General features: G+C 36.0%; 39 protein-coding genes and 1 tRNA gene. 16 read left to right on the top strand and 24 right to left on the bottom strand.

From position 1 onward, the window contains the following. The first annotated feature begins 32 nt into the window (after positions 1-32). Complete coding sequence (locus SLH48_RS09165; RefSeq protein ID WP_320257913.1) at positions 33-611, top strand: TIGR00730 family Rossman fold protein; 579 nt, start codon at positions 33-35, stop codon at positions 609-611. A gap of 109 nt (positions 612-720) precedes the next feature. Here SLH48_RS09165 and SLH48_RS09160 read toward each other — a convergent pair whose 3' ends face one another. Next, positions 721-3,750 carry a glycosyl hydrolase gene (locus tag SLH48_RS09160; RefSeq protein ID WP_320257912.1) on the bottom strand — a complete coding sequence of 1,010 codons (3,030 nt, stop codon included), beginning with the start codon at positions 3,748-3,750 and terminating at the stop codon, positions 721-723. A gap of 656 nt (positions 3,751-4,406) precedes the next feature. Here SLH48_RS09160 and SLH48_RS09155 point away from each other — a divergent pair. Then, the gene (locus tag SLH48_RS09155; protein WP_320257911.1) at positions 4,407-5,687 is read left to right on the top strand and encodes an MFS transporter; all 1,281 of its coding nucleotides are present in this window, start codon (positions 4,407-4,409) and stop codon (positions 5,685-5,687) included. Positions 5,688-6,032: 345 nt separating this feature from the next. Here the strand turns inward: SLH48_RS09155 and cdaS are convergent, their stop codons facing one another. After that, the gene (gene cdaS, locus SLH48_RS09150; protein WP_214482876.1) at positions 6,033-6,653 is read right to left on the bottom strand and encodes a sporulation-specific diadenylate cyclase CdaS; all 621 of its coding nucleotides are present in this window, start codon (positions 6,651-6,653) and stop codon (positions 6,033-6,035) included. 254 nt (positions 6,654-6,907) lie between these two features. Between cdaS and SLH48_RS09145 the strand changes: the two genes are divergently transcribed. Further along, the gene (locus tag SLH48_RS09145; RefSeq protein ID WP_320257910.1) at positions 6,908-7,474 is read left to right on the top strand and encodes a hypothetical protein; all 567 of its coding nucleotides are present in this window, start codon (positions 6,908-6,910) and stop codon (positions 7,472-7,474) included. A gap of 323 nt (positions 7,475-7,797) precedes the next feature. Here the strand turns inward: SLH48_RS09145 and SLH48_RS09140 are convergent, their stop codons facing one another. Next, a complete protein-coding gene (locus SLH48_RS09140) occupies positions 7,798-9,210 on the bottom strand; it encodes an alpha/beta fold hydrolase (RefSeq protein WP_320257909.1) in 1,413 nt (470 codons plus the stop codon). A gap of 176 nt (positions 9,211-9,386) precedes the next feature. Further along, positions 9,387-10,289, bottom strand: coding sequence for an SDR family oxidoreductase (locus tag SLH48_RS09135; RefSeq protein ID WP_320257908.1), 903 nt, complete (start codon positions 10,287-10,289; stop codon positions 9,387-9,389). A gap of 478 nt (positions 10,290-10,767) precedes the next feature. Between SLH48_RS09135 and SLH48_RS09130 the strand changes: the two genes are divergently transcribed. Beyond that, complete coding sequence (locus SLH48_RS09130) at positions 10,768-12,048, top strand: OFA family MFS transporter (protein ID WP_214482871.1); 1,281 nt, start codon at positions 10,768-10,770, stop codon at positions 12,046-12,048. 511 nt (positions 12,049-12,559) lie between these two features. Here SLH48_RS09130 and SLH48_RS09125 read toward each other — a convergent pair. The 3 genes from SLH48_RS09125 to SLH48_RS09115 all read right to left on the bottom strand — a co-directional run bounded on the left by SLH48_RS09125 (position 12,560) and on the right by SLH48_RS09115 (position 19,392). Further along, a complete protein-coding gene (locus SLH48_RS09125) occupies positions 12,560-13,759 on the bottom strand; it encodes a class I SAM-dependent rRNA methyltransferase (protein ID WP_320257907.1) in 1,200 nt (399 codons plus the stop codon). 218 nt (positions 13,760-13,977) lie between these two features. Then, positions 13,978-17,943 carry a glycosyl hydrolase gene (locus SLH48_RS09120; protein WP_320257906.1) on the bottom strand — a complete coding sequence of 1,322 codons (3,966 nt, stop codon included), beginning with the start codon at positions 17,941-17,943 and terminating at the stop codon, positions 13,978-13,980. Positions 17,944-18,486: 543 nt separating this feature from the next. After that, positions 18,487-19,392: a helix-turn-helix domain-containing protein gene (locus tag SLH48_RS09115; RefSeq protein WP_214482864.1), complete on the bottom strand. Its 906-nt coding sequence runs from the start codon at positions 19,390-19,392 to the stop codon at positions 18,487-18,489. Positions 19,393-19,563: 171 nt separating this feature from the next. On the opposite strand from SLH48_RS09115, the gene SLH48_RS09110 reads away from it, so the two are divergent. The 10 genes from SLH48_RS09110 (at position 19,564) to SLH48_RS09065 (ending at position 32,434) form a co-directional block, all read left to right on the top strand. Beyond that, entirely contained in the window at positions 19,564-19,698 is a 135-nt protein-coding gene (locus SLH48_RS09110; protein WP_284730459.1) for a hypothetical protein, read from the top strand. An 830-nt stretch (positions 19,699-20,528) separates the two neighbouring features. After that, complete coding sequence (locus tag SLH48_RS09105) at positions 20,529-21,278, top strand: hypothetical protein (protein ID WP_320257905.1); 750 nt, start codon at positions 20,529-20,531, stop codon at positions 21,276-21,278. Positions 21,279-21,325: 47 nt separating this feature from the next. Next, a complete protein-coding gene (locus SLH48_RS09100) occupies positions 21,326-22,552 on the top strand; it encodes a polysaccharide deacetylase family protein (protein ID WP_320257904.1) in 1,227 nt (408 codons plus the stop codon). Between the two features lie 580 nt (positions 22,553-23,132). After that, on the top strand, positions 23,133-24,110 hold the full coding sequence (locus SLH48_RS09095; protein WP_320257903.1) for a sugar ABC transporter substrate-binding protein: 978 nt from the start codon (positions 23,133-23,135) through the stop codon (positions 24,108-24,110). Next, positions 24,107-25,570, top strand: coding sequence for a sensor histidine kinase (locus SLH48_RS09090; RefSeq protein ID WP_320257902.1), 1,464 nt, complete (start codon positions 24,107-24,109; stop codon positions 25,568-25,570). Before SLH48_RS09095 ends, SLH48_RS09090 begins: the two co-directional genes overlap by 4 nt. Next, positions 25,548-27,089: a response regulator gene (locus SLH48_RS09085; protein ID WP_320257901.1), complete on the top strand. Its 1,542-nt coding sequence runs from the start codon at positions 25,548-25,550 to the stop codon at positions 27,087-27,089. Before SLH48_RS09090 ends, SLH48_RS09085 begins: the two co-directional genes overlap by 23 nt. Positions 27,090-27,228: 139 nt before the next feature. After that, a complete protein-coding gene (gene xylF, locus SLH48_RS09080; protein ID WP_320257900.1) occupies positions 27,229-28,311 on the top strand; it encodes a D-xylose ABC transporter substrate-binding protein in 1,083 nt (360 codons plus the stop codon). Positions 28,312-28,533: 222 nt separating this feature from the next. Continuing rightward, complete coding sequence (locus SLH48_RS09075; protein WP_214482857.1) at positions 28,534-29,640, top strand: sugar ABC transporter substrate-binding protein; 1,107 nt, start codon at positions 28,534-28,536, stop codon at positions 29,638-29,640. 85 nt (positions 29,641-29,725) lie between these two features. After that, positions 29,726-31,246, top strand: coding sequence for a sugar ABC transporter ATP-binding protein (locus SLH48_RS09070; protein ID WP_320257899.1), 1,521 nt, complete (start codon positions 29,726-29,728; stop codon positions 31,244-31,246). A gap of 12 nt (positions 31,247-31,258) precedes the next feature. After that, a complete protein-coding gene (locus SLH48_RS09065) occupies positions 31,259-32,434 on the top strand; it encodes a sugar ABC transporter permease (protein ID WP_214482855.1) in 1,176 nt (391 codons plus the stop codon). A gap of 89 nt (positions 32,435-32,523) precedes the next feature. On the opposite strand, the gene SLH48_RS09060 is transcribed toward SLH48_RS09065, so the two are convergent. After that, positions 32,524-33,801: an MFS transporter gene (locus SLH48_RS09060; RefSeq protein ID WP_320257898.1), complete on the bottom strand. Its 1,278-nt coding sequence runs from the start codon at positions 33,799-33,801 to the stop codon at positions 32,524-32,526. A 406-nt stretch (positions 33,802-34,207) separates the two neighbouring features. Between SLH48_RS09060 and SLH48_RS09055 the strand changes: the two genes are divergently transcribed. After that, complete coding sequence (locus tag SLH48_RS09055; protein ID WP_320257897.1) at positions 34,208-34,966, top strand: DUF4386 domain-containing protein; 759 nt, start codon at positions 34,208-34,210, stop codon at positions 34,964-34,966. Positions 34,967-34,969: 3 nt separating this feature from the next. Here SLH48_RS09055 and SLH48_RS09050 read toward each other — a convergent pair whose 3' ends face one another. The 5 genes from SLH48_RS09050 to SLH48_RS09030 form a co-directional block, all read right to left on the bottom strand. Further along, a complete protein-coding gene (locus tag SLH48_RS09050) occupies positions 34,970-35,539 on the bottom strand; it encodes a Crp/Fnr family transcriptional regulator (RefSeq protein WP_320257896.1) in 570 nt (189 codons plus the stop codon). A gap of 532 nt (positions 35,540-36,071) precedes the next feature. Continuing rightward, positions 36,072-37,508 carry a DUF2357 domain-containing protein gene (locus SLH48_RS09045; protein ID WP_320257895.1) on the bottom strand — a complete coding sequence of 479 codons (1,437 nt, stop codon included), beginning with the start codon at positions 37,506-37,508 and terminating at the stop codon, positions 36,072-36,074. A gap of 1 nt (position 37,509) precedes the next feature. Next, positions 37,510-39,738: a hypothetical protein gene (locus SLH48_RS09040; protein WP_320257894.1), complete on the bottom strand. Its 2,229-nt coding sequence runs from the start codon at positions 39,736-39,738 to the stop codon at positions 37,510-37,512. Positions 39,739-39,807: 69 nt separating this feature from the next. Then, the gene (locus SLH48_RS09035; RefSeq protein ID WP_320257893.1) at positions 39,808-42,699 is read right to left on the bottom strand and encodes a DEAD/DEAH box helicase; all 2,892 of its coding nucleotides are present in this window, start codon (positions 42,697-42,699) and stop codon (positions 39,808-39,810) included. Positions 42,700-42,811: 112 nt separating this feature from the next. After that, positions 42,812-43,207 carry a (deoxy)nucleoside triphosphate pyrophosphohydrolase gene (locus SLH48_RS09030; protein WP_320257892.1) on the bottom strand — a complete coding sequence of 132 codons (396 nt, stop codon included), beginning with the start codon at positions 43,205-43,207 and terminating at the stop codon, positions 42,812-42,814. Positions 43,208-43,538: 331 nt separating this feature from the next. Between SLH48_RS09030 and katG the strand changes: the two genes are divergently transcribed. Continuing rightward, positions 43,539-45,758 (top strand): catalase/peroxidase HPI, encoded by a 2,220-nt coding sequence (gene katG, locus SLH48_RS09025; protein WP_320257891.1) that lies wholly within the window; start codon positions 43,539-43,541, stop codon positions 45,756-45,758. A 141-nt stretch (positions 45,759-45,899) separates the two neighbouring features. Here the strand turns inward: katG and rlmH are convergent, their stop codons facing one another. The 11 genes from rlmH to SLH48_RS08970 form a co-directional block, all read right to left on the bottom strand. After that, a complete protein-coding gene (gene rlmH / locus SLH48_RS09020) occupies positions 45,900-46,379 on the bottom strand; it encodes a 23S rRNA (pseudouridine(1915)-N(3))-methyltransferase RlmH (RefSeq protein WP_320257890.1) in 480 nt (159 codons plus the stop codon). A 93-nt stretch (positions 46,380-46,472) separates the two neighbouring features. Beyond that, positions 46,473-46,628, bottom strand: coding sequence for a CxxH/CxxC protein (locus SLH48_RS09015; RefSeq protein WP_214482827.1), 156 nt, complete (start codon positions 46,626-46,628; stop codon positions 46,473-46,475). A 441-nt stretch (positions 46,629-47,069) separates the two neighbouring features. Further along, complete coding sequence (locus SLH48_RS09010; RefSeq protein WP_320257889.1) at positions 47,070-48,314, bottom strand: S1C family serine protease; 1,245 nt, start codon at positions 48,312-48,314, stop codon at positions 47,070-47,072. Between the two features lie 403 nt (positions 48,315-48,717). Then, entirely contained in the window at positions 48,718-49,959 is a 1,242-nt protein-coding gene (locus SLH48_RS09005; protein ID WP_320257888.1) for a S1C family serine protease, read from the bottom strand. Positions 49,960-50,308: 349 nt separating this feature from the next. Continuing rightward, entirely contained in the window at positions 50,309-51,103 is a 795-nt protein-coding gene (locus SLH48_RS09000) for an MBL fold metallo-hydrolase (RefSeq protein ID WP_320257887.1), read from the bottom strand. Between the two features lie 8 nt (positions 51,104-51,111). After that, positions 51,112-51,894 (bottom strand): two-component system regulatory protein YycI, encoded by a 783-nt coding sequence (locus tag SLH48_RS08995; protein ID WP_320257886.1) that lies wholly within the window; start codon positions 51,892-51,894, stop codon positions 51,112-51,114. Next, positions 51,881-53,191 (bottom strand): YycH family regulatory protein, encoded by a 1,311-nt coding sequence (locus SLH48_RS08990; RefSeq protein ID WP_320257885.1) that lies wholly within the window; start codon positions 53,189-53,191, stop codon positions 51,881-51,883. Before SLH48_RS08990 ends, SLH48_RS08995 begins: the two co-directional genes overlap by 14 nt. Then, positions 53,188-55,011, bottom strand: coding sequence for a cell wall metabolism sensor histidine kinase WalK (gene walK / locus SLH48_RS08985; RefSeq protein ID WP_320257884.1), 1,824 nt, complete (start codon positions 55,009-55,011; stop codon positions 53,188-53,190). The genes SLH48_RS08990 and walK overlap by 4 nt, the downstream gene beginning before the upstream one ends. 8 nt (positions 55,012-55,019) lie before the next feature. After that, a complete protein-coding gene (gene yycF, locus SLH48_RS08980) occupies positions 55,020-55,730 on the bottom strand; it encodes a response regulator YycF (protein ID WP_320257883.1) in 711 nt (236 codons plus the stop codon). An 89-nt stretch (positions 55,731-55,819) separates the two neighbouring features. Beyond that, positions 55,820-57,319: a M23 family metallopeptidase gene (locus SLH48_RS08975; protein ID WP_320257882.1), complete on the bottom strand. Its 1,500-nt coding sequence runs from the start codon at positions 57,317-57,319 to the stop codon at positions 55,820-55,822. Between the two features lie 279 nt (positions 57,320-57,598). Beyond that, positions 57,599-57,671: transfer RNA gene (locus tag SLH48_RS08970), tRNA-Phe, on the bottom strand.

Here is a 57,671-nt window from a genome sequence, read left to right as displayed (position 1 = left end):
ATAGTTTCTATTTTGGAGTTGGAGTTGAAAAAATGAAATCGATTTGTGTATTTGCGGGTTCGAATATTGGTATAAGTGATGAATATTTACAAAAGGCACAAACTTTAGGTAAAATAATTGGCCAAAATGGCTACAGACTTATATATGGTGGCTCTAAAATTGGCTTAATGGGTGAGGTTGCAAATGCAGCATTATCTCATGGGGCAGAAGTTGTTGGAATTATGCCATCTGGTTTATTCAGAGGTGAGATGGTGCATCAACAATTAACAGAGTTCATTGAAGTTGATAGCATGCACGAACGAAAAGCAAAAATGGGAGAACTAGCTGACGGATATATCGCATTACCGGGTGGACTCGGTACTTTTGAAGAATTATTTGAAGTGTTATGCTGGGCTCAAATAGGTATACACGAAAAACCTATAGGTTTATATAATGTAAACAGCTATTTTGATCCATTAGTCGAAATGGTCAAGCATAGTGTTCAAGAAGGGTTTTCTAATGATTCTCATTTAGACTTAATGATTAAATCAGCGAATGCCGAAACGTTAATCGATACAATGCAAAATTATACAAGACCAACATTGAAGAAAAAATGGAAGCAGCTTGATTAATTAAGTTAGCTTTTTATCCAATAGAATGAAGGATATGTTAACTTTTTGCCATTAGAAAGGGGGATCAGTCTAAATTAGACTTATCCCCCCTTCAAGTAAATATTATTTTTTAATGTGTGTACTCATACCAAGGAGAATCATACGCTAATTGGCTTTTTTCGTACGTATAAAAGAAATTGATTGAGTCTCCTGCTTGTAAACCATTAACAGTATACTCCCAGTTCTCTCCGTTTTTCACAGCTCTTACATTTTGTTGTACCTCATCATTAACCTTGTAATGGAAATCTACAAATGCAGATGATCCTGCGTTAGGCGTAAAAATAAACTTAGCATTTTGCCCATCATTAATCATTTCAATTGTATAATCATCTGCGGTAATTACATTACTATCGTCATCAACAGGATCATTAGTGAATGTCAACCAATTTAAATTACCCATTCCAGCATCTGTTTCACCTTTGAACACTACATATAGGTCATGTATACCTGTTGCATTAGTAATAGCCCCAGTGTTTGTTACCCAGTTTTGCCATCCACCTGTAGGTGTAATGTCTACTGTACCAATTAACTCTCCTTCTATACTATCAAGTCTTAATTCAATCGTTCCTCCAGCTGATTCTGTAGCTACCCTAGCTTCTACACCAGTTGCACCAGTCCCAAAATCAACACGATTAAATACTAGATAGTCTCCATTATCAATCCAACCTACGTTTAAGCCGCCGCCTACATCAGTCGTCTGCTCAGTTTCAATTCCACTCATTGAAGTGTATTGCTCTGCTTCGATTTGGTCGAAAGCATTAATAACTGGATCGTCTCCTGGGTTATCCCCTGGATCTCCGCCTGGATCTCCACCTGGATCTCCACCTGGATCTGTAGTTCCTGTCCCGTTACCAACATTGAATTGATGTGGTTCAACAGTCACTGTCGCGCCATCTGAGAATGTCACTGTTTTTACTGAATCTGTCATATTATAAACGACATACGTTTTTACATTACCTTTCGTAAAGACTGCATGGATTGGATAATCTGCTGTAATGGTAGGGTCAGCATTTCCTAATGCATTTAAATTGTGAATCCAGTGATACGTATTTGCTTTGGAATTTCCAGCCTCTGGTTCAAATATATCCGCTCTAGCATTAAACTGCCTTATTGCATCATCAGGGTTCTCAATGGCACGGTACATCCAAATAAGATCTTCCCAAACATTCCAATCTTCGCCGCCATTTTCAGCTACTAGTGCATCGTAATTTCGTTTCGTGTATTCTGGATATTGTGTTAAATATAATGAAGCCCCTGTAATAGGTAACCAGTTAATACCGTGAACTTCCTCTGGGTTATTCGTCCACCATACTGCATCACCGACAGTTTTTCCTCCCCAAACCATACTAGCTGTTTCTCTAGTAAATCCTGGGTCATGATTTTCTCCTGTAACATCAAACCAATATTCATTAATGGCATTCATTTCAGTCGTAAATAAGTAAATACCTAAATCACGTAATTCCTTATTGCCTGTAGCTTCTCCCCAAAGAATGAGACCAGCCCAAGCATTCATTGCTTCTGATGATGATTCATTGTTGTTACCATCAAAGAATTTAGCATGACCAGAAGCCCAAGTATGCCCCGCATACATGTCAAAATTCCTTAAAAATGGAAAGGTTTCATCATTGCGATCAGCGTTTGCAATATCTCTAATTAACAGCTCTATCATTTGTCCCCACTGGCTATTACTAGCCCAGTTTTTATCAACACGTGCTATTTCTGCAGCAGCTTTAATAAAATATCCGTAATGGAAATGGTGATCATTCATTTCTTCAACTGACCCAAAACTGTCAGGATATCCTAACAGCGTACCCCAATTATCATTGTAATAAAATAGGCGCTCGTTATTTAAATTGCCACTTTGATCACTTGCTGTTAACCAATCCTCTAAGCCAGCTTTCATTTCTTGGCGGAATTGATTAGCTGCATCTGTATCACCAACTTGCTCAGCAATTGGTGCAAGTGTTGCAAGTTCACCTAAACGTTTACCATACCAATACGTATCAGTTGACGAGTCAACTTCAGTTTGTGCCTCATCTATATAACTTGCTAATGTTGCCTTATCATATGTCCCTAAATCAGGTAATGATGGTAATACACCATTAAAATCCATTGTTGTCTTGAATGAACTGCCTTCTGCAACCTTCATCGTCCCACGAACTGAATCAAATGTATAGTCTAACAATGGTTGATTTGTACTTTTCCACTGATGTGGGTATAAAGCGAATATCGTCCCTTCATTAGAACCTTCTTTTGCCTCTGTTACAAAGTTGTACGTTGTTTCTACCTCACTTGTTGACTCATTGTAAGACCAGTCAACCTTTGTATCTACAACATGAGAGTATGCATACTGTTCAAATTTCTTTAATGTCTCTAAAGAATTATCAGGTAAAACAGCTATAGAAAAGTAATTCTTACCGTTTAGATGGTTTGTTAACGTCTTAGTGTCTAAACCTGACCAAGTTGAACCAGTTGGACCAAATAGTGCATAATGACTACCTTTTTCAGTTGTAATACCTAGCACATTACTATTTTCATCACCATACCAAACGGTCGGCGGAATAGAAGGGAGTGTAATTTTTGGGTCGCCCCCTTCATAGGTCGCATAAACAAACGGTGAACCATGACCATACGTAACGTTTAAAACGTTTGATCCACTTTTGGATTCATTTGTGACAAACCAATCACTAAAGCCATCAACTTTCGTATCTCCAAATGAGCTTGTTCCAGTATGCCCAAGAACAAAATCATCTATATCATTCATCCAACCTTTCGTAAACCCACCTAAGCCTTCTATATTATTGCTAGGGTTATAGATTCGAAGCCCAGCTGATTCATTAATCATGGCTAACGGATGAGGATATTGGGCGTCAGAATATTGCACCCATGCTGTAGAGCTCCACCAATCATTTGTTGGCATCGCTCCAGTTATGTTTGAAGTCTTATAAATCATTTCTTGCACATCAGATACATTACTAGGCTTGACGGTCGAATAGCTTCCCGCACCTGCATTAACTTCTCCTGAAAACGCTTTCGTAGATGGGGAAAATAAAGAACCTGTAAGGAGTGTTACTGAAGCAATTGTAAGCAGCTTTTTCATACTTTTTCTCCTTTTCGAATAAATTTATCCCTGTTTCGTAATGGGGATATGTTTAGAATAAACGAGAAAAATTACTACTACAATAGGAATATACATGTATTTATTGTAACAGAATTGTAACACTGGACTAGCATACATACAGATATAAAGACCTACTTTTTTTGTATTATCTTACTGTTTTTCAAAACATTTGATTAGTTTAGTAATACTTGGTTTCACGAAACACTTTCGTTTTAACAGACTTCTAAGAAGATAAAAGTTTCACACCAACTCATTTTCTGATCATAAACCAAATTTACTAGATCTGTTACCTCATAAAATCTACTAATATGCTAGTAAATATTTCATTTTATAGCTCAGTCATCTCCAAGCCTTCATGTAATACTTCCATGTACAAGTTACAACATGGCATCCTAATTTGAGGAAAACACTATTCGTAGTTTACCTTTACATTGAGTTCAAACATGAATATAAGTACATATACATTTAATGTTGTTGGCATCTTTTCTACCATTAAAAAGAGCCTTTTATTTGTTTCTCTGTCCAAACTCACCTTCTAGGTCTAGGGACTGAGCTACAACCAATCAACAGACTGTTACAATACGTCCTTTTATCAAATATACTGATCCTAAAGAAAAAACGATAAGGAGAAAAAAATGAAAAAGACTTTTGCCGTTTTTAAAAACCGTAATTATACGAAAGTGTTTTTTGCACACCTTACTTCACAAATGGGTTCGGTAATTGGTTTGACAGCTTTTCTATTTTACTTATTAGATCGTTTCTCGAGTCAACCTGCCTATGCCACAATTAATGAAATGATGTATTCTCTTCCGACATTAGTAGTGTTTTTTTTCGTTGGTGTATTAGCTGATCGCATGGATCGGAAAAAAATAGCCATATACAGTGATTGGATTCGAGCTATATTATCAGTTTTTTTTCTCGCTTCAATATGGCTTGGATGGATGCCACTTATTTTTTCAATACTATTTTTAAGAAGTGCTGTATCAAAATTCTTCATACCTGCAGAAACGGGTATTATCCAAGGAATTTTACAAGAGGATGATTATACAACGGCTGCTGGATTAAATCAAATGCTAGGTAGCTTATTTATGTTATTTGGAAATGGACTTGGAGCTATAGCTTATTGGACAGTAGGAATTGAAGGGGCAATTATCGTTGACTGTATATCATTCATCATAAGTGCAATACTTCTTCACACATGTAATATTCCAGAATCAGTACGCTTACCTAATGGAAAACATACGATTAAAGACTTGCAAATTAAAATGATTGTTAAAGATTTCAATTCAGGCTTACGCTATATTTTTGGGAATCGACTATTAGCTTCCTTAGTAATCGGCTTTCTCATCTTTGGGATCATTAATGGTGGCTTTTCAGTTATGCAAGTATTTATACTTAAATATAAATTAGCACCTGACACGTACGAAGAAATGGCCGTAATCTCAGGAATTGTATTTGGCGTTGGGGTTTTAATTGGAAGTGTCGTCGCCTCCATAGCAGCGCAAAAATTCAAGCTATATCAGATGATGATCTTTGGATTGTTATTTAGTGGTTTATTTATTGTCGCAGCAGCATACGCAACAAACCTTGTATTGTTTTTCTCAATTATGTTCATTGTAGCTTTAAATATACCAATGATTAATGTAGCAATGGGTGGTTGGCTTCCTAAAATTGTAGATCCAAAAATGATGGGAAGGGTGCAGGGCTGGATTGACCCATTAATGATGTTTTCTCAAACGATTACTTTGGGTATTATTGCGGTAACTTTCCCAGCAATTATTACCGTTGAAGGTTTATACTGGCTCGTCGGTATTTGTGTCTTAGTAGTAGGAATTTATTACGCGGTTGCATTACCTAAGTTTGACAGGGAACAAACAACGATTACTGCTAATGAAGGTGTAAAAGAGCACGGCTAAATGTAAAGGTACATTTTTAAAACCCCCAGTTTCTTCTTGAGCTGGGGTCTTTATATTTAGCTTTTTGCGCATTGATTATTGCTATCCATTTTAAGATATAAACACTTATACATTTAGTGATCGGGCTTCTTTCCTACTTTTACAATGATTAAGCTCTAATAAATTATTAATAAAAATAGCAACAAAGCTAAAAGATCCTTATATTTTTTGCTAAATTTTTTCAAATTCATCGTTATTCATAGCATCGTAAGCCCTACTCTTCATTTTAAAAGATGATAGGTGTAAATATGATCTCACTTGTTGTTTAAATTAAATTACAATAATAACAACTAAAAGAACATCCTGCTACAGTGATTTCGCATTAGCGATAGGATAGAGATGTCCTCCAATAGTAAATGATATGTTCCCTGATTCTTCAGAAACAATTAATACTAACGCATCACACCTCTCCGTTAAACCAAGCGCTGCCCTATGGCGTGTCCCTAATTTGCTTTTGCCTATATAGTGATTTGAAAGTGGGAGAACATTGGCTGCTGAAACTATTTGATTTCCATGAATAATGACGGCACCGTCATGAAGTGGATTTCCCGGAAAAAAAATAGACTCTAATAACGAGGAGGTTAGTTGAGCCTCAATCGGTATATTAGATTGGATATACGAACTAAGAGGATCTTGTCGTTGTACAACAATTAAGCCGCCATGTCGACGATCCGACATATGTTGAATACTAAGTGAAATATCTTCATATTTATCAGTATAAGAGGATAAATAACAATTTAAATAAAATGATGCTGCGTTCATTTCAATCTGTACAAAGCTTTTTTTAATATCTTCTAACTCTCCTAACAAACATTTTTTATCATCATCAATTGATTGTAAACTTTCCTCTAAGTTAGTTATTACCTGCTTCATATCTGCCTTCAACTGTTGTTTCATAGGTGAAAAATCACATTCAACATTTTTCATAACTACTCAGCCCCAATCTCCATCACTCTATCAGAATTTCGTTTATTAGCATTAGTTTTATTCAATTTGATATATTTATCCTCATAAAATGGATTCATATAGCATCATTGACATTTATCTCAACTCTAATATGTTCTGTTACAATATGTAATTAAGAAAGGTGCACCCAAACACAGCATCCTTTGTAACAATTTGATTCGTTTAATCGTCAAATATATGTGAATAGAACTTAAAGTATGAGGGGAGGGTAGCTGATGAAATACGTTAGATTATGTCTCACATCGTTACTGGTTTTCATGTTATTAATACCCATGTTAACTACAAAAGCTAATGCCTGCTCTTGTGTCCCATCACCCCCAGTTGAAGAAGCCTACGAGCAGTATGGCGCCATATTTTCAGGAAAAGTCATCAATGTTTCTAAAAGTAAATCATTTCTCCAATCTCATTTTTCCGATGTCGAGGTATTGTTCGAAGTAACTAGTAGCTGGAAGGGCATTGAACAATCACAAGTGAAGATTTTTACAGCAATAGACTCAGCAAGCTGTGGTATTAACTTTTCATTACAACAAGACTATTTAGTGTATGCACACTTGGATGCAGATAACAAACTTGTATCATCCATTTGCAGTCCAACAAAAATAATGGGGTCTGCGCAAGACGATATTGCGACTTTAAATAGTATACAACAGCCTACAACAGCAGATAATCTTGAGCAGGTTAATCTTGACAACCCATTGAGTAACATTAACTATGTTGCACTCGGCATACTAATTATTATTTCAGTTTTCATACTAACTTTTATAAAGAAGAAGAAAAACTAACCACATTTTAAAGGAACGAATAAGAGTCTTCTCCACCACAAGGTTAGAAAAGACTCTTATCACATTATCCCAACTACACAAATACCTCGTTTTTGTCACCTTCACCCTATGTATACCTAGGTCATAAATAAATATTTATTTCGTAAACTTTGTTGTTATTTATACAAAATTACCACAGTAAAAAAAGAAGTCTTTTGTGATTATCATCATAATATAGAAGAAATGATGCTACGAAACTATAGTTTGATCCGTGTTTATTTTGTACGAAAAACAACCAATGCGAAAACAGTCTTTGGAATAATAGCTAAATTAATTAACAGAGGTTATTCGTTACGATATGAAGTTATGATTTGTACATCCTCATATTGCTTTGCCACATCTGCGATTGTGCTCGTTACTTGACCATAAATATTTTTTTCAAAAAAGGTAAGAATAAAGTCGTGTTGAATGCTTGCACCCTCTCTCCCGTCAAGCTTTCCTGTAATGTTAAAATATTTGCTTAATGGTGAATACATATAAATCATAGAGAAATCTTGATGACCGGTATTGTTAATTTGATATAACTCAGGAGCCATACTACTGCCTAACAATAAATACAAATGCTCATTATTATAGCCTTGCTCCCATTCATGACTTCTTAAAAACAGAGATGGAATTTGTAGTCCGCTATCCAGCTCTTGTTCTTCTATAGGTTCAACCCATGCATCCAATCCAATTAACGCCTTTATTCGTTTATCATGGAGTGCAGTCGCTACAGCAGCCCCTCCCCCAGTAGAGTGACCGATCACACCAATATTGGCTAAATCTAATTTACCTTTCAAGGTAGAACTATTTTGGCCTGTATTCATCATTTCTAGCTGATCAAGTGTAGCTTGAATATCTCCTGCAAATGTTTTTACTAACGTATTAGCATATGTTAAAAAGTTAGGAGTTTCTTCACGATCAGGTAATGCTTCATCATTAACATAAGCTACCTCACCATCATTAAAAGCAGTGACAGCTGACCCGTATGTATGATCAATCGCTACTACAACAAACCCATTACTCGCTAATAGTTCTGCAACATCTGTATGAATATTTCTGAATCCTGTCCAGCCATGAGACAGAATAATGACAGGGTATTGTTCCTTTTCATTACTAATAGGGGCATTAAGGTAGGAATTCGACTTCACTAAAGACGTGTGACTAAGAACAAAATCCGGAAATCCCATTAATTTCGAGACACCCTCTGCCACTATTTTACCGTCCTGTAGCCACGGAACTTGCTCATACGAACCTACATTTTGTGCAGGATACCAAACTTGTAGCTTTATTTTCCTATTGTCGGTCATATCTTCACTATAAATAGCCTCCCGACTATCATCTATTAAGTCAAATGATATCGTACCAATTTCATGTGGTCCTGATGGTGTAGGAATTTTGTATACAGGGAATGCATAGGAAAATAACACTGTTAATAGGAATCCGCCTATGACTATAGGCAAACTCATTCGTATCAGTTTTTTGTCATTTTCCAACCTTCGCTTCTTTAATAATCCTACTCGAAATAATATTGTCATTAAAAACTGAAACACAATAATTATGTAAACAGGATAAAGCTGCCATCTTATTCCTTCAAAAAACACATGTGGAATAAACACAAGTATTGCTAGAAAAGGTATTAATTTTGCTATTTTCATATTCCCAAAGCTTTTAAATATGATAGCTACTATTGTTAAGAAAACAAATAGTAACATGAGAACCTCTAAGACTCTTATTTTTACTCCCCCCCATAAAAAAACTATAGTGTTTTTATTATATCTAATTTTCTATTAATCTGCCTGTTAGAACATACAAAAGGTCAAGCCCCTCTTTGTCATATGAAGGCTGACCTTCTCTTTCCAATAACGATCCTTGACCAACAATATAGCAGCTATGTGTTTAAAATTACTCCCCCATTTACATGTATTGTTTGACCTGTCACATATCGAGAATCATCAGAAGCTAAATATACAAAGGCAGGTGCAAGCTCAAAGGGCTGCCCAGCACGTTTCATCGGTGTTTCCAAACCAAATTGTGTTACTTGCTCTGCCGAAAAGCTCGAAGGAATTAACGGGGTCCAAATAGGGCCAGGAGCGACATTATTTACTCTAATTCCGTGTTCAACTAATGATAAAGATAGCGAGCGTGTAAAAGTAGTGACAGCCCCTTTCGTAGCAGAATAATCAATTAAGAATTTTTGACCTTGAAAGGCTGTAATAGATGCCGTATTAATGATTGAGCTTCCATTTTTCAAATACGGAAGTGCTGCTTTTGTCATATAAAATATTGCAAAGACATTCGTTCGAAATGTATTTTCAAGCTGCTCAGATGATATATCAAGAATGCTTGATTGCACGTATTGAACAGCAGCATTATTGATGAGAATATCTAACTTTTTTCCGAACGTTTCAATCGTTTGCTTGACTACTTGCTGTGACGTTTCTTCCTTACGTAAGTCCGCACTTATGACTAAACATTTTCCTCCTAAGCTCTCTACCCTTTCCCTCGTTTCAGCTGCATCCTGGTGTTCATTCAAGTAAACTATCGTTATGTTGGCACCTTCTTTGGCAAAAGCTATGGCAGTAGCTCTACCAATTCCACTATCTCCACCTGTGATGATAGCAACTTTATTGTGCAGCTTATTGCCACTTCGATAATGAGGATCTTCGGAAATTGGCCTCGGTATCATTTCATATTCAAGCCCAGGATGAACTTCTTGATGCTGTGGCGGAAATGCAATAGGAACCTGTTGTGTTACTTGCTTAAACCCGTAATATGGGTATTGAGGATACAAATGATCGCCTCCATTTAATTGAGAGTGCTAAAGCAAAATGGACAAAAAAGCAAAGAATTATGTTATATAGGCATTCGTTTATATCATATTATTTTTTTCATAAAAAGTTCCTACCAACATATCCCCCATACTACTTATAATAGGTTGAAATGTCATATCATGATAACCCTCTAACAGAAAAGTAATTAGCTATATGAGTAAACTTTGTTGCTTACTGATATACGTTTGTCATCTTTAACAATGAAGAAATACCAAGCATGCCAGCTGTATACTTGCATAGGTTGTCAGTCGATAAAGCAACAATTAGTGCAAAACCTAATGTAATAGCTATCATGCTCAATGTTTCACAAAGTCGTCATAATAATTTTATACCAATCGTTTTTTTACACAGTATAATTAAATTACATTAAGTTTGTGATAGTTTTCACAAACTTGACTCATTCATTTACAATTAACATAACAAAAGGAGAGGTTTCGAATGAAACAAAAAAACCGTTGGTTAATTGCTTTATCAGCGATTGCCATCCATATTTCAATCGGTTCTGTATACGCATACAGTGTATATAAAAAACCAATTCATGATGAATTAGGGTGGAGCAGTACTGAAACTGCCTTAGCATTTACAATTGCTATCTTTTGTTTAGGAACATCTGCAGCATTTTTTGGCAAGCTAGTTGAGAAGAAAGGCCCTCGTTTTTCAGCTATCGTTGCAGCCATTTTATTTTCAACAGGTCTTATAGGGACTGGATTTGCTATTCAACTTGAATCATTATATGGCTACTATTTAACGTATGGACTAATTAGTGGAATGGGATTGGGAATAGGTTATATAGCACCGGTATCTACATTAGTTAAATGGTTCCCAGATCGCCGTGGTTTAGCTACCGGGATGGCAGTTATGGGGTTTGGTGCAGGTGCATTAATTTGTAGCCCAGTAGCGAACTATTTAATTGAGAACGTTGGATTATCACAAACATTTTTCATTCTAGGCATCACATATTTTATCCTCATGATTTCAGGAGCATTATATATAGCTCGACCTGAAGAAGGATGGGTACCAGCTGGGATGAAGGAAGCGTCAGAAAAAGGAAAAGTAAAAATCAAAGCTGACCTTGCTCAGCTTACTGCTAACGAGGCAGTAAAAACAAAACGATTTTGGATGTTATGGTTAATGATGTTTATTAACATATCTTCAGGAATCATGCTCATTTCAGTTGCTTCACCAATGGCTCAAGAAAAAGTAGGTATGACAGCTGTAGCAGCTGCAAGTATGGTTGGTATTATGGGCTTCTTTAACGGTGGTGGACGTATCGGCTGGGCTACTGCATCAGATTATTTAGGTAGAACAAATGTGTTTACGATATTTTTCTCAATTCAACTCGTAGCATTTTTAATCTTACCAACAGTTTCTAGCCAGGCGATATTTGTTACATTGATTTTCCTTATTTTAACCATTTACGGTGGGGGATTTGCCTCTTTACCAGCATTTATAGGAGACTTATTCGGTACAAAGCAATTAGGTGCAATTCATGGGTATTTATTAACATCTTGGTCTATGGCAGGCGTGTTTGGACCAATGCTCGTATCATATATTAAAGATACAACAAACAGTTATAATGCTACATTTTATATATTTGCAGCATTTTTAACAATCGCGTTAATTACTTCTTTCCTTATCCGTATGGATATTAATAAAATTAAAGCGCAACAAAAGCCAGCTTCTCAAAAAGGTAATTTAAAGCAACAAGTTGCACAGTAATTTAAACAAAAAGCTCTTGTCGTTACCTTAGTTGCTAGATGTTTGTCTGTGAGACATCATTTAAAAAAAGTTCCTAAGTGTTTAAGGAGTTATATCAAAATGCGCAAACAACGAAACCGATTGAGCAGGTTTTTCTTCCTGCTCTTTTTTAGTTTTTTTCAAGATTTGGAATTTATTTGGTTGGAAAACAATCTTCAATGTTGAATAATCCCCTATTAAAGTAATGGGTGGGTGCAAGTCATTGATGTGTAAAACGATATTGTTAACTTCGGTGATTTTAAAAAATGGAAAATGTTATTCAAGACTTCAAAGCTAGTAATCATCCTGTCATAATTATGAGACATGTAGATGATGAAGAAGAAAGTCCGTAATTCCAAGCTTAGACATTAAGAATTTTGTTGGAACTTTTTTACATCGGTTGAATGCTATTGAAGTATTAGACAACGATGAATTTGTAGAAGAAACAAAGAAAATATCTCATAAGCGAAGAGATGCCTCGGCATCCCTTTTGTTATTCACCAGTAATTTGAATAAACACTACCTTCAAGTAGTTACCTTCTTCAAACTCTTTCACCGTTCTAAAGTCTTCTGGGAGAGAAAATTGTTCAATTATTTTGTAGCATCTCCCCATTTCTTTAAAAGCAATTTCAATAAACTTTTTAAATTTATTCATATTAAAGGCACTTGAATTCGTTGAAGCAACGATCATCCCGTTATGTTCAGTAATTAAAATAGCTTGTTTTATTAAATCTGTATAATCCTTCGCTGCGCTAAAAGTAAATTTCTTTGATCTGGCAAAACTAGGCGGGTCTAGTATGACTACATCAAACTTTTTCTCCTTTTTCACAGCATACTTAAAGTATTTAAAAACATCCTCTACGATGATGTCGTGTTCTTTATAGTTAATGCTATTCACTTCAAATTGTTCTATTGTTTTACTTAAGCTTCTATTAGCTAAATCAACACTTGTTGTTTTTGATGCACCACCCGAAGCCGCAAAGACAGAAAATGCGCCAGTGTAGGAGAACAAATTTAACACTGATTTGCCTTCTACATATTTATCTCTAATCGTTTTCCTTACCTCTCTTTGGTCTAAAAAAACACCAACCATCGCTCCATCATCTAAGTACACGGCAAAATGAACACCGTTTTCCTTTACTAAAATTGGAAACTGCCCTCTTTCACCAGTTACAAAGCCATCCTCTTCAATATATTTACCGTCTGTTGCAAACCTTTTTTTCTGGTATATCGCTTTATAGTCAACAAGCTCACTTAACGCGTTAATGACATATTCGCGAAATGTATATATGCCTTCGCTATACCAATTAATGACATAGTAGCCATCGAAATAGTCAATTGTTATACCACCTAAGCCATCACCTTCCCCATTAACAACCCTAAATGCAGTTGTATCTTCCTTACCGAAAAAATGACTTCTTCCATGAAGCGCTACTTTAATTTTTTCCTTAAAAAACTGTTGATTAAGCTGTTCACCATTATTTCGGGTTAAAATCCAGCCAAATCCTTTGTTTTGTTTGCCATAATAGCCTCTTCCGATAAATGAGTTTCGATCATCGACAACCTTAACAACTGTGCCCTCTTCTTTTAAATCATTGATATTGACAATTGCTTCTTTCGTAATAAGCGGATAACCATTTTTAAATTTGTTTATAAATTTTGGTTTTACCTTTAAACGTATCTCAGCAGCCATCGTGTCATCCTATCTTCAAATTTTTATTATCATTATGTTAGTAACAGTTTTGCCATCTTATCCTACCACAAAACAAAAAGCATGTCGTAGAAATGTATGATCTACAACATGCTTTAATATTGAATGATTACAACTCTTACCTAATATTTCACATCATAATAACGACTAGACTTCATGTATGTGTTTCTAACGAGTTCAGATGCCAAGTAAAACAACAATCAATGTGTATATTCATACCAAGCTGAATCATATGCTGGTGTTCCAATTGTATATGTGTAGAAAAATTCAATGGTATCACCAGTTGTTAAGCCATTTATTGTATACTCCCACGTCCCAGCATTATTTGTCGTACCGACATTTTGCTGTGCACCACCATTAATCGTATAATGTAAGTCTACAAAATTAGAAGCTTCTCCTGTTGGTGTAAAATGAAATGTCGCACTACCCCCATTGTTTTCAATGTCAATTGTAAAATCTTCATGACTAATTGTTCCGTTATCTGGATTTCCGTCAATTGGTGGCGCCTCTGTTGTAACATCTATTGTACTTCCAGCTGATTCATTACCAGCAGCATCTCTTGCAATCACTTCAAAGGAATAGGTTGTGTCTCCTGATAGTCCGGTAATTTGATAGGTAGTTAATGCTGTATTATCAACGTACACTCCGTCTTTATAAATATCATAACCCACTACTCCGACATTATCAGAAGCAGCTTCCCAAGTAATTGTAATAGTCGTTTCACTTTGTGCAGTGCTTATAAGACCCTGAGGAGCGGTTGGTGGTTCTGCATCATTTGGTGGACTTCCTGAATCCGATCCTGCTATATAACTGTACGTTTCAGACACATATGCAGGTTGACCTAATGTGTAAGTATAGGAATGATCTACTGTATCGCCTTCGCTCAACCCTTGAATTGTATATTCCCATGTCACACCATTTTCGATCATCCGTACGTTTTGCTGTGCACCATTATTAATTTTATAATGTAAATCAACGAAATTAGAAACATTACCAGTTGGTGTGAACTTAAAAGTGATATCTGTTCCTTGATCAATTATATTAATCGTATAATTATCTGTAACAATCTCGTTATTCCCACCACTACCTGGTGTTGCATCAGTTGTTACTATTAATTGATTACTAGCTACAGATTCATTCCCTACTGCGTCTTTTGCAATGATCTCAAATGTATAGGTTGTATTTGCTGTTAATCCAGCCACTTGGTACGCTGTCGCTGTTGTCGATCCAACATATACACCATCTTGATATACATCGTAGCCTTCTACCGCTATATTATCTGTTGCTGCTGTCCATGTTAAATCGACTGTCGTCTCACTCTTACTTGAATAGTCCACATTTGTTGGCGCAGTTGGTGCTTCATTATCATCAGGAGCAGGATCTGTTGTTACGATTAAACTATTGCTTGGATTTGATAAATTACCTGCTGCATCTCTAGCAATGACTTCAAATGTATACGTCGTTTCACCTGTTAATCCAGTAATTTGATACGTTACACTTGGTGTGCTTGCTACTTGCTCACCATCTTGATAAATGTCATAAGCCACTACGCCAGTATCGTCCGTAGCCTCTGTCCATGTTAAATCTACTGTCCATGCTGTTTTTCCAGAAAACTGGAGATTTTCTGGTGAGCTAGGAGCTTCTATATCAGGATCTGTATTACCTCCACCAGGAGGTGTTGCAGAACAGTTACCACCAGGGCTAACTGCAGTTTCTTGAGCCATTGCGTTTGCTGGGACTACTAATTCAAAGCAATCAGAGAATGTTACTGTTTGCTCAAAATCTGATGCATTGTAAGCAACGTATGTGTTATTCCCATCTTTGGAGAATACAGAATATAATGGGCTATTCGCTGTAATATCAAAGTTTGGTAAGCCATACACATCTAAAGATCTTATCCAATGATACGTATGCGCCCTCGTTTCACCAAACTCTACTCCAACCGCTGGGTCTACTTCTGAATCCTCATCCTTCCATTTTGCTAACGCTTCCGCTGGATCATACAATGCATAGTATGACACTAAAATGTCCTGCCACGTATCTGGATTATCTAGACCCTGCCAACCATATTGAGCTTTTTTCTGTAAATAGTTTGGAAACTCCGCATACGTATTATCGTAGTTACGCTTCACATAATTTGGATCTCTACCTAGGTAAAGTGATGCAGGTGTAATCGGTAACATCTGAATCCCATGTGCTTCTATTGGATTCTCTGTCCACCAAGTAGTATGGTTATATTTTCCTCCCCATACCATTACTGCATCATCATTTGAAAACTCTGGTTCAAATACATCTCCATAAATGTCAAACCAATAATTATTAATAGCTTGCTGCTCAGTTGTGAACATATAAATTCCAGCATCTCTTATTTCTGAATTCCCTGTAGCTTCGCCCCAAAGTATGAGTGAAGCCCATGCATTCATCGCTTCAGATGAAGACTCATGGTTGTTCCCGCCATATCTCCAATCATCTGCATCTATGAAGCCCATGCCATTTGCCCAAGAGTGACCAGCATATGGATCGAAGTTTCTTAGAAATGGGTAGTCATCTGAATTACGATCTACTGTTGCGATGTCATCAACTAACTCATTAACCATACCTCCCCATTGTGAGTTACTATCCCAAGCGTTTGCTGTGTTTGGTTCCTGTAGAGCAACTTGTGCTGCTGCATAAATCCAATAACCCCAATGGAAATGGTGGTCATTTAATTCCGTATCTGAAAAATAATTTGCACTATAACCAATTAACGTTTTCCAATGGTCATCATAATAAAAATAATTGTCTTCAATTGGTTGCCCAGCTTCATTATATTTTGTCGGTGTAAACCACCATTCTAGTGTTGATTTAATTGAGTCAATAAATTCTCCCTTTTTATGTTCGTCGTTTAGTTGATCGGCAATTGGCATGATATTAGAATTACGTCCTAAATTTTTCCCCATCCAATACGTATCATAGCCGCCATTACCACCATCTGCTCCAGCTTGAACAAAATTTGGATTTAAAGACATTCCATAATCAAAATATTGCCTTACATAATCTTCTAATTTTGCAATATCAGCAGGATCTGTAAGCTCTGGCATTGTCGGTAATATTCCGTTGTAAACGTATTGTGTACTAAAAGACGTTCCAGAAATCGCTTTCATATTTCCCCGAATTGAATCGTATTCGTATAAATGCGCTGAGTTTGGAATAAGAGGGTTGTTTCTCCATTGATGTGGATATAACGCTGTAATTGTCTCTCTATTGGCACCTTCCATTGGTGTAGTTGTAATTGTATAATCCGTCGTTAACGTACTACTTGCTTCATGATAATTCCAATCTACTCTTGTATCTGTAATAAACGCAAAAGCGCGCTCTTTATAGAAGTTAAATGTGTTTTCACTACCGTCAGGTAAGCCAGCAACTGTAAAGTAATTTTTCCCATCTGGTAAATCTGCAACTACTTCAGTTCCATTCATAGTCCATGTAGAACCTGCTGGAGCATATAGCCCATAGTAGTTTGTTTGACCATTATTATCTACAGATAACTGTAGATATGCATTATCATGCTTTACAATCGTTGTTGGGTTTTTAAAAACAACTTTAGGCTCGCCACCCTCAAATGTGAAGTATGCATATGGACTTCCATGAGCAATCGTTGCTTTCATATTTTTACTACCGTCTGGACTTGCCATTAAAATGTCAGCCGCCCAATCAGAAAGTTTATCTGCTCGTGCATCTACCGGAGAAAATGTTGTCGCTTGAACCTCAAGATCTATTTGTCCAGGTCTATGCTCCCTTTCTAGTTCATTTTCTCCATCCAATAATGTATTAACAGTTTTAGGAGGGTTACTTATTTCGAAACCAGTTGGAGTTGCTTGGTATGACAAAGGGTGTGCATATAATGCCCCTGAATATTGATACCATAATACTGAGCTAATCCAGTCATTTGTAGGTAATGGCTTCCCATCTAAATTACTTGTTGAATAGTCAAAATCCTGTGGCGTTCTTCTTGGGTGAAGTTCCCACCCATACAATTGCGTCCCTTTGGCAACTGTAGAATATCCACCTGCACCAACGGGTACATCATTTTCTGAAATTTCGGCTGTAGCTGGTAAAGATGGGAGCATCATAGACGCACTAATTGTAACCGCTGTCAAAACAGATAATATTTTTTTAAATTTCACTCAACACACCCCGTTTAATAGAATATAGCAAAATAATCATAAAAGTTTAAGTTTACTAAATGTTTCGTAAATTTAAATTACAAGACTTTAAAGTGAACACAAAGTTACTAGTTTCCCCCCCTCTATAAAAAACTACACCGTTTTAAATACGCACGACCGTTACATGAATATCATTGCAAAATACATCATATTTGTATATGCAACTTTCGTCATAAATTGTCGAATAATGCTAAAGAACGAATTTTTTCGTGAAACTATTCACTATTTATAACGATGCTCCATGAAATCGTATGTTTAAAACGTGTAATTAATTTAAAACATATGGGATTTGCTTTAAAATATGCCTAGAAACCTTAATATAGTAAAAATATTTCGTGAGTGTTTTACAATCTAGGTAATTTTACCGAAAAAAATAAAATTACAAATAACTACTGACGCGAAATAATTTCGAAAAGAATAATTATAGACTAGCTAAGAATTTTGAACCCAGCCTCCACCATCAAAACATAAAAAAAGACATAGAAAAAAGCAAATAGCAGCTCGCTACCTATTGCTTTTTTCTATGTCTTTAAATTTAGTTATTATTTTTCTAGTATAATCGACAAGCTGTTGATTTTCCTGAACGCTAAATACCATAATAGCTTTTTCAAAAAATGTAATCGCCTCATCAAATCGTTCCAGTTTATTTAATGTAAGAGCCTTATAATATAATAATTGACCATGTAAATATAAGCTATCATTTTCCTTACAAAGGTTAATTCCTTTATCAGCTACTTGAATAATCTCTGTATATGACCCGGACAGATACAACAGACGAATATAATTGTAATAAACTTTTTGCACTGTCTGAATTTTTATTGCAGCTTGATATCTCTTCACAATATCAAAAGCTTGTAGAAAATATGGTTTTGCCTCAGGCCATTTTTTTTCTTCAGTATGAATACTTGCAATGGCAACTAAAGCTTCAATGTCCTCTGAATGATACAAACCTTGAGTATGTTCATCTGTAGATAAAGTTTGATTTAAAATTTCTATTGCTTCTTTGGCGTCATGGTCAAGAAAATAACAACACAGCCCTTTATGGTAATTCATAAATTTTTGCATTTTAGTAGAACTCATGAACGGATTTTGTTCCTGTTTTTTTAATAACTGACGTATTTCTGTATAATCATTTTTATCCCTTGCCTCTTTTATGAGCTTTATCAATTCGTCTTGATACTGGTACATTAAATTTTCCTGAACATCAAAGAAATAATTAATATCAACTCCTAATCGAATAGCGAAGGCATGTAATATTGTTGCAGATGGGGATATTTCACCTTTTTCAATCATGCTTATATAAGACTGAGTACATATCCCTTCAGCTAACCTTTTTTGAGAAATTTTTTGAAACTTTCTCAATTCTCTTAGGTTTGATGCTATTTTCGGTAATAGGTTCTCTGTATCCATGAAAACAAATTCCCCTTTCCATAAAAAATCAATATGTTTATATCAGTTGACGAATTCTGAAGAAATCACGAGCATGATAGTCCTAATCTCGCATAATACTCATTTATCGTAAATTTATCGTTAGACGGTATATAGTAAAATATAATTAATTATTGAGAGGTGGGATATGTTATGAAACGTGTGAAGAAAATCATTTTAACACTTTCTGTGAGTCTAATAATTGTTGGTGCATTAGGATCAACAGCTCTAGCGTCTCCAGAAGATGAGAATTTACCACCAATATTATCTATTACTAGTACAAAATAATTAGGTTAGGAAATATAACACCGCTAATAATTGGAAAGCGGTGTTTTTTTGGTTGTTTTTGCATAGACTGTTGTTTTTCATACTGATAAAAAACACTAATACAATTTACTTCTCTAAAATGATAAGTATTGATTAAAATGACACTCTTACTCTCTAGTTTATGAACTATAACAACAAAATTTACGAAAAGATCATTATTTTTTAAAAATTCTGAAGAAGTTTATGTAGTACTAGTCTACCATAAACAGTATCTTTCTACTATAAATATATTTATGTAATTAGCACCTTAACAATGTTGTAAAGAAACATGGCTCAAATACTCGTAAGCCAGACCTAATTAACTACCAAACCAGTTTTTTGAGACAACTACTGCTAATGATATTCATCCTTTTCATCCTCATCTTTATCCACACTCATCAAAGCCTTTGTCAAATTGGGTTTATTTCTTATTAATTTTAATAAATACTTCACCACAACCCCTATTTACCTGTTCATATATTATTAAAAATAAAACAAATTTATGAAAAGAGTCTGCAATGAATACATGCCCATTCTATATATAAACACTAATAGAATTAGTTCATTAGTCTCGTTTTTTTGCTATTTATAGTATTTTTTACCTATAACTTAAGTATCTTTTTCCGCTACAAATGTCAATTTTTTTCGCCATACATTGACATCCATTTACATAATCGTACAATAAGATTAGAATTTACCACTCAGGCTTCAAAAGGTGTATAATGATGATTAATACTACTCTAGTAAGTATTTAATACCATTCTATCTGATAAACAATAATTTATTCATACATTGAGATAGGAGAGAAAATGATGGCCAAGGATACAAAGAGCAATTCAAGAGGTTGGTTAAAAGGAGTCCTATCTAATCAAAGTCAACCTGAACAAAATAATATAAATATGGAAGAAGATGTTTCCCAAGAAATGATTGAAGAATCATCTATTGATGAAGAATTCAAAGAATTCGAACAATCTGAAACAACTAGTAAAAAAAACTTATTATCAAAAGATGATCAAGACAAAGTAGCCTTAGATTTAATAGTTTCTCTAGAAAATATGCTACATGACCGACAATTGATTCAATATAAAAATAAGGGACTTGAAAGCCAATTGTATTCGGCGAATGAAATGATAGGCCGCTTAAAACATAGCCAAGTAAAGAAGGAACAAATTTTATTAGATAAAGATAAGGAAATTCGTGAATTAGAATCTAACCTTACTAACAAACAAATGAGTTATGATCAGCTACTTGAAGATTTTAAAGACTATCAAAGTTCGTCGAAAATAGAGTTTGGAAATATAACAAACCAACTTGAGAAAGAAACTAATAAATATAACAAACTCAAAGAAGAATCAACTAACAAGCAATATGAACAAATGATGTTAATAAAAGAACTTGAAGAGAAAATTAGAGATTTAGAAGTAGAGAATCACAAGGTTGTAGAACAATACAAACAAAGTCAAGATGAAAAAGCAGAATTAATGCAAACAATTAATGATTTTACGGATCGGCTGTCTTTTTCTTTCTCTCCAAAAACAACTACATCTACTACAACAGAGTAAACATGAGCATGTAGCTCTTTAGTTACCTCTAAGAGAAAGGGGACAGTATGTCAGTCTATCATAGTAAGCTATTAGAACTATTATCAATAGAAAACAATCTGAACAAATCTTTTTTACGAGTCAAATATTCTTTTGAAATAGATATTGAACTCCTTTGGGAAATTGATACTGAAACAGCTATGAGCTTAAAAGAATCGACTGATTTTTCTGGGAAATTTAAATATAGAATGTCCTTTCACACCTCTTGGAATTCAAATATACAGCAACATAGAAGCTACATAACGAGAACATATAGAGACAATAGTGAAAAAATCTATTTTTCCTGCTCTGATGAGTATGTACGAGGACTAAACGCTTTTAAACATTCCAAACAAATCAATCAAATTTTAAATGATAAGCTACAACCCGCACGTAATACTGAAGTAAAACAAGAAGGCGAAATACATCCCAAAGGAAAATTTCTTAATAATAGAAAGCATAAGGTTGCTTGGATTACCGTTGCCTCATTTATTGTCATTTCTACTATTTTGCTAGGTTTTTCTAACAATTCGTACTTTAATCTTTTGTCTAGTAAAACTCCTGTGCTAGCAGAGAGTGTTGAAAAAGAAACTATTGAATCACTTCCAAAGAATGAAGAATCACCTGCAAAGGAAGAAATAAAGAAGAATGAGAATATTATATCCGAAATTCCATTTGTGCAACTGAATGATGCAATTACCTTCAGCATCCCTGATGGAAAGGTAGCATTAACCTTTGACGACGGTCCTTCTAAATATACAACAGAGATTATAGACATATTAAAGAAGCATACGGTTGGTGGTACGTTCTTTTTCACCGGTGAGAATGTTAAGAAATATCCTGAATACGTAAAGTATGCACAATCTAACAATTATTCGATCGGTAGTCATTCAATGTACCATAAAGAACTTACAAATCTCTCCCTACACAATCAAGAACATGAAATCATCCAAGCAAATCTATTAATTGAAGAACTAACGAATGAGCCCGTAACTCTATTTAGGCCTCCTTATGGTTCAAATAATGAGTCAACTATTGAGTTAATGGAAAAACATCAACATAAGATGGTACTTTGGAATAAGGATCCAAAGGATTGGAAGGTTCAGAGCTCAAACGAAATCATTAACTATATTCGAAGCTCAAACCCTTCCGGATCTATTATTCTTCTCCATGAATCACAAGCTGTCATAGACGCACTGCCAAGTATAATCAGTTATTTACACGATGAGGGTTTAGAAGTTGTAAGCTTAAAATAATTGAAGTGAAATATAGTAAATGTGGAGAGTTATTTTATACCTTAATGGAAGACTAAAAAGGGGGTTAATTGGTCCCCCTTTTGACACAACCATTCCCCTGTCTAACATCTTCAAATATTACAGTTATACTTAGCTAAATACTTCTCTATTCGAATGCATTTCCTATATCAAGTATAAGGACCGCATACCTCAATGCAAATAAGATTGATCTACACGTAAAACATAATTATGCAACAGCTCTTGTCGTAAACTTTGTTGCTAAGTTTTTTACATTGTTGGTCATCGTTGTCCTCTAGTTGTGTAGATGTTTACCTCTTAAAGTAACAACAGCCAATCATTACATCTGAAAAATCCGCCATGACCATATTCCTCCATTAATATAGCGAAAAATAGCATAGTAGATTTTTACTTACTTGTGATAAGATGATTAAAAGAATAGGCTCTTTTCGTACTTTGTTTATACTATTACCAAATTTGCACCATAAAAAGTGGCTTTGTATGTTAGCTATCAAGTTACAGCTATGGTCTAACAAATACTACGAAAATAGCCAAAGAATAAGAAACAAAGGAGATTATTCTCTTGCAGAAAATCGTAGTTTTCATACTTAGTTTTGTTTCTATCATCCTATTCTATTTCACATTTCTTTCGGCCAGTAAAGTATTTCGAACTGATTGGCAATTACCAGAGACATTAGCCAAGGCAGAGTCAGACTATCGACTAGTTCTAATTACCCAAGATCTAGATACTCCATTTTGGGTTAAGGTTGGGGAAGGTGCACTTGAACAAGCACAAAGTGAAGAGGCAAGCCTTGAGATTTGGGGCAGTTATGGTAATAACAAAGAGGACTTCTTGAAGCAAATTGAACTTGCTATCTATTCACAAGTTGATGGGATCATTGTTCAAGGCTATGATACAGATGATTTTAAAAATTTAACGAAGATCAAAGCTGCATCGTATGGAATTCCAATTATTACAGTTGCTAATGACGTTCCTATGAATGAGAGCCTAAGACGGACATATGTCGGCTCTGACCAATACTTAGCAGGGCAGCTAATAGCTAAGCAGTTAATATCAGACATGGGCGACAAAGGGGAAGTGATACTCATGTTTGACCGTCAGCATCAGTATTATCAAGACCAACGGTTAAAAGGTATAAAAGACGTTTTAAACTCGTTTCCACACATAGATGCAATTGAAGCAGAAACATCTCTAACTAGGGAAAGCGTTAATGCGACAACAAAAGATATGTTGAATAAGTTCCCTCATGTCGATGCTTTTATCGCTGTGAATGCCAATATTTCTGAAACAATGGTTCTTGAGATTGAGAGCAGATCACAAGTCGAGCCTTACTATATCTATTCTTTTGATGACGACCGAGAGTCGTTATCACTTCTTAAAGAAGGAAAGCTCGACGGAATGATAGAGCAATCCCCTCAGGAGATGGGAAAAATGAGTGTAAGTCTTATTACGCAATGGCTGAAGAATGAGAAAGAGCAACTTAATTTAGATGGCTATTTCACAGATATAAAAGTTGTAAAGGCAATAGATGTGCGATGAACAGTCTACAAAAGAAAATATGGGCACTCGCCACAGTCATTCTATTCATCATGGTCGCAATTTGGATTTCACTCACCTATTATAATCAAAAAACGCAAAATCAATATAATGATATCCTTGAACGCTATTTAAGTATGAATGAGGTATCAAGTGTCAGTCAGCAAATGGTCACAGATTTGAACAACTATTTACTCAATCCTTCATTTGCAAATTTGGAAGCGCTTCAACTTAACATAAATAAACTTCAAAATAAAAAGGATGAAGTGTCTAAATTTAGAAATAACCAAAATGATTTTGCCTTAACCAATTATGAAAATTTAATCGATAGTCTCATTGAAGCAACGGAACGCTCGCTTCTGTTCCGTACAGAGAAAGAAACAGAAGATTATTTAGAAGTATTAACAGAAGCTACGCACATATCTAAATATATATCTGAGATGACACTCACATTAATTGACAAAGAGCTAAACACGTACGATCGTTTCTATCGTGGAATTATTGAACAGTCAGAAGAACTGAAAAAGCTTGGAATTTGGCTGTTATTGTTAATTACCTTGTTGCTCGTACAATTTACTTACTGGTTCTCCTTGAGAATTACTAGACCAGTAAAGAAGTTGACCCAAGCCGCTATTGAATTATCAAAAGGACGATTCAATTCTAAAATTGAAGTTGATTCCAATGATGAAATTTCGTTTCTCGCTAAGATGTTTGATCGTATGCGAATTAATATAAATAACTTTCTACTGGAAGTACAACAAAATGCACAGCTCGAAAATGAACTAAAGGAGAACAAGCTCTTACTACAAGAAAGCCAGCTCCATAGTTTACAGAGCCAAATGAACCCTCATTTCTTGTATAACACCCTTAATACGCTTTCTAAAAAGGCGTATATGGAAGGCTCAGAAGAAACTAGTGATCTTATAGTAAGCGTTGCCAGCTTGTTGCGCTATAATTTAAAAAGCTTAGACAAATCTACTACTCTTGCTGAAGAGGTTAATATTCTTCAGCAATATATTGATATACAAAAAGCAAGATTTACCGAACGCTTACAATTTCATATGAATATAGACGAAAAATGTCTAGGTTTACAAATTCCAAGGCTAACGTTGCAGCCAATCATTGAAAATGCGGTAATACATGCTATTGAGCCAAAAGAAGAAGGTGGCATCATTTGGTTCCGTGCAATCAACAGTACTGACGAAGTGACAATTGAAATTGAGGACGATGGCCCTGGGATGAACGAACATAAAAGGAAGCAAATATTAGAGGGTAACAGTATTGATACCGAAGGACACTCAACTGGGATTGGCATGAGTAATGTTGGTAAACGGTTACGACTTTTCTATGGCTATGAAAATATTATGGATATTGAAAGTACGCTTGGAATAGGTACAAAGGTTGTGTTGAAAATTCCGAAGAAAAGGAGAATCGAAAAAGATGATGAAACTCCTAATCGTTGATGATGAACAAGTAGAACGAGAAGGTCTAAAATACATTCTAGAAAAAAACTTCTCCGGTCTTGTTATAGAGCAAGCAAAAAATGGACAAGCAGCTATCCAGATAGTCGAAGAATTTTCACCAGATTTAGTCTTAATGGATATTCAGATGCCAGGAATAAATGGGCTTGAAGCAATTGAGCGAATTAATAAAGATCATCCGAATATTAAATTTATTATGATCACTGCTTTCGCCAAGTTTGATTATGCCCATACAGCAATGAAGCTAGGAGTGAAGGACTATTTACTGAAACCCAGCAAGACGAGTGAAATCATAGACACGGTCGGAAAAGTATTGAGCCTACTCGAACAAGAAAGAGAATCCATGGCGATAAGTACGTTTCAACAGCATGCTCTTCAAAAAACATTACCCATCGTTGAAACTGATGTAGTGACACAACTGCTCTTCGACCATATGCATGACATACATTTAGATGAGTTAATTCAACTATTAGACATTCAAATGTCAAACGAAAAATTTGTAATGAGCGTCTTGCTTCCAAAAGGAGCAGAACGTTTCTATTCAGCTATCAAAGAGAAGGTAAGAAAGACAGAACGAGGTTGGGTTGGAGCCTTATATGGTCGCCAATTGCCAATTATCGTGTTCAGACAACAAGAGAAATCATTTCGTTTACAAGCAGTTTCTCTTGCTCAAGCCATTCTATCTATTCCGAAATCTACTAATAACAGTAGTTGGTTTATCGGCATAGGAAATGTATGTCATTCATTAGACAAAATACGCCATTCTTATCAGGAGTCACTTATAGCAACCAAAGAGGCGAAGCCTCATGTAAGATTCCGTTTTTATGCTGATTTACCTACACATGATGAGAACTCAGAGGATCAAAATTTAAAACAACTGGAAAAGAAGCTATTTGATCAAGTTCGAAATGGGAAATGGGAAGAATTCTCTTCATACGTGATTAATTTAATCCACCGCTATGAGAGTGAAAAAACAAACGTAATGCAATCACAGCAACGTGTACTAGAGTTGCTTTGGATTGCATCTCGCGTGTTAACTGAACTGGGAGTTGAGCCATATACCCCTTTGTTCTCAACACAAATACATGATTTTCGACAGCTTCAAGCTGAGACAAGTTATTTACTAGATTATATGTGGCAGTCCTATGTAGATTATTGTAGTCAATTAGAAGATGACACTATTCAACAAATTAAGCAGTACATTATTGAACATTCCCATAAAGAAATTTCACTAGATAAAATCGCACACAAAGTTGGATTAAGTCCTATTTATATTAGTAAGATGTTTAAAGAACAGCTTGGGGTGAACTACATCAGCTTCCTAACAGAATGTCGCATCGAAAAGGCGAAGAAGCTGATGATGAATCCTGATAAAAGCTTAAAAGAAATTACATTCGAAGTCGGTTATCACGACCCAAACTATTTCAGTAAAGTGTTTAAAAAGCTGTGTGGCGCTTCACCGACCGAATATCGTAAATCACTTATCGGAATGAAGGAATAACCAAGTCGTTAAAAAACTTCAACATTTTCGTTATCGGTGGAGGATATGCTTCATCTGATTGACAAATCCACCTGTATCGCTGAGAGCTAAAACTATTAAAAAAGTTTTCCTTTCAGTAGAAAAGGAGCGAACTTATCCTATGAAACGGTTATTTTGTCAAGGAAGTCTACTATTGTTCTTTTTGGCTCTGCTTGCAATGACTACAGCATGCGTAAATGAAAGAGGTTCGATAACAAATTCGACTCTGCCAGAACAAGAACAAACGACATTTGAATCTGTAGATGAGGAAAAAAAGCTTAAAATTGGCTTTTCTATGGATACATTATTGGAGGAGCGTTGGTTAAGAGATAGAGATCGCTTCAAAGAAGCAGTAGAGGCACTTGGCGCAGAAGTAGAAATCTTTGCTTCAAATGGAGACGATGCTTTGCAAATCTCACAAGCAGAAAAATTAATTAGTCTAGGCATCGACATACTCGTCGTTGTTCCTCACAACGCAGAATCAACAGCAATGATCGTTGAAAAGGCTCATTTGGCTGGTATTAAGGTACTTTCCTATGATCGACTAGTGAAAAACGCTAAGCTTGATTTATACGTATCATATGACAATGAACAAGTAGGTGAGCTTCAAGCGAAAGCAATTACATCATTGGTTCCAAAAGGAAAATATGTATATATTGGCGGAGCAGAAACAGATAATAACGCACATTTATTTAGAAAAGGAGCATTTAACGTCCTCAAGCCATTCATTGACAGAGGAGATATTACGATTGTATATGACCAATGGACGAAAGATTGGTTACCTGAAAATGCTTATGAAAATATGAAAGCAGCTTTAATAGCAAATAATAACCAAATTGATGCTGTCATTGCTGCAAATGATGCAACCGCTGGAGCTGTCATTCAAGCACTCGCTGAACAAGGGCTTCTAGGTAAAATTCCAGTTTCTGGTCAAGATGCTGAGCTTGCTGCTGTTCAACGAATCGTTGATGGAACACAAACAATGACTGTTTATAAGCCAATTATTGATTTAACCCAAAAAGCTGCTGAGCTTGCTGTTAAGCTAGCAGAAGGTCAAGTTGTTGATGTTCAGACTACCATTAATAATGGGAAATTCGAGGTGCCTTCTGTTCTCCTTTCACCAATTGCCGTAAATAAGCATAATATCGATGAAACAATTATCGCTGACGACTTTCATTCTATTGAAGAAGTATACGACAGATAACAAAAGAATTTATTATTCACAGACCGCCAGGATGCATCCTGGCGGTTTTTTACCCTTCCAGTAGATACGCATTTTTATAAGTAGGTTAGCAACTTACTAAACTAATATTAAAAAAATACAGATAATATTAAAATTGTGCTAATAGAAAGCGTTTTCATCATAATGCCTGACTGCTATATTGGAGTTATTAAGACACAACTTTAATTCGAAAGGGGATTTTTGATGAAAAAGAGAATTATAGCGGCCATCGTTGTCATGATGCTTGCACTAGTAGCTGTAGGCTGCGGTAGTGCTACTACAGGAAGTGGTAACGATGTAAGTATCGGTATTGTTTTACCTACGAAAGATGAACCTAGATGGGTACAAGATGAGCAAAGGTTTAAAGATGCATTAGCAGATTCAGACTACTCAACAGAAATTTTATTTAGCCAAGGATCTTCAGCTAAAGAAAAAGAAAATGTTGAAACATTACTTAACAAAGGAATCGATGTCTTAATTATCGCTCCACAGGACGGGGCAGCTGCAGCGGGTGCAGTAGATGCTGCTAAAAAGGATGACGTTACTGTCATTGCATACGACCGCCTTATTACTGGAACTGAGGCTGTAGATTATTACGTTACATTTGATAGCATAGCGGTAGGTGCAGCTCAAGGACAATTTTTAATTGACAATGCTAACGGCTCAGGCACTCCTTTATATTTATATGCTGGAGCTGCTTCTGACAATAACGCATTTCTGTTTTTTGAAGGAGCTTGGAGCGTACTTCAACCAAAGATCGCTGATGGCACTTTTGTCATCGCAAACTCTAGCGAAGCAGAAGCTTTAAAAGATAAAGCTGAGCTTTCACGTGATGAAATGGGTAAAATCTTAGGACAGGTTACAACTAACTGGGATCCTAATGAAGCGAAAAATAAAGCTCAAACACATTTAACAGCTGTAGGAGCAGATATGAAGGGTGATGTTGCAGTTCTTGCGCCAAATGACGGAACAGCACGCTCTATCGCTGATGTATTTGGATCAGATCCTGAGGTTTCAAGCTATGTAGTAACTGGGCAAGATGCTGAAAAAGCTTCTATCCAATATATTATTGATGGTAAGCAAGCAATGACAGTATTTAAAGATGTTCGTACACTTGTAAAAGACGCAATCGGAATGGCAGTTGCTGTTTTAGACGGTGGTTCACCTGAAACAACTGGTTCTTATGACAACGGTAGCAAAGAAGTAGATGCAAAACAAACTGATGTAATCGTCGTTGAGGACGTTAACGTTAAGAGTGAACTCATTGATTCTGGCTACTATGAAGAGAGCGAATTTGAAGGTCTAAAATAAAATGCGCATGCTTTATGGAAATAGTGATAGATACGTCTGTCACTATTTCTAATTATTTTAGTTGTTTTGGTAAGGGAGGTTAATCATGAGCGAGTATATTCTAGAAATGCATCAGATTACGAAGGAATTTCCTGGGGTCAAAGCGCTCAGTGATGTTAATTTTAAAGTAGAAAAAGGGGAAATACACTGCTTAATCGGTGAAAATGGAGCCGGAAAATCGACGCTGATGAAGGTGCTTAGCGGTGTGTATCCATACGGAACGTACGATGGTGACATTGTTTTTAATGGCAGCGTGCAAAAGTTTAACAAAATTAACGATAGTGTCGATACCGGAATCGCTATTATCTACCAAGAACTTGCGTTGTTTCCTGATTTATCAGTTTATGAAAATATATTCGTTGGCAATGAAGTGGACCGTGGAAGCGTAATTGATTGGAATCAAACAATTGTCGAGTCCAAAAAAATGCTTGAAAAGGTAAATTTAAAAGTTAATCCTGAAACGTTAATTAAAGATTTGGGTGTAGGAAAACAACAGTTAATTGAAATTGCAAAAGCATTAAGTAAAGACGTAAAGCTACTTATTTTAGATGAGCCAACTGCTGCACTTAACGAGGACGATAGCGAAAACTTACTGAATCTATTACGAGAGTTAAAAGGGCAGGGCATTACTTGCATCATGATTTCACACAAGTTAAAAGAAGTCATCTCAATTGCGGATAAAGCAACTGTCATCCGTGATGGACAAACAATTTGTACATTAGATGCTGCCAAAGGAGAAATGAACGAAAACACTATTATTAAGAACATGGTCGGTCGAGAGATTACAGATATTTATCCGAAGAGAAGTAAGCAAAAATTCGGTACGAAAATTCTCGAATTAAAAAACTGGTCTGCGTATGATCCGAAAATTGGTCGAGATGTTGCTAAAAACGTCAACCTTCATGTCAAACAAGGGGAAATTATCGGTATTGCAGGTCTTATGGGATCCGGTCGTACTGAACTAGCACTTAGCATCTTCGGTAACTCTAAATCTTATAAGCTACAAGGGGATTTAACCATTGACGAAGTGCCTCAAAATTTTAAACACACGAGTGATGCTATCAAAGCAGGAATTGCGTATGTCACTGAGGATCGTAAGGGTGATGGCCTTTTCTTACTTCAGGACATTAAGAATAATATCTCTGCGGCAAATATGAAAGGCATATCTTCAAAAGGTATTATCAATGACAATGAGGAAATTAAAGTCTCAGAAAAATATAAAGCATCTTTAGGAATTAAAGCATCATCCGTGCAACAGCTTGTCGGTAAATTAAGTGGTGGTAACCAACAGAAGGTTTCGTTAGGTAAATGGCTGTTTGTTGGTCCTAAGCTTCTTATTCTAGATGAGCCGACACGAGGTATTGATGTTGGAGCAAAATTTGAAATTTATTCCGTCATGAACGAACTGATTAAGGAAGGAATGAGTATTATTATGATTTCTTCTGAGCTCGGAGAGGTTTTAGGAATGAGTGATCGCATTTATGTAATGGCAGAAGGAGAAATCAAAGGAGAGCTGCTAGCAAATGAAGCCGATCAAGAAAAAATTATGCAGCTTGCTACGCAATAGGAGGTTAAGTGTATGAAGTTATTCCATGAAGCAAAAGATTTAATAAAAGAAAACATTCGTGATTACGGTATGTATATTGCCTTAATTATTATTATGGTAACATTCACCATTCTAACAGATGGCTTATTTATGTCATCTCGAAATATTAGTAATCTACTAGATTCAGCTGGTTATATTGCTGTTTTAGCTGTCGGTGTTATGCTTGTTATCGTCATTCGTCACATTGACTTATCGATCGGCTTCTTAGCTGGATTTCTTGGTGCTATCGCAGCCATACTCCTCATGGAGGTTGGGCTACCAGTATATGTAGTTATTCCTATTATTCTAGTACTTGGAATTTTAGCTGGCTTAAGTACAGGTTTTCTAGTAGCTAAAGTAGGAATTCCTTCCTTTGTTGCCACATTAGCAGGATGGCTCATTTTTCGAGGCGCAATCCTACTCGTAACTGAAAAATCTGGTACAATTATCGTTCAAAATGATGCTTTTAATGCAATTGGTAATGGATATATTCCCTCTATATTGCAAATTAACGGGTTACATTTTCTTTCATTACTTGTCGGTGGTTTAGGTATCATATTTTATATTTATAGCGCTATTTCGAACCGCAAAAACAAAATTCAGTACAATTTTGAAGTTGTTTCTAAGGAAATCTTCATTTTACAATTAATTTTTGTTTCAGCTATTATTGCGTATATTACATGGATTTTAGCAGGCTATAACGGCTTCTCTTGGACGGTTGTCATTATGCTGCTTGTTGTTATTCTGTATCATTTCTTTACGACTAAGACAGTGCTAGGACGCCATATTTATGCGGTTGGTAGTAACCCAGAAGCTGCACACCTTAGCGGAATTAACGTCAATAAAATTATCTTTCTCGTCTTCGGTTCAATGGGTATGTTATCAGCGCTATCAGGGATTCTATTCACCGCTCGTCTACAATCTGCTACAACAACAGCTGGTACATTATTCGAGCTTGATGCCATTGCAGCGGCATACGTCGGAGGTGTATCTGCAGCAGGTGGAGTCGGAAAAGTAACAGGCGCAATTATCGGTGCAATCGTTATGGCTTCCTTAACAAACGGTATGAATCTAATGGGGGTTGGAATCGCACCTCAATATATTATCCGTGGTGGCGTTTTAGCTCTTGCCGTTATCTTTGATGTCATGACTCGTAAGCAAAGAGCTTAATCGTTGTTAGAAATTAGCAGGGGCCAATCGAAAATTTTATATACAAGGGGCAGAACGATCAAAAAATGATTGTTCTGCCTTTTCATTTATCATTTAACCGTAGCATTGTCATGAACTGATACACCTTTCGGTTCAGGAACAAATATTAAAATAATTCCACCAATAATAAAGAGAACAATTAAACTAAAGACACCCATATTCGTATGCCCTGTTAATTGAGAGGTGAGTCCGACTAGAAATGGTCCCATAATGGCAGCAAATTTACCGAAGATATTGTAAAACCCAAAGAATTCATTGGCATTCTCTTTAGGTATGAGCTGAGCGAAATAAGAGCGGCTTAACGCTTGAATCCCACCTTGTGACGATGCGACCAGCATAGCCAATATCCAAAAATCGAGTGTAGTTTGCAGAAAAAATGCGTAAATACAAACAATGATATAAATAATGATACCGACATAAAGCATTTTCTTACCTGTAAAGATATCCGCTAACTTTCCGTACAATATGGCAAATGGCGCAGCAACAATCTGTGTGACAAATAAGAAAATGAGTAAGCTTGTAGCAGATATACCTAAATCCGTTCCGTATGCTGTAGACATGGAAATGATCGTCCCTACCCCATCAATATAAAAGAAATAAGCAAGCAAAAATAAAAATAACGAACGGTATTTTCGAACTTCCTTTACCGTTTTCGCTAGTCGCTTAAAACTATTTTTAACTGGTTTTGGTTCACGATCAATATAGTGAACTTGATAAACATGTTTCAATAATGGAATGGTAAAAATAAACCACCATAATGCTGTAATCAAAAAGGCAATCTTACTTGCAACCGCTGTACTAATCGGCAGGATACTACTTTGAGATAACATGATGATAGCGATACTAACGATAAAAGGGATTGTACTCCCAATATAACCAAATCCAAACCCGTATGTAGACACACGGTTCATGCGTTTCTTTGGTGTGACATCTACTAAAAAAGCATTGTAAAAAATATTTGCTCCAGCTGATCCAATCGTTGCCACAGTATAACAAACTAGTAATAGCAGCCATTGATCACTCGGAATAAATGCTAATATCGCCGTTGAGGTCACACCTAAGAGAAGGAAGAATGTGAAGAACTTTTTCTTTAACCCTTGATAATCTGCAATCGTACCTAATATAGGACTTAACATTGCTAATATAAAGGTTGCAATCGCTATAGTATAGCCTAAGTAAGCAGTGGAATTTGCCGCAGAAATTCCACTATTCGTCGCAGCTTCTTTATAAAACAGGGGAAATATAGCTGTTGTTATAATAATTGAATATGCTGAGTTTGCCCAATCATAAAAAATCCAACCCCGCTCAGCTTTTGAAAAACGCTTCATAACACTCCTCCCAACCTAATCAACTTAACTTTCATTTAAATGGCATACCAAAAGAATAAAAGTAGATTTACCATACCTTTTTCACGTCTAATAATCTTTCACTTCAATGAGTGCTCTTTATCGTTATGAAGTAACTAATAACATGAGAGCTTTAATCAAATTTGCTACATAATAGGCAAAAAAAGAGGAATGTTGCATGGTCACAACCTTTTACAAATACTAGTTTGAAATCTCGTATGAATGTCTTCATTTGCTCGACAGATAAATGATCGTAATATGATTACTAAAGAAGCTTGTATATTTACTTAGGCAATAGATTGTTTTCTTATTGATTCATTGACTTAAGTCAATGAATCATATTCATTTTTTCACTACAATACAATCAAAAGACTTAGGAGGGAATGATATGGAAGTATTACAGCAAGATGTAAATCAGCTTCGAAAATCAGCATTAATTGCAGGGATATCCTTGCTCATCATGACCGTAGCTGCATTTTTCTCATTTGGCTATGTTCATAGTTCTTTAATGATTAGTAATAGCTCAATTGAAACATTTAATAACATTTCAGCATCAACAGGATTATTTAGAGCAGCAATACTTGGTTGGTTAGTTATATTAATAACGGATATTATCGTTTCATGGGCATTTTATATCTTTTTAAAACAAATACATGAAGGATATGCAACGCTAGCTGCTTGGCTTCGATTGATGTATACCGCCATACTAGCTATCGCCGTCTCAAATCTAATTCAAGTAGATAATCTCATTAAGTATAATAATGAGCTGTTGAATCAGCCTGACAGTCTTCTCGCTTCTGAAGTCATGATGTCTGTACTAGCATTTGAATCTGTTTGGTCGTTTGGGTTAATCGTCTTTGGGATGCATCTATTAATAGTGGGCTTTGTCGTTTCAAAAACTAAAACAGTTCCAAAGATCATAAGCATTCTACTTGTATTAGGTGGTGCAAGCTATATGTTGGTCCATCTATTAGACGGGTTTTTTCCAACGCTTGAAAATGTGACTTCAACTATCGAGATGATTTTGATGATTCCAATGACTGCTGGAGAGCTAGGCTTTTGCATTTGGCTCTTAATGAAAGGTGGTAAAACACCTATTAAATCGTATCCAAAAAGGAAAGCACATAATAAGGCTGCGCAAATTTGAGCGCTATAATCTTCGTTTGATACGACTAAGTGACTCAGGTGTAATACCTAAATAGCTTGCTAACTGATGCTGTGGTACACGGTTAATCAAATCAGGGCGTTTGTCAACGAGCGCCTTATACCGCTCTTCTGGGCGAGATGAAATAAACGTAGCAATATCATCGTGCATTTCACCCATAATCTCTTCCATTAACTTACGCGTCATCGTCTCAAGTCCTGGATGCTTGTCATACATCTGATCCTCGATCGATAAATCACCTACAACGAGGACACAGTCCTCCACACAGATTAACGAGTACTTTGATGTTTTATCAGAACTATGCTGATTGAAAATCGTCACCGCTTGTTCTTCTGTAAAAAAATTATACGTCGTTTCTCTCCCCTCTTCATCAACTGCAAACTGGCGGACGCAACCCTTTACGACAAAATAGCATTTCTCTGGAACCTCTCCCTGATCTAAAAGGATAGTTCCTTTTTTATATTCTGCAATAGGTATATCTGCAACAATCATCTCTATCTCTGATTCACTAGCATCAGTATAATGTTTCAAATATCGAATAAGGATATCACTCATGTGAGCTACACCTCCATATTTCTCTTTATTATTGTTATAGCATATTACTTAGCTATGAAGCTAACAAAATATGACTCATATTACGATTTGAATAAGTAGACTTAATAAAGACTACTAGAAAATATATACGTAGGACACCCGAAGAAGATGATGATATGACAAGATGAGGCCACTTCAACATATGCAAATGTATTATTCTTTAGAACAACTAAAGAATGATGAGTGGTGTGGCGGGTTGGGATAGTAAATTGTGTGATTTGGATAGTAAAATGGTGATTTTGGATAGTAAAGGAGCTGATTTGGATAGTAAACTATGTAATTTGGATAGTAAAAGGCCTGATTTGGATAGTAAACTGTGTTATTTCGATAGTAAAAGGGCTGATTAAGGCGATCTATTGGGTTAGTAGTAGCTGATTTTATTGGTAATTAGGCTTAAAGAGAAAGTATCTGTCATTGTTTATTCTGTTGATAAAGGTACCAGTCACTTGTCGAACCATGACATTTCAATAAGTGACTGATATCTAAATTATAGTTAGTTATCAAGAAAAATGGCTAATAACTTATTCTTCAACTGCTCACATTCTATTCCAGGAACCATCTGTATGGCGCCCATTGCATAACTATTATAATAACTTTCTTGAAAATAGCGCATCGTTTCAACTGAACCTTCATTGGTTGGTGTCAAAATATATACCTCACGAACAGCTCTTTCGCCTGAATCTCTATGTATAATTCCATCACGATACTTATGCATTTCACCAAGAGCAGTACCAATATTACCAGGTACGCGGTATTTAGGATCAAAAACGATCATTTCATTTCCGCACTCCAAGACAATATCAGGAATCATCCTTTGGGTAAAAGTGTAGAATTCTCTAGAATTAAACTGATAGTTTCTTTGAAAATAGAGAGCCTTTCCTCCTTTAAGGTTAATACGGCTTTCTTTATTTTCAGCTAAGTCTAGAAAGATTCCACTTTCTTTCGTCTTGTATAACCCACTAGTTCCCTCAATGAAGTTCAGATCTCTTAATATCCCTACAATTTTCATGAAACACCACATCTCATATAGTGCGAATGTGTCTTTCATAGCAACAGGGTAATCAAATCCGATTCCTTCTCTCTCATGATTAAAGAGCTTTTCAAACCATTGGTACCACTGTCGGTACACAGGATGTTTCCTAAATTTCTGGGTGATAGAATACGAACCTTGATGCATCGTGACTTCCTTTAGAAAGGGTGAGTTTAGCCACCTTCTGATTATAGATTGATATTTTTCAGCCTTTTTTGTAACCTCCACTCTTCCTAGGTTTATATAAGTACTTAGAAGCGTACTTAAGTTAAACAGCTGCTTTTTTAACACTTGATTTTCATACACGTCAAGTGTCTCAAAGGTTTTGGTCGTTTCAACATTGAGAGGAATATTGTTGCCGTACCCTTTCTTATCAAGCCAGTGCAGAGTCGTTTGTCCAACACGCTGTACCTTTTCTCTCTTCTGTATAATAGGTAATTTGACAAGTCTGCGGAATGGCTGTTTCTCAATATGGACAAAAATTTGACGGAGCTGCTGAAACGATCTTTCAATGTAAATCCACTGTGTCCAAGAAGCTCCTCTGCTCCTGCCTGATGTATTCACTTTTCTGTCCAATCCACTCAATTGAAAACAGCTATTACTTTCCTCTAAAATTTCTTCAATCATCAAATCATATTGCTGTTCATTCATTTTTCTAGAGTCAGGATATATGAATGTTTCATATTGCTGCTCATTTATAAATATCTGAACAGATCCACTCTGAAAGGGAGTCATGAATGAAGAAAAGAACACATTACCCTCTCGATGAAAAGGCACAGGTACTCCTTGGATCCTTAAATCAATTTGGTCGCCCTCATACCGTAGCTTATATTCAGTTGCCTCTGTAAAAAGGACTTCGTTAAATGGCATCCATCCTTCCGAATATGTCCTAACCTCCAACTTACCTCCAGAACTGAGTAGCACCATAATACTCTAGCTCCTCCTGCATCCGCTTCACATGCTGCAATGAGACCGAATCTCCTTCAATTTTTGCTGTGAGCCATTTATTTAGCTCATTTAGCATCTCGGATATTCGTTCGTCACCGCGTATTTTTGTCAATACTTTTTCGGCAATCACACCATCCAGTGACTCCTTCCAATCCATTGCATGATCGGAGCCAAGTTGATAATTAGCATAGAGCTTCTGTAGCATTTCACCCATTGTTCTATAACCAAAATGAAGCTCGTACTTAGCCAATGTGGCATGCAACTCTTTTAGAAGAACGAATTCCTTTTTCAATAAATCCTTCATATCCTGATCCACTCTGTCCCAGAAGGAAGTAAAGTCTACATCTGATAATGTCATGACAAAAGCACGGTCCAATACTTTATCTGATATGGAATGAGTGGTTTCATCGACGTTGATCGTTCCAAGTATATATATGTTTGGCGGGATGCTTAGTCTTTGAGGAACATCTGTAATATGATCATCTTGATGAAGCGGGATTTCTTTTCTTGATTCCACCGCACTTAAATAATCGCTTAAATAGTATTCAACCCTAGCCAAGTTCATTTCATCAAGCAGAATAAAATGTGGTTTTTCACGCTGCTTCAATGCATTTAATATGACTTTCAAAAATTCTGTTTTTACATAACGTTTTTCAAATGAGCTATAGTAGCCAAACAAGGAACTGGCATCCGTCCAGTCAGGACGAACAGGAATAATACTGAAATATGGATTTTCATTTTCATATTCTAGGCCATATACAGCATTCGCATATAAACGGCAAATTTGGGTTTTCCCAGTTCCAGAAATTCCACTGAGAACTACAAAATGCTTATCATCAAGTGCCGTTAAATTCAGGTGCAAATCCCTCACAATCGATTTAGAGAAAGTAAATTGACTGTTCTCAATCATGTCATAAATTTCTGCCAATCTGAAGTTAGGCTCAAGTGTTTCTGTCTCAGTGAGCTCATGCTCCTCTTTTTCCAAGTCATTGTCATCAATATCAGAAGGCAGCTCCACAGCTTTTCGAGCATGAGCAAATAGAAGAGCTGCATTAATGAAGTTCTGTTTCACTTGATGCGCACCTTCATTAAACGTCTCAGAGGCGTTATCATAGGTACCAACGTAATAGGAATTACCATCAACTTTAATGTCATGCTCTTGAAGTAATTGCATAGCATTTTTCAAAATTTCCTTATTATCCATGCTCTGAGTAGCAAATAACTTTTTTATCCACCATTCTTGTTCTTTATTGTTTAAGATTTCACGTACATTGGTGAAAATTTGGTTACCTCCTGCTACCTTCACAACAATCGTTTGGTATGGAGAGTTTTTATCATGATAATCAAGATAGCTAATACTGCCTTTTGTAATCATTTGATCTCCATCATTTATTTGAAATGATTGTCTTTTCCCTTGTGACTTATAGTTTTCAACAGAAGAAAGATCTACAGTATAGCTGCGACCTAGTAATACGGTCTTTTTTATATCTCTAATTGCAGACAATTGCTGTAACGCAACGAGTGCTCTTTGTCCTATTTGTAATTCATCGTTAATATGGTTTCTAAAATGACTCAATTCATCCCAAGCTTCTTGTAAATGTCCGATCCATTCTTCTTCATTTAACTGTTCTTTAAGAGCAAAGGACATCCCAATTTGAAATGAAGGCCTCTTTCTCGGTTTAATACAGCCTTTAATATAATTTTCCATATCTTCTTTTGACACTTGTTCTTTTTCTTTGCGTCCTGTAAAAATAGAATATTTATCGGGAATGGATGACAATACTTCTTGGATTACATCACTTTTAACCCAAGACCAAAAAGGTATGAAATTCACTTCTGTATGTATTAATACTGAACGGTCAATACCGTTCAGTTCCAGTGTCAAGAAATTAATTTCCTTGTCTCCTAATTTCTTAAATAGACCCACAAAATATTTTCTGCCAATATCAGAGTTCTTTTTCTGCTCAGCAAGGGCAGGGTTACGTGAATCACTAATAGTTGTCTTCAAAGTCGTATCATAGCTACGGATATATAAATCTTCACCTATAGGAATGTCCCTTGACCCTATAAATTGTTCAAATACTCTCTTTACATCGGGTGCTACTTCTTCAAGTACCCTATTACATCTGGCCTCTGTATTTTCCCCATCAAATAAAGATTGATAGTGTGAAAGATTTGGCATTGTATTCACCTACTATGTTGTTATTGTTTTGTTATAAAAAACTAGTATATTTTAGTAGAAGAATGATGTTTATTCTTCGATTAAATAATGGTACAACGAGGATTCCACCTCATGCTCTAATAGTAAATTCATCCTTACAACCGGCAATTCATTACCATTCTTGTCCAACATCGTTGTTTGTTCTTCACTCCGAGTTTCTGGTATAGCTTTACCAATATAATAAAAGTCTGTTCCCTCATCATCGTCTTTTTTTATAAAGAGATGTAAATCCATACCCAGGTCCTCAGCATTAATTATCTTCTTAACTTCTTCAGACTGCAAAGTACGATTACTTTTTGTATACAATCTAAAAATCTCTTGATTTATAAATTCATCACCATAGTTCACACTAGATTCTATATCTTCATTCTTATGATAAGTAACAAAGATAGGACAAGTGCCATGCTTTGGTTTATAGCCATACATAGTTGAGCTTTCGTCATTTATCCAATTCAATAACTTACAAGCGTCCTTACGTGAATATTTTCGATACAACGTTAGTTGGTTAGTGCTCTCGTATGTAAGACTCTTTTCTTTTGCAGTTTTTATTACATCCGTTACTAATGACTTGAAGAATTTATTCTTCGATAGACTATTAATAATGCTTTCATTTAACCGATAACCTTCACCCTCTTGAAGAATAATAGGTTTACCACCATATTTTTTAATAGCAGCCTGAGTATAAAAGGAAAGAGCCATAACACGTTCTACTGCTGCTATCGTTTCCTCATCCGTTGCACATCCATATTTCGATAATTCATCAACAAATTCTTTTCTTGTAATTTCACATCTTTCTAGTAATAATTCTAAAATAACAATTTCATGTTTTCTTTTGCCATTTAAAATTTCCTGAGAGAACATAGTTAAAACGTCGTTTTCATATTTTGACAATGTAGGTACATCTTCTTTCATTTTCTCTAAGAACTTGTGATAATTCGTTTTCAGTTCATTTACGATAACACATGGATCAATTGATTTATAAGATATAAAATCGTATAAAAATGGCACTTTGCCAATTTTATGCTTCAATTCTATGTATGCGTCTTTTAAAACTTTTAAGGATGTTAACTTTGTATCATTAATTGACTTAAATATTTGCTTTTTAGCTACCTCTTCAAAATTAATGGTAGATACCCCTTTGATATAGCAAGTATCTTTTGTGTGACGGCGAATATTATCTTTATTCTGAGATTTGTCACCTGATAGAGCTACTGGAATGAGATAGTTATTTTTATAGTTACCTATAAAGTCGATCACTGTTACAAAATCTTTGCTAACATGCTTTCTAAGTCCCCGACCCAATTGTTGAATGAAGATAATACTTGATTGTGTTTGTCTCAGCATGACTACTTGATTAATACTCGGAATATCGACACCCTCATTAAAAATATCTACTGTAATAATGTAATCGAGCAGGCCATTTTCTAGTTGATTCACTCGAAGTATTCTTTCTTCAGGTGAATGATTTCCTAATAAAGCAACCGTTTTTAAACCTTTTTCGCTTAGAGCTTTAGAGAGCTCTATCGCTTCTTCTTTTCTACTACAGAATATAAGTCCTCGTACCTTGTCTCCTGAATGGCCATAGTACTCTACTTTCTCTAGTATATGATCAACTCTCTCTTCAGTAACGAGTTTAGATAATGCAGCTGTTTCATCTAATAATTCTCCATTGAATTCAAAATCTGTCACACCGAAATAATGAAATGGACATAACATATCCTCTTCTAGTGCTTCCTGCAATCGTATTTCATAAGCAATATTGTAATCAAATAATTGATAAATATTGAAATCATCAGTTCTCTCAGGTGTAGCGGTCATTCCCATCAAAAACTCTGGTTTAAAGTAATCCAAAACTTTTATATAAGACTTGGCCCCCGCTTTATGTACTTCATCTACTAACACATAATCGAATTCCTTAGTTACAAATTGGTTTAAAACATCATCTTTTGATAACGTTTGGATTGTAGCAAAAAGATATCTTGCATCACTTTGCTTGGAATTCCCTGATAAGATACCAAAATCTCGATCAATTCCACCTAGTATTTTTTGAAAGTCTGACTTAGCCTTTTGTAAAATTTGTTCACGATGGACAATGAAGAGCATCTTTTTCGGTGCAAATCTTCTTACATCAAAGGCAGATAAATAGGTTTTCCCAGTTCCGGTTGCTGAAATTACAAGCGCCTTATCATTCCCATCTTCCCTCACACTTTGAATATTTTGTAGGGCGGCCTCCTGCATTTTATTGGGTTGAATTTGAAGGGTATCTGTAATAGAATTCACTTGGTATTGAACCGGGTGTTCAATTACATTCTGAATGTTAGTTGGTTTTAAATCTTGAAACACCTTTTCATATTTATCGATCCAATCTGAGGTTAAACCAATCGACTCTTCCCATACTTCTTCAAATTGGTTAATAAAGTGATGAATAATGTCTCCATTTTCATGTGAATTTAGTTTAACATTCCATTCGTAATTAGCTTTTAACGCCTGGGCAGTTAAGTTAGAGCTTCCAACAATTAAAGAATAGTGGGTTTTATGTTTGAAGATATAACCTTTAGCATGAAATCCTTTTAAATTAGTTAGCTTTACTTCTACATTTGAAATCTTCATTAATTCTCTAAACACATTTGGCTGATTAAATTGCAAAAAAGTTGAAGTTAATATTCTTCCTTTAATTCCTTTTTGTTTTAGATCCCAAAGTAGTGCTTTTAAAGTTGCTAAACCACTTTCTGTAATAAAAGCAACAGAGAAGAAGAAATCCTCACAACGATTTAGCTCTTCTAAAAATGTAGATAAGATACTCTCATTTTTAGTTGTGTTATTAATTAACAACTGTGGTTTATAGCGGGTAGATTTACCATGAGCATGATCTATAAAACCCTGATAAATAGAGTCCTGCAAGTGTTGTACAAAGCTTACCATTAAAATCACCTTTCATTCCCAGTTTATATAAAAATTCTAATCTTCTTTCCCTATACTGTAAACAGTTACCATTAAAAAATGCTATCCAATAAAAAAATTGGATAGCATTATCTTATGCATATACTTTTGCTATTTTCTCAATAGCAGGAATGTCAGCAGGAGCCCATTCAAGACTTGGTAACTCATTAGGTGTTAACCATTTAATTGCAGCGTGTTCTGTTAAAACTGGTTTCCCATTTATTAACTTACAATAATAGGTAGTTAAATGAACAATACCAAAATCATATTCATGAACGGTATACTCTACTTTTTCACCAACATCAATGGTACAGTGCATTTCCTCTTCAATTTCACGTTGTAAAGCTTCTTCTGGTTTTTCACCTTTTTCAATTTTCCCACCTGGAAATTCCCATAATAAAGGTAATGATTTTCCCGCTCCTCTTTGAGCGCAAAGGATTTTGTTATCATTAAAGATAACAGCTCCTACTACATTTATATTTTTTTTCATTATTTCCTCCTTTGAATGAAGGTATCGTTATTTGTAAAGAATACCATATGGTGTTAATTTTATACAACAAGATACCCATTAAGATAGTCGCTAATGCAATTAGTAAGATTTAAATTTTAGTAAACCTGTTAATTAAGAATCTTGTGAACAAGCCTTATCATTTAATCAATGTTCAATAAAATTCTCCATCCACAGCACATATCACTTTGAATCAAACACCCAGTCCACTATAATAGAGAGTAAGAATTATCATAATAGTCTAACACCTATTTGTGGCAAGATGTAATGTTATCTTCGACTAAATGTTCAAAAATAGGAAGGAGAATGATGAATGGAAAACAACAATTATCCTGACCAAAAAGAACACACAGCTGCAGCTGCGGGGCAATGTCCTGTAACTCATCACAAAGATAGTGCAATCACGACAACGACAGCGCCTAGAGGTACGACGAATAAAGACTGGTGGCCGAACCAATTGAATTTGGGCATACTTCGCCAGCATGACAAGAAATCCAACCCAATGGGAGAAGACTTTAATTATAAAGAAGAATTCTCTAAGCTCGATTATGATGCTCTAAAGAAAGATCTTCATCATTTAATGACAGATAGCCAAGATTGGTGGCCTGCTGACTACGGTCACTACGGTCCATTCTTTATTCGAATGTCTTGGCATGCAGCAGGTACATATCGGACGGCTGATGGACGCGGGGGCGGCTCAACTGGATCACAGCGCTTTGCACCTCTGAACAGCTGGCCGGATAATGTCAATCTTGATAAGGCCCGCCGTCTGTTATGGCCTATTAAGCAAAAGTATGGAAACAAGATTTCTTGGGCGGATTTACTTGTATTAACAGGTAACGTAGCACTTGAATCTATGGGCTTAAAAACTTTTGGTTTTGGAGCAGGACGTGAGGACATTTGGCACCCTGAGGAAGATGTGTATTGGGGTTCAGAGAAGGAATGGTTAGCAGACAACAGGTATTCCGGTGACCGTGAGCTAGAAAATCCACTCGCTGCTGTACAGATGGGGCTCATTTATGTAAATCCTGAAGGTCCAAACGGAGAGCCAGATCCACTTGCAAGTGCCCGTGATATTCGTGATACATTCGAACGTATGGGGATGAATGACGAAGAAACGGTAGCGCTTGTCGCTGGTGGACACACATTTGGTAAAGCACATGGCGCTGGGGACGCCTCTCAAGTAGGTGACGACCCTGAAGCAGCTACACTTGAAACACAAGGGTTTGGCTGGAAGAGTACATACAAGAGCGGAAAGGGCCGTGATACGATATCAAGTGGTATTGAAGGTGCATGGACGACGAACCCTACTAAATGGGATAATGGCTACTTTGAATTGTTATTCAAATATGAGTGGGAGTTGACAAAGAGTCCTGCAGGAGCTTCCCAATGGGCACCTGTCAATATGCAGGAAGAACATTTGGCCCCAGATGCTGAAGATCCATCTAAACGTGTAAAGACGATGATGACAACAGCGGACATGGCCTTACGTATGGATCCAGAATATGAAAAAATTTCCCGTCGCTTTTATGAGGATCCGGAAGAGTTTGCAGATGTATTCGCACGTGCATGGTTTAAATTACTTCACCGTGACATGGGGCCAAAAGATAGATACTGGGGCCCAGAGGTTCCACAAGAAGAGTTAATCTGGCAGGATCCAATTACAGAAGCCGATTATGAACTATCTGATGCGGAAATCGCTGACCTAAAAGAAAAAATTCTTAGCACAGGATTAACCGTAAGCGAATTAGTGAAAACAGCTTGGGCTTCAGCAAGCACATATCGTGGTTCTGATATGCGTGGGGGTGCGAACGGTGCACGCATCCGTCTGGCTCCTCAAAAAGACTGGGAAGCAAACGAACCTGCACAGCTTGAAAAAGTGCTTGGAATCTACGTGGACCTTCAAAGTAAGCTTGATAAAAAAGTCAGCCTTGCTGATTTAATCGTACTTGGTGGAAACGCTGCAATCGAAAAAGCAGCTAAAGAAGCAGGCTTCGATGTAACAGTTCCATTTTCTCCTGGTCGTGGTGACGCAACTGATGAGCAAACAGAAGTGGAAAACTTTGAAGTATTAGAGCCGGTATCTGATGGGTTCCGTAACTACCAGAAGAAAGAATACTCTATCAGCCCAGAAGAAATGTTGGTAGACAAAGCGCATCTACTAGGTCTAACTGCACCAGAAATGACAGTCTTGCTCGGCGGTATGCGTGTCCTTGGCACGAACCATGGCGGTTCGGAACACGGCGTATTTACTGACCGTGTCGGCACGTTGACAAATGACTTTTTTGTGAACCTGCTTGACATGGGGATTGAGTGGAAACCAGCGGGCTTCAACAAATATGAAGGCCGTGACCGCAAATCTGGTGAAGTCGTGCGTACTGCCTCACGCTTTGACCTCGTATTCGGTTCAAACGCAGTTCTTCGAGCTATAGTTGAAGTGTATGCTCAAGACGATAATACAGAAAAGTTTGTCCATGACTTTGTAGCCGCTTGGGTCAAGGTGATGGATGCAGATCGATTTGATTTGAAGTAATCTTTATTTAGGAGACATAAAAAACTGCACCTCTATTGTTCGATACAATTGGAGGTGCGGTTTTTCGATCTAAAAATATCTTTAGCCGACTTATTAGAGACAAAAATTTAACAGACATACTGATACTTGTATTTAAGTTTTTTACTTATGATACGGTTCCCCCCTATTAATCCGAAAAACTCGATAAACCTGCTCCAACAAAATCAACCTCATCAACTGATGAGGAAAAGTCATCTTAGAAAATGACAACGATTCGTTCGACCTCTGCATTACTTCATTACTTAGTCCTAGTGACCCGCCAATCACAAAAGCAACTTTGCTCTTTCCGTACGTTGCCAAATGATCGAGGTCTTTTGCGAGCTGTTCGGATGTTTTCATTTTGCCTTCGATCGCAAGGGCGATGACGTGGGTGTCTTCTGATATTTTTGCGAGTATGCGCTCGCCTTCCTTTTGTTTGATTTGCTCCATTTGTTGCTCGCTTAAGGCTTCGGGTGCTTTTTCATCTGGGAGCTCAATGATGTTCACCTTTGCATAAGGTGTGAGGCGTTTTAAGTATTCTTGTATGCCTTGCTTTAAGTATTTTTCTTTTAGTTTTCCAATTGAAATAATTGAGATATTCACATTTATCCCCGCTTTATAAACAGTTTACTTACAAGTTATCCACAGTGGTTATCCACATATACACATTTTCTATCCACATCTTGTATGAGAATATTAGTTCCCTACAATATATGTTGCTTGATTTCGACAAAATTCACAGCATGTTGACAACTTTTCTTCTTCATTTAGCATATTTATTTCTGGTGCAATTTCATGTTCATCTACATACATATCAATGGCTAAATCTATATGTTCATCACAGCATTTCATGTTCTCATTCCTCCAAACAATGACTCTTTATATTTATCCACATGTGGGCAATTCTTTTTTCCGTTATCCATTGTAGCATATATTATTGTGGGTAATTACTGACATAAATATTTATCCACACACATAAAAGCATAAGCGACTTCTCAACCACATTAAAACCGCCCACTCCCTAGTGGTAAAGGTGGAATCTTGTCATCCTGACTCCTCCGACAAGCACTTAACTCAAGACATTTCTCATGAAGATGCTTTTTACCTTCGGGGTGAAATGGTAAAACTACCTCTCAAGAAAAGCTCTAAATCTAGACATTAGCTTATACTCCTACAATTACAATAAATAATCCTACTTATAAACCAATTAACAATACAACATATCTAAATAAAAGTTATTCATAAAAAAGAGGGTTTCTCATAACCCTCTGGTCCTACCTTTTATACATCTACCTACAGCAAAATATATTTAGACAGCTTCATCGTTATTGTTTGTTTTAATCCTTGTCGAAACAATGTTACTTCCATCGTATCTCCGACTGACTTTTTCGTATATAAGTGCCTTCTTAAGCTTGTTAGGTCATTTATTTGCTCACCGTCAAGCTCGACAATGACATCAAGCTCTTGCAAACCGGCTTCGTCAGCAGGTGAGGATCGTTCAACGCCAGTGATAGCTACACCTTTAGTCACTTCTGTTGGTAGCTTTAATGTTTTTTGTAAATGCTCCACCGGAATATCTTGTAGAGAGGTTAATTCTACCCCCATATAAGGGCGTCTAATCTCGCCATTCTCTTCTAAGTTTTCAATTGTTTGTTGTACATAGTTAATTGGGATTGAAAGGCCTATACCTTCAACAGCATGCCTTGCAATTTTCATCGAATTTATGCCGATGACCTTTCCATTCATATCTACGAGTGCGCCTCCACTATTTCCTGGGTTTATCGCAGCATCGGTTTGTAAAACCTCAGCAAACCAATCAATGATTCTGCCTTTTGATTCTACTTCTACTGGGATAAACCGATTAGTACCAGAAATAATGCCTTTTGTGACGGAACCTGATAGATGGATTCCTAATGGGTTACCTATTGCGATGACGGTTTCCCCAATTTTCAACTGATCTGAGTCACCTAATTCGGCAATGACCGTTATATCCTTTGCATCAATTTTGAGTACAGCCAAATCTGTTAATGCGTCAGTTCCGACTATGTCCGCATTTACACGTGTACCATCATATAGTACGACTTCAACGCGATTAGCCTGTTCAACAACATGGTGATTTGTCACAATATATGCTATGTCACGGTCTTTTTTATATATAACACCTGAACCAGTACCAGCTTCGACCGTTCCTCTACTTGACCAAAAGCTTGCTTCTTGAATGTTTACGACACCGACAACTGCCTCTGAAACTTTCTCTACAGCTTCAGTTACAGGTGTAATCACATTGACTGACATTTTTCTACTAGGGGCTGCTGTAACTGAGACAGAATCAATTTCCTCTGGTAATTGAATTTTTTCGTGTTCATATACAATTTTATAAGGGAGGACATCTAATTTTGCTAATAGAGGAATGAACATAATGACAATGAATGTGCCGACAACTGCACCTATAAATACAGTTAACAACCAACCTTTTTTCTTTCTCTTCCTTTTGTATCTTTTTTGTATGTGAACATAACCATCGTCATAATAGCCCATTTATTATTCATCCTTTCATCGGACAATAGGTTAACTAATGTATTTGTTCAATAATTACACTGCATAACATTGCATTGTTGCCTTCAAGTATCGCAGTTTGTTTTTCATTAAAAATGTTAATTTTCTCAAGAATGTTGCATGCTTTGAACCATATCTATAGTATATTATACTTTTATGTAAAGAAAAATCTACCAACATATATAATAACTCTAATTATTAACTTAATTTCCTATGACCATCTCTTTATTGTCCAAATCAGCACTCTTTCTATCGGAATTTAAGCTTTTACTGAAGAAATATCCCCTCTTTCTCTCAAAATAGCTACTGTTATTGTCCAACTTCAAAAAGAGGCTTCTCTCTGCCAAACGAATTTGACTAAAGAGAAGCCTCTACCTATTAATATCTAAAATATTTCTTCGATCAACTTCATTGTGACTGTTTGTTCTTCACCGTCTCGGAAGATAGTGACATCCATCGTGTCGCCAATTGCTTTTTCATTATACAAGTACTTTCTTAATTCAATTGTATCTGTAATTTGTACACCATCCATTGCGACAATGACGTCTAATTCTGTTAAGCCTGCTTGGCTTGCTGGAGAATTAGGTTCTACTCGCTGGATGACGACACCTTCTGTAACATCTTCGGGTAAATGAAGTGTTTGGTTTTTATGGTAATCTGAGATCTCATTTAACGATACCAAGTCTCCTACTCCCATATAAGGACGCCGCACTTCCCGGTATTGCTCTAAGTCCTGAATGACAGGTAGCGCATAATTACTTGGAATTGAGAAGCCAATTCCTTCAACTGCTTGTTCAGCTATTTTCATTGAGTTAATCCCTATGACTTGACCATCGATGTTAACTAATGCTCCACCGCTATTACCTGGGTTAATTGCTGCATCTGTTTGCAAAACTTCAGAGTTCCAATCATACGTACCATCCCCATTAATGTCCATTGGTACAGAACGATTTAAACCTGATACGATCCCTTGTGTTACTGAACCAGAAAACTCCAAGCCTAATGGATTTCCAATAGCAATGACTGGCTCACCTAAATTAATTTGATCAGAGTCACCAAACTCGGCTACCGTTGTAACATGTTCACCATCAATTTCAAGAACTGCTAAGTCAGTCCAAATATCACTTCCGAGTATGGTTGCTGGTACACGAGTTCCGTCAGCCAAGCTTACTTCTACTGCATTAGCACCTTCGATGACATGGTGATTAGTGACAACATAAGCTTTACCGTTATCTTTTTTATAAATAACTCCTGATCCTGTTCCTGCTTCTTGTGCTCCAGCTTCGTTGTTACTCCAAAAGCCGGCTTGTTGAATATTCACTACACCAACAACTGCATCTGATACTTTATCAACTGCATCCGTTACTTGTGAGGATACATTGACGGCAATATTTTTATTAGTTCCCTCATTTATTGGTGTCCCGTTATTTGTTTCAAGTTGCTCAGCTTGCTCCTCGTTAATAGCTATATCATACGGTAAAACATCTAAATTAACTAAAGTAGGAATTGCAATAACAACTAGCAACGCTCCTAGAATAGCCCCAACAAGTGCTGATAAAAACCAACCGCCTCGATTTCCTTTTTGCTTTCCTTGAGCTTGCTCATAGTCTTGATCATAATATCCCATAAGTTATCCACCCTTTCACCGATGAATGTTAGATTTTGCAATTAATGCTTGTAATATTTATTATACTCAGAAATACTAATAAATCTATCATATCCACGAACTAACACAGTCATCACATAATTTCACATGAAGGGTGTTTTTGCCTTTTTAGAGAAGGCTCTTTTCGTATGCTATTGTTTTAAAAAGTGGACAGTCTGTTATATCCACGCCCTAAATTTTAAAAATAGAAAAGAAGCCAAGAACGCTTTCTTGTAAGAAATGTAACTCTATGCGAGTAAAAAGCATGAAGCAACTTCTAAGGGATGGATGCTATAACTCGATTCAACTTTATGGAAGATTTGATTATGAACTAGACTGCTATGAGCTTTGTCGGTTGATTTGGATCAGTATCATATAAGTTAAACTGCTCTCCGATCATAAAACCTTTTGATTCTAATGTCTGAGAAACTGCCATCCGTGCTAAATCCTTCATATTATTATCTTGGCTTAAATGTGCTAAATAAATACGTTTCGTACGATCACCTATAACTTCAGTCATCGCAATGGCTGCATCTTCATTGGATACGTGGCCAACATCACTTAAAATTCGGCGCTTAATATTCCACGGATATTTACCCATTCTTAGCATGTCAACATCATGATTGCTCTCAAACACAAATACGTCAGCGTTGTTAATAATTCCTTTCATTCGATCACTGACATAACCAGTATCCGTAATAAGTGCAATTTTATTACCTTCATGGTGAAAAACATAAAACATTGGCTCGGCTGCATCGTGTGACACTCCAAATGACTCTATATCTAAATTGCCAAACGATTTCACTTTACCCATATCAAAAATAAACTTTTGTTCTGTAGGGATTTCACCAACTTTACTTTCCATCGCACTCCACGTCTTTGCATTCGCGTATATTGGTAATTGATATTTCCTAGCTAATACACCTATCCCTTTTATATGATCAACATGTTCATGAGTTACTAAAATTCCAGATAGATTACTTATCGTACGGTCAATCTGAAGAAATAATCGCTCCATCTGTTTACCACTTAAGCCAGCATCAACTAATATTGATTGCTCGTTCGTTTCTATATAAAACGCATTTCCAGTACTGCCACTTGCAAGCACACTAAATTGTAAACTCATACTTTCTTTCACTCCAAACTTTCCTCGTCAATAACTTTCCCCTCAAATGCATTGACGTAATAGTTTTCCTGATCGTTTACGACAAATTGCCAAGTCGGTGTAAGAACCTTTGATTGGGGAGTTGTAAATGGCACAATTGAATAATATCCTAACTCAATTTCTGTTATTTGGCTACCAAACTTTAATAAGTTCTTATTGTGGAGAATTTCTAACGCCTTTATCGCAGGAATAATTTCTTCTTCTTTTTCGTATTCTTCTATATTAAGCATTGTCTGCCTATAAGAAATAATTTCATTTATGTCATTAAGTTGTACGATAATACTACTATTTTGTTCGTTGTAAATAACTTTATCATTAAATAGTTGATAGAAAATAATTTGGTTTAGCTCCTCATCCATCTCCCAAAGAGTGTATTTATCGCCATCAATAATATACTCTTTGAAAAATTGACTTAGTAGGAAGTCAAGCTTTGCTTCTTCTAATAGATACGGTGTTAACAATGTTGATTCTACTATTGTAGTATCAACAATGGGTATATCCTGACCAGCTAGTTTCGTTAGTTCTTCCTCCGTAAACAATCTACTTTCACCGCTTAAATATTTTCCTCTCTCCTCTACCTCAGGAATTTTAACATAAGTAATATCGTCAGCAGCTAAATTTTCCTCAATTGTTTTTTCTGTCAATATCATTAATTGGTTATTATTGCGCATTTCAAGTAACTGATAGACTAAAAAAATATCTAGCAAGAGAAAAGTAATAATGAAAATGGTTTTCGTCTTATTCCAATCCAATATACTCTCCTCCTACCTCTTCTACATTAATATGACGCCAGATGTTGTTATAACGATAAAACCAAACTGGATCAAAAATTAAAACATCTCGTTCATCTCGTCTAAGCCTATAGCCTAAGATTAGATCTTCAAGAGAATTTTTATTAAATTGTTCCATTTGTTCCAAATGATTAATAATTTCTTCACCCGTTGGTATAGTAACCTCCCTATGTTCAGAAATCTTTAGTTCAATCATCGGGCGTTCATATCGATATAATTTGCCATTTCGCCAATATTGTTCAATTTTTGTAAGGTTACTTTCATTGAAAACAGGTAGGTTTCGTAAAAATAATTGAAACTCTGTCGTTTGCGTATACTTTTCTCTGTTCTCATCCCAGCTCCAATAACGATATTTATCCGTCCATCCGCCATGACTATTTACAAAATCAATGCTTTTTAATACAGTATTTGCGGTACTTAATATGTCACTATCCTCTGATACTGGATTCTCAAACTTTAAACGATTCGTTAAAGAATTTACTTCCATAAATCGTGAGCCATCTGTATACACAACCACGTGGGAAGATAATGATTCCTTTTGAACAGATTTAGGATCACTAAAAAGAGCATCCTTAAATACTTCTGGAGCAAGTGTTTCATACGTATATTCCAATTGATATACAGCTTGCTCTCCCGATGGTACATAAATGCGTTTTACTTCATTGATGTCGTATGGGATATAGTGTGTATACGATTTTTTTTCTTGGAAATTTTTCCTTATATTTTCTAAATAAACATTATCTAGTGATGCTTTATACACTCTTTGCTTATCATATAAAACAAAATATAATTCTCCCTTATCCACATCAACGACGATACGATCATACAGCCCGACTAAAATATCTGGATTTTGAAATTGAAACATTTTCTTCGTAAATTCAGCTGGAACTTGGTCTTGATAGACTATTTCAATTTTATTATCTCCATGGATAAATGATAAAAAATCTTTTTGTGGAATAGTATTAGATATATTTGTTACATTCGTAATAATCCATTTTTGTATTTCTGATACCATTTTATCAATTTTGTAATATTCATTTGTTCCATAATCATCGTAATTATAATGAATAAACATTTGACTAGGTTTAATCAGTTCTTCAACATCACGAGTTTCATTGTTAACTAAAACAAATTGATTAATATCTGGATTTTCTAATGTTTTATACTTATTTTGGAAAGTCCAAATATTCCATGTTAAAATAATACTGATCAGCACTAATGTTGTTAGCAATATTGATTTTAAGACCTCAAATTTCATGACCACTCATCCTCTTGCTCCTTTTCAAGTGGGAGTGTAAAGAAAATTGTCGTACCCTTGCCCTCCTCACTCTCTGCCCAAATGTCTCCTCCATGCGCTTCTATCATTTCTTTGGAAATTGCCAAACCTAGACCTGTTCCACCGAGGTTACGGCTTCTAGCCTTATCAACTCTATAAAACCTATCGAATATATGTGCAAGGTTTGCCTTAGGAATACCGACACCTTCATCACTTATGATTACTTCAAGATGATTAACATTTTTCCTCAAAGAGAAGCTGACTTGTCCTCCTTCTGGAGAGTATTTTAATGCATTTGAAATGATGTTATCTATGACTTGAGTTACTTTATCCTTATCAATACTAACCGTAATTTTTTCATCTGGTAGCTGTCTTTTGAAAGTTACATATTGATTCTTTGAAATTTCAAATCGATCAATAATCTGATGAAAAAATTCAATAAAATTAACAGGTGTTCTATGTAATGAGTAATCCCTACTATCTAACTTAGATAGCTGAAGTAAATCCTTCACTAGTCTTATCATACGTTCAGTTTCTGTTTGTGTAACATGTAAAAACTGTGGTGCAATATCTTTGTCCTGCCATGCCCCTTCCGCTAATGCTTCCAAATAACTTCTCATTGTCGTAAGTGGCGTTCTTAATTCATGTGACACATTCGCAACAAATTCTCGCCGTTCCTGCTCGATCTTCTCTTGCTCGGTCACATCATGTAAAACAGCTATTAAGCCATTTGTAATACCGATTTTATTTTCAATGACAGAAAAATTTACCCGAAGTATATAAGAGTTATCCTTTGTACTCACGTCGAGTATTAAAGATTCTCTCTCATTTAAAAGTGTATCAAAATTAAGTTCATCCTCTAATCCTAAGGCCGAAATAATAGGTTTATTAAATACGTCTTCCCTAGATATACCTAATAGTTTTAAGGCAGGATCATTTATTAAAATGATATGTCCTGTTCTGTCAGTCGCTATAACCCCGTCTGTCATATGTGTAATAACTGAAGCAAGCTTACGTCTCTCACCCTCTGTAGACGCTTGTGCTTCTTGGAGTTTTCTAGATAAATAATTAAAGGTTAATGCTAATTGACCAATTTCATCATATCCGTAAATACGAACCTTTCTAGAGAAATTTCCTTTTGCCATCGCAAGAGCTTGTTTTCTCATATCAGAAATTGGACGAGTAATCGTATGGGCTAAAAAGATCCCTAATACGGCAGTAATGACCATAGCTAAAACTGTTCCTGTTACAAGAATACGATTAATTTGCTTCATTTGATTATAGACATTTTCCATAGAAGCTACTAAGTATATCGCACCAACAATTTCATCATTTGACTTGATAGGTGTTGATAATACACGCAATCTGAACCCTGTATTTGGTTCTATAACCAATTCATCACTAGCTGTTCCAACAATAAGCGCAAGATTAATCCCACGCTCAGTCATTCTTTTCCCAACAATTTTCTCATTATCTGGATTAGACGTTCCTATGACACGACTATTGATATCAATAACACGTACCTCAATAATGTCCTGATAATCGTAGTCTCGCAAAATATTTTTGACATCATCCTCAACTGTGCTTGCTTGTTCATCTCGCTCTAATGTTATGGCTTCCTCTAAATAGTAGGATAGGATGTTTTCTTGTCTATCCAGTGACACTTTAAAGCCTTCGACGAGCTGACCTTCTAGCTTCCGAACAAAATACACCCCTATAATTTGCATAGCAATAAGAATGAGGAGAATATAAATTAGAATAAACTTAATATGAATGGAACGAAACACACCAACTTTTTTCATAAATAAATTTACTCCTGCTCTGGATTTCGTAAGTAGTATCCAACACCCCTTCTAGTAACAATCCAAGTTGGATCGCTAGGGTTATCTTCAATTTTTTCACGGAGTCGTCGAACTGTGACATCAACTGTACGAACATCACCAAAATAATCGTAACCCCACACTGTTTGAAGCAAATGCTCTCTTGTCATTACTTGACCTAGGTGTTTTGCTAAATAATGTAATAACTCGAACTCGCGGTGAGTCAGCTCTATCGTTTCACCACGTTTTGAAACAACATAAGCATCCGGTTGTATGACTAGTGGTCCAATTGATAAGTAATTATTGTCATCTTGTGATGTATTTTCTTCTGGTATGAGTTGATGCCTTCTTAAATTAGCTTTTACACGTGCAAGCAACTCTCTAGTACTGAACGGTTTTGTTACATAATCATCCGCTCCTAATTCTAAACCAAGAACTTTATCAATTTCTGTGTCCTTTGCTGTTAGCATGATGATTGGCATATCATATTTTTTCCTTACTTCTCGGCAAACTTCCATTCCATCTTTTTGTGGGAGCATAATATCGAGTAATATGATACTCGGTTTTACCTCTTCAACTTGATTAAGTGCTTCTACTCCATCGTAAGCACATGTAACTTCGTAACCTTCTTTTTCTAGGTTAAATTTTAAAATATCAGCAATTGGTTTTTCATCGTCTACTACAAGAACTTTATTTTTCATAGAAAGACTCCTTTCCCGGAACATTCTGTATCCTTACTTTATCATGAGGAGTATATGAATTACAAAAAAACCTCTAGCAAAGCTAGAGGTTACTGCAAGAAATTTCTCGGGTTTTGTACACTTCCGTTTTTGTATACTTCAAAATGTAGATGGGTACCAGTTGAATTACCTGTCGACCCCATCATGCCAATTTTGCGTCCTTTTTCAATCGTTTGTCCAACTGAGACGCTTATTGATGACAGATGTGAATATGTTGTCTTTATACCATTGTTATGATTAATAACAATTCGATTTCCATATCCTCCATCCCAGCCTGCAAATTCAACGACTCCATTGTCTGCAGCTTTAATCGTATAATTACTTGGTCTCGCAATATCCATACCTTTATGCAGCTTTCCCCATCGCTGTCCCATTTCGCTTGAAACATAACCGCCTGAGGCTGGCCATAATAGAGTACCAGTTCCACGTGAAGGCACAACCTTCGTACCTTTGAAAATAATTTTATTTACAGGTTCTTTAGTAACTTCTTCTTTAATCGTTGTTTTTTCTATTTGCGTACCATTATCTTTTACAATAATAATATTCTCTAGTTTCTCACCATTTTGACCTTCTTGATTTACCTTTTGATCACCTTTATACATTGTATCTTTTTCAATCGTCTCGGTTTTAAATGGTATTACAACTCGTTTATAATGCTCTTCTTTTACGAGAACATGTACAAATGGTTCATACTGAGTAACATTTAATTGCTGACCGATTTGCAATACTGTCTTTTCGGATATATCTGAATTAAGTTTAAGAAGCTCTTCTGTACTTAAGTCATGAGCATTTGCAATACTTCCTAAGACATCACCTTGTTTAATTTCATATTTTTTCTCTGCCAACGTCCCTTTCTTTAATAAAGAAACACCTTGGTCAACAGTAATGATATTATCTGGTGAAATGTCCTCTTTAGTAACTTTAACTGATTCATCAAAGGATACATCTATAATTCTTGATTCGCCTTCCTTCAGTGGCGGTAATTCATTCGATAGGTCATTCGGTAATTCATTCGGCTTTTGTTGTAGCTCTAGTTTCTCTAACTCTTTTGCTGACACGTAAGATGTTTTGATCTTTTTCAACACTTCATTTGCTTCTTCTTCGTTTGCAAAATAAGCGATTGGTTCTCCGTTAACATTAATGGCAGCTGATGCTGCAAATATCTCTATGTTATTTTTAACTTTCTTAGCGGTAGTTTCATTATTAACTACAGGACTAAAGACTTTTTCAGGTATGTAGGTTAACTGGTCTCCTACAGAAAATTCAAGATAACCGTTACGATCGTCCATCTTTTTCATCTTGTCGTTTACAGCCTTCTCAATAGTCTTTTTGTCATCTACTGTTCCAATATTTTCTCCGTTAACATATACATGATAGATTGTAGAAATGACTGATCCACCATTAGCAGCTTCTACCGAACCAACTGTTAGTGTTGCGACTGCTACAGTCGTAACCATTGCTTTTTTGACGATACTAAGCGCTTTCTTATCAAAGTTAACAGGTTTAATCAAATGACGTACTTTAGTATATATGTTTGTTTGTTTTAACACTACTTTTCCTCCTAAAACAGGTTTCTCCAGCGCCTTGGGAGAGAAAATTCTTTATATTTTAATGTGACAAATTTCTCTTTTAAACACTCTATTACTTTATCATAAAATAAAAATAATGGCATACTAGATCAAAAGATGTAACATAATTGTATTATAGCTGTAATTTAATAGTGTCTTTTGTAAAATACAAGGTAATAAAAGCTAGCATTCTACTAGAGTTATTACCAATATTATCATTTAATTAAAAAAGTATGATCTATACAGACCATACTTTGACAGTGGCTCGGGACGGAATCGAACCGCCGACACAAGGATTTTCAGTCCTTTGCTCTACCGACTGAGCTACCGAGCC

This window comes from Cytobacillus sp. IB215316, assembly GCF_033963865.1.
GTDB classification, from domain to species: Bacteria; Bacillota; Bacilli; order Bacillales; family SM2101; genus Nanhaiella; species Nanhaiella sioensis.
Note: the sequence above shows the minus strand (reverse complement) of the source record. Positions and strands in the feature narration are given on the sequence as shown.

Excerpts from the sequence above, each read along its gene's own strand:
- SLH48_RS09165 (WP_320257913.1), top strand. The coding sequence starts at position 33 with ATGAAATCGATTTGTGTATTTGCGGGTTCGAATATTGGTATAAGTGAT.
- SLH48_RS09160 (WP_320257912.1), bottom strand. The coding sequence starts at position 3,750 with ATGAAAAAGCTGCTTACAATTGCTTCAGTAACACTCCTTACAGGTTCT.
- SLH48_RS09155 (WP_320257911.1), top strand. The coding sequence starts at position 4,407 with ATGAAAAAGACTTTTGCCGTTTTTAAAAACCGTAATTATACGAAAGTG.
- cdaS (WP_214482876.1), bottom strand. The coding sequence starts at position 6,653 with ATGAAAAATGTTGAATGTGATTTTTCACCTATGAAACAACAGTTGAAG.
- SLH48_RS09145 (WP_320257910.1), top strand. The coding sequence starts at position 6,908 with ATGAAATACGTTAGATTATGTCTCACATCGTTACTGGTTTTCATGTTA.
- SLH48_RS09140 (WP_320257909.1), bottom strand. The coding sequence starts at position 9,210 with ATGTTACTATTTGTTTTCTTAACAATAGTAGCTATCATATTTAAAAGC.
- SLH48_RS09130 (WP_214482871.1), top strand. The coding sequence starts at position 10,768 with ATGAAACAAAAAAACCGTTGGTTAATTGCTTTATCAGCGATTGCCATC.
- SLH48_RS09125 (WP_320257907.1), bottom strand. The coding sequence starts at position 13,759 with ATGGCTGCTGAGATACGTTTAAAGGTAAAACCAAAATTTATAAACAAA.
- SLH48_RS09115 (WP_214482864.1), bottom strand. The coding sequence starts at position 19,392 with ATGGATACAGAGAACCTATTACCGAAAATAGCATCAAACCTAAGAGAA.
- SLH48_RS09110 (WP_284730459.1), top strand. The coding sequence starts at position 19,564 with ATGAAACGTGTGAAGAAAATCATTTTAACACTTTCTGTGAGTCTAATA.
- SLH48_RS09105 (WP_320257905.1), top strand. The coding sequence starts at position 20,529 with ATGGCCAAGGATACAAAGAGCAATTCAAGAGGTTGGTTAAAAGGAGTC.
- SLH48_RS09100 (WP_320257904.1), top strand. The coding sequence starts at position 21,326 with ATGTCAGTCTATCATAGTAAGCTATTAGAACTATTATCAATAGAAAAC.
- SLH48_RS09090 (WP_320257902.1), top strand. The coding sequence starts at position 24,107 with ATGAACAGTCTACAAAAGAAAATATGGGCACTCGCCACAGTCATTCTA.
- SLH48_RS09085 (WP_320257901.1), top strand. The coding sequence starts at position 25,548 with ATGATGAAACTCCTAATCGTTGATGATGAACAAGTAGAACGAGAAGGT.
- xylF (WP_320257900.1), top strand. The coding sequence starts at position 27,229 with ATGAAACGGTTATTTTGTCAAGGAAGTCTACTATTGTTCTTTTTGGCT.
- SLH48_RS09075 (WP_214482857.1), top strand. The coding sequence starts at position 28,534 with ATGAAAAAGAGAATTATAGCGGCCATCGTTGTCATGATGCTTGCACTA.
- SLH48_RS09070 (WP_320257899.1), top strand. The coding sequence starts at position 29,726 with ATGAGCGAGTATATTCTAGAAATGCATCAGATTACGAAGGAATTTCCT.
- SLH48_RS09065 (WP_214482855.1), top strand. The coding sequence starts at position 31,259 with ATGAAGTTATTCCATGAAGCAAAAGATTTAATAAAAGAAAACATTCGT.
- SLH48_RS09060 (WP_320257898.1), bottom strand. The coding sequence starts at position 33,801 with ATGAAGCGTTTTTCAAAAGCTGAGCGGGGTTGGATTTTTTATGATTGG.
- SLH48_RS09055 (WP_320257897.1), top strand. The coding sequence starts at position 34,208 with ATGGAAGTATTACAGCAAGATGTAAATCAGCTTCGAAAATCAGCATTA.
- SLH48_RS09050 (WP_320257896.1), bottom strand. The coding sequence starts at position 35,539 with ATGAGTGATATCCTTATTCGATATTTGAAACATTATACTGATGCTAGT.
- SLH48_RS09040 (WP_320257894.1), bottom strand. The coding sequence starts at position 39,738 with ATGCCAAATCTTTCACACTATCAATCTTTATTTGATGGGGAAAATACA.
- SLH48_RS09035 (WP_320257893.1), bottom strand. The coding sequence starts at position 42,699 with ATGGTAAGCTTTGTACAACACTTGCAGGACTCTATTTATCAGGGTTTT.
- SLH48_RS09030 (WP_320257892.1), bottom strand. The coding sequence starts at position 43,207 with ATGAAAAAAAATATAAATGTAGTAGGAGCTGTTATCTTTAATGATAAC.
- katG (WP_320257891.1), top strand. The coding sequence starts at position 43,539 with ATGGAAAACAACAATTATCCTGACCAAAAAGAACACACAGCTGCAGCT.
- SLH48_RS09015 (WP_214482827.1), bottom strand. The coding sequence starts at position 46,628 with ATGAAATGCTGTGATGAACATATAGATTTAGCCATTGATATGTATGTA.
- SLH48_RS09010 (WP_320257889.1), bottom strand. The coding sequence starts at position 48,314 with ATGGGCTATTATGACGATGGTTATGTTCACATACAAAAAAGATACAAA.
- SLH48_RS09005 (WP_320257888.1), bottom strand. The coding sequence starts at position 49,959 with ATGGGATATTATGATCAAGACTATGAGCAAGCTCAAGGAAAGCAAAAA.
- SLH48_RS09000 (WP_320257887.1), bottom strand. The coding sequence starts at position 51,103 with ATGAGTTTACAATTTAGTGTGCTTGCAAGTGGCAGTACTGGAAATGCG.
- SLH48_RS08990 (WP_320257885.1), bottom strand. The coding sequence starts at position 53,191 with ATGAAATTTGAGGTCTTAAAATCAATATTGCTAACAACATTAGTGCTG.
- walK (WP_320257884.1), bottom strand. The coding sequence starts at position 55,011 with ATGAAAAAAGTTGGTGTGTTTCGTTCCATTCATATTAAGTTTATTCTA.
- yycF (WP_320257883.1), bottom strand. The coding sequence starts at position 55,730 with ATGAAAAATAAAGTTCTTGTAGTAGACGATGAAAAACCAATTGCTGAT.